Annotated in this window: 49 protein-coding genes and 2 pseudogenes (1 of these 51 running past the window's edge); 33 read left to right on the top strand and 18 right to left on the bottom strand. The window is 31.1% G+C overall.

Annotated features, from left to right (window positions below; genetic code table 11):
* The 9 genes from hemB to hemF form a co-directional block, all read left to right on the top strand.
* Positions 1–465, top strand: partial view of a porphobilinogen synthase gene (hemB, locus tag Q0998_RS16290; RefSeq protein ID WP_299671743.1) — the 3' end only. The gene continues 501 nt to the left of window position 1, outside the view; only the last 465 of its 966 coding nucleotides appear in the window; its start codon lies beyond the left edge, outside the window; it ends in the stop codon at positions 463–465.
* 66 nt (positions 466–531) lie between these two features.
* Positions 532–1,527: a PDDEXK nuclease domain-containing protein gene (locus tag Q0998_RS16285; RefSeq protein WP_299671741.1), complete on the top strand. Its 996-nt coding sequence runs from the start codon at positions 532–534 to the stop codon at positions 1,525–1,527.
* 64 nt (positions 1,528–1,591) lie between these two features.
* A complete protein-coding gene (gene hemL, locus Q0998_RS16280; protein WP_299671739.1) occupies positions 1,592–2,887 on the top strand; it encodes a glutamate-1-semialdehyde 2,1-aminomutase in 1,296 nt (431 codons plus the stop codon).
* A 138-nt stretch (positions 2,888–3,025) separates the two neighbouring features.
* Positions 3,026–3,196, top strand: a complete 171-nt coding sequence (locus Q0998_RS19420; protein WP_366943666.1) for a GxxExxY protein — start codon at positions 3,026–3,028, stop codon at positions 3,194–3,196.
* A gap of 74 nt (positions 3,197–3,270) precedes the next feature.
* Positions 3,271–3,402 (top strand): GxxExxY protein, encoded by a 132-nt coding sequence (locus Q0998_RS19415; protein WP_366943665.1) that lies wholly within the window; start codon positions 3,271–3,273, stop codon positions 3,400–3,402.
* A 110-nt stretch (positions 3,403–3,512) separates the two neighbouring features.
* Positions 3,513–4,538, top strand: a complete 1,026-nt coding sequence (gene hemE, locus Q0998_RS16270) for a uroporphyrinogen decarboxylase (RefSeq protein WP_299671763.1) — start codon at positions 3,513–3,515, stop codon at positions 4,536–4,538.
* A gap of 2 nt (positions 4,539–4,540) precedes the next feature.
* Positions 4,541–5,029, top strand: coding sequence for a hypothetical protein (locus tag Q0998_RS16265; protein ID WP_299671737.1), 489 nt, complete (start codon positions 4,541–4,543; stop codon positions 5,027–5,029).
* A gap of 253 nt (positions 5,030–5,282) precedes the next feature.
* Positions 5,283–5,471: a coproporphyrinogen III oxidase gene (locus Q0998_RS16260; RefSeq protein ID WP_299671761.1), complete on the top strand. Its 189-nt coding sequence runs from the start codon at positions 5,283–5,285 to the stop codon at positions 5,469–5,471.
* Positions 5,472–6,209: 738 nt separating this feature from the next.
* Entirely contained in the window at positions 6,210–7,121 is a 912-nt protein-coding gene (hemF, locus tag Q0998_RS16250; RefSeq protein ID WP_299671759.1) for an oxygen-dependent coproporphyrinogen oxidase, read from the top strand.
* An 87-nt stretch (positions 7,122–7,208) separates the two neighbouring features.
* On the opposite strand, the gene Q0998_RS16245 is transcribed toward hemF, so the two are convergent.
* Positions 7,209–8,465, bottom strand: a complete 1,257-nt coding sequence (locus Q0998_RS16245; RefSeq protein WP_299671736.1) for a hypothetical protein — start codon at positions 8,463–8,465, stop codon at positions 7,209–7,211.
* 15 nt (positions 8,466–8,480) lie between these two features.
* Positions 8,481–9,056: a YceI family protein gene (locus Q0998_RS16240; RefSeq protein WP_299671734.1), complete on the bottom strand. Its 576-nt coding sequence runs from the start codon at positions 9,054–9,056 to the stop codon at positions 8,481–8,483.
* 159 nt (positions 9,057–9,215) lie between these two features.
* Between Q0998_RS16240 and Q0998_RS16235 the strand changes: the two genes are divergently transcribed.
* The 3 genes from Q0998_RS16235 (at position 9,216) to Q0998_RS16225 (ending at position 11,782) form a co-directional block, all read left to right on the top strand.
* Complete coding sequence (locus Q0998_RS16235) at positions 9,216–9,401, top strand: hypothetical protein (protein WP_299671732.1); 186 nt, start codon at positions 9,216–9,218, stop codon at positions 9,399–9,401.
* Positions 9,402–9,589: 188 nt separating this feature from the next.
* Positions 9,590–10,918: a dihydrolipoamide acetyltransferase family protein gene (locus Q0998_RS16230; RefSeq protein ID WP_299671730.1), complete on the top strand. Its 1,329-nt coding sequence runs from the start codon at positions 9,590–9,592 to the stop codon at positions 10,916–10,918.
* Between the two features lie 126 nt (positions 10,919–11,044).
* Positions 11,045–11,782, top strand: coding sequence for a DUF6263 family protein (locus tag Q0998_RS16225; RefSeq protein ID WP_299671728.1), 738 nt, complete (start codon positions 11,045–11,047; stop codon positions 11,780–11,782).
* A 58-nt stretch (positions 11,783–11,840) separates the two neighbouring features.
* Here the strand turns inward: Q0998_RS16225 and Q0998_RS16220 are convergent, their stop codons facing one another.
* The 6 genes from Q0998_RS16220 to Q0998_RS16195 form a co-directional block, all read right to left on the bottom strand.
* Complete coding sequence (locus Q0998_RS16220) at positions 11,841–12,527, bottom strand: GNAT family N-acetyltransferase (RefSeq protein WP_299671726.1); 687 nt, start codon at positions 12,525–12,527, stop codon at positions 11,841–11,843.
* A 64-nt stretch (positions 12,528–12,591) separates the two neighbouring features.
* Complete coding sequence (locus Q0998_RS16215; protein WP_299671724.1) at positions 12,592–14,253, bottom strand: pyruvate dehydrogenase complex dihydrolipoamide acetyltransferase; 1,662 nt, start codon at positions 14,251–14,253, stop codon at positions 12,592–12,594.
* A 3-nt stretch (positions 14,254–14,256) separates the two neighbouring features.
* Positions 14,257–15,246, bottom strand: coding sequence for a pyruvate dehydrogenase (acetyl-transferring) E1 component subunit alpha (gene pdhA, locus Q0998_RS16210; protein WP_299671722.1), 990 nt, complete (start codon positions 15,244–15,246; stop codon positions 14,257–14,259).
* Positions 15,247–15,370: 124 nt separating this feature from the next.
* Positions 15,371–16,045 (bottom strand): hypothetical protein, encoded by a 675-nt coding sequence (locus Q0998_RS16205; RefSeq protein ID WP_299671720.1) that lies wholly within the window; start codon positions 16,043–16,045, stop codon positions 15,371–15,373.
* 78 nt (positions 16,046–16,123) lie between these two features.
* Entirely contained in the window at positions 16,124–16,792 is a 669-nt protein-coding gene (locus tag Q0998_RS16200) for a M15 family metallopeptidase (protein ID WP_299671718.1), read from the bottom strand.
* Positions 16,793–16,818: 26 nt separating this feature from the next.
* A complete protein-coding gene (locus tag Q0998_RS16195; protein ID WP_299671716.1) occupies positions 16,819–17,589 on the bottom strand; it encodes a DUF1206 domain-containing protein in 771 nt (256 codons plus the stop codon).
* A 104-nt stretch (positions 17,590–17,693) separates the two neighbouring features.
* On the opposite strand from Q0998_RS16195, the gene Q0998_RS16190 reads away from it, so the two are divergent.
* Positions 17,694–18,101, top strand: coding sequence for a DUF2721 domain-containing protein (locus tag Q0998_RS16190; RefSeq protein ID WP_299671714.1), 408 nt, complete (start codon positions 17,694–17,696; stop codon positions 18,099–18,101).
* A gap of 904 nt (positions 18,102–19,005) precedes the next feature.
* Here the strand turns inward: Q0998_RS16190 and Q0998_RS16185 are convergent.
* Entirely contained in the window at positions 19,006–19,359 is a 354-nt protein-coding gene (locus Q0998_RS16185) for a helix-turn-helix domain-containing protein (protein WP_299671712.1), read from the bottom strand.
* Positions 19,349–19,465: pseudogene (locus tag Q0998_RS16180) on the bottom strand (type II toxin-antitoxin system HigB family toxin); the annotation flags it as partial. The pseudogene Q0998_RS16180 and the gene Q0998_RS16185, both read right to left, overlap by 11 nt.
* Between Q0998_RS16180 and Q0998_RS16175 the strand changes: the two are divergent.
* A pseudogene (locus tag Q0998_RS16175) lies at positions 19,466–19,579 on the top strand (ATP-binding protein); the annotation flags it as partial.
* Positions 19,580–19,855: 276 nt separating this feature from the next.
* Here Q0998_RS16175 and Q0998_RS16170 read toward each other — a convergent pair.
* On the bottom strand, positions 19,856–21,919 hold the full coding sequence (locus tag Q0998_RS16170) for a response regulator (protein ID WP_299671710.1): 2,064 nt from the start codon (positions 21,917–21,919) through the stop codon (positions 19,856–19,858).
* Positions 21,920–22,078: 159 nt separating this feature from the next.
* Here Q0998_RS16170 and Q0998_RS16165 point away from each other — a divergent pair, with 159 nt between their 5' ends.
* The gene (locus Q0998_RS16165; protein ID WP_299671709.1) at positions 22,079–26,641 is read left to right on the top strand and encodes a PKD domain-containing protein; all 4,563 of its coding nucleotides are present in this window, start codon (positions 22,079–22,081) and stop codon (positions 26,639–26,641) included.
* Positions 26,642–26,666: 25 nt separating this feature from the next.
* Positions 26,667–26,834: a hypothetical protein gene (locus Q0998_RS16160; RefSeq protein ID WP_299671707.1), complete on the top strand. Its 168-nt coding sequence runs from the start codon at positions 26,667–26,669 to the stop codon at positions 26,832–26,834.
* 692 nt (positions 26,835–27,526) lie between these two features.
* Here the strand turns inward: Q0998_RS16160 and Q0998_RS16155 are convergent.
* The 3 genes from Q0998_RS16155 to tsaD all read right to left on the bottom strand — a co-directional run bounded on the left by Q0998_RS16155 (position 27,527) and on the right by tsaD (position 31,056).
* Positions 27,527–28,012 (bottom strand): hypothetical protein, encoded by a 486-nt coding sequence (locus tag Q0998_RS16155; RefSeq protein ID WP_299671705.1) that lies wholly within the window; start codon positions 28,010–28,012, stop codon positions 27,527–27,529.
* 158 nt (positions 28,013–28,170) lie between these two features.
* On the bottom strand, positions 28,171–30,027 hold the full coding sequence (locus Q0998_RS16150; RefSeq protein ID WP_299671703.1) for an LTA synthase family protein: 1,857 nt from the start codon (positions 30,025–30,027) through the stop codon (positions 28,171–28,173).
* 3 nt (positions 30,028–30,030) lie between these two features.
* The gene (gene tsaD / locus Q0998_RS16145) at positions 30,031–31,056 is read right to left on the bottom strand and encodes a tRNA (adenosine(37)-N6)-threonylcarbamoyltransferase complex transferase subunit TsaD (RefSeq protein WP_299671701.1); all 1,026 of its coding nucleotides are present in this window, start codon (positions 31,054–31,056) and stop codon (positions 30,031–30,033) included.
* A 207-nt stretch (positions 31,057–31,263) separates the two neighbouring features.
* Between tsaD and Q0998_RS16140 the strand changes: the two genes are divergently transcribed.
* The 3 genes from Q0998_RS16140 to gap all read left to right on the top strand — a co-directional run bounded on the left by Q0998_RS16140 (position 31,264) and on the right by gap (position 37,916).
* A complete protein-coding gene (locus Q0998_RS16140) occupies positions 31,264–35,676 on the top strand; it encodes a translocation/assembly module TamB domain-containing protein (protein WP_299671699.1) in 4,413 nt (1,470 codons plus the stop codon).
* A 228-nt stretch (positions 35,677–35,904) separates the two neighbouring features.
* A complete protein-coding gene (gene pfkA / locus Q0998_RS16135; RefSeq protein ID WP_299671697.1) occupies positions 35,905–36,888 on the top strand; it encodes a 6-phosphofructokinase in 984 nt (327 codons plus the stop codon).
* A 26-nt stretch (positions 36,889–36,914) separates the two neighbouring features.
* Positions 36,915–37,916 carry a type I glyceraldehyde-3-phosphate dehydrogenase gene (gene gap / locus Q0998_RS16130; protein ID WP_299671695.1) on the top strand — a complete coding sequence of 334 codons (1,002 nt, stop codon included), beginning with the start codon at positions 36,915–36,917 and terminating at the stop codon, positions 37,914–37,916.
* Between the two features lie 104 nt (positions 37,917–38,020).
* Here gap and Q0998_RS16125 read toward each other — a convergent pair whose 3' ends face one another.
* Entirely contained in the window at positions 38,021–38,401 is a 381-nt protein-coding gene (locus Q0998_RS16125) for a Rid family detoxifying hydrolase (RefSeq protein ID WP_299671693.1), read from the bottom strand.
* Positions 38,402–38,484: 83 nt separating this feature from the next.
* Positions 38,485–41,079 carry a putative LPS assembly protein LptD gene (locus tag Q0998_RS16120; protein ID WP_299671755.1) on the bottom strand — a complete coding sequence of 865 codons (2,595 nt, stop codon included), beginning with the start codon at positions 41,077–41,079 and terminating at the stop codon, positions 38,485–38,487.
* A gap of 197 nt (positions 41,080–41,276) precedes the next feature.
* Between Q0998_RS16120 and Q0998_RS16115 the strand changes: the two genes are divergently transcribed.
* The 13 genes from Q0998_RS16115 to Q0998_RS16055 all read left to right on the top strand — a co-directional run bounded on the left by Q0998_RS16115 (position 41,277) and on the right by Q0998_RS16055 (position 54,966).
* A complete protein-coding gene (locus Q0998_RS16115; protein WP_299671691.1) occupies positions 41,277–42,362 on the top strand; it encodes an N-acetylmuramoyl-L-alanine amidase in 1,086 nt (361 codons plus the stop codon).
* 54 nt (positions 42,363–42,416) lie between these two features.
* Positions 42,417–43,370, top strand: coding sequence for an MlaD family protein (locus Q0998_RS16110; protein WP_299671689.1), 954 nt, complete (start codon positions 42,417–42,419; stop codon positions 43,368–43,370).
* A 25-nt stretch (positions 43,371–43,395) separates the two neighbouring features.
* Complete coding sequence (locus Q0998_RS16105; protein WP_299671687.1) at positions 43,396–44,712, top strand: (Fe-S)-binding protein; 1,317 nt, start codon at positions 43,396–43,398, stop codon at positions 44,710–44,712.
* 125 nt (positions 44,713–44,837) lie between these two features.
* The gene (locus Q0998_RS16100) at positions 44,838–45,617 is read left to right on the top strand and encodes a (Fe-S)-binding protein (RefSeq protein ID WP_299671685.1); all 780 of its coding nucleotides are present in this window, start codon (positions 44,838–44,840) and stop codon (positions 45,615–45,617) included.
* A gap of 1 nt (position 45,618) precedes the next feature.
* A complete protein-coding gene (locus Q0998_RS16095) occupies positions 45,619–45,996 on the top strand; it encodes an SPOR domain-containing protein (protein ID WP_299671683.1) in 378 nt (125 codons plus the stop codon).
* Positions 45,997–46,002: 6 nt separating this feature from the next.
* Positions 46,003–46,512: a PH domain-containing protein gene (locus tag Q0998_RS16090; protein WP_299671681.1), complete on the top strand. Its 510-nt coding sequence runs from the start codon at positions 46,003–46,005 to the stop codon at positions 46,510–46,512.
* Complete coding sequence (locus Q0998_RS16085) at positions 46,505–48,004, top strand: PH domain-containing protein (protein ID WP_299671679.1); 1,500 nt, start codon at positions 46,505–46,507, stop codon at positions 48,002–48,004. Before Q0998_RS16090 ends, Q0998_RS16085 begins: the two co-directional genes overlap by 8 nt.
* On the top strand, positions 47,995–48,924 hold the full coding sequence (gene menA / locus Q0998_RS16080; protein ID WP_299671677.1) for a 1,4-dihydroxy-2-naphthoate octaprenyltransferase: 930 nt from the start codon (positions 47,995–47,997) through the stop codon (positions 48,922–48,924). The genes Q0998_RS16085 and menA overlap by 10 nt, the downstream gene beginning before the upstream one ends.
* A 60-nt stretch (positions 48,925–48,984) precedes the next feature.
* Positions 48,985–49,500 carry an SRPBCC family protein gene (locus Q0998_RS16075; RefSeq protein ID WP_299671675.1) on the top strand — a complete coding sequence of 172 codons (516 nt, stop codon included), beginning with the start codon at positions 48,985–48,987 and terminating at the stop codon, positions 49,498–49,500.
* A 7-nt stretch (positions 49,501–49,507) separates the two neighbouring features.
* Positions 49,508–50,548, top strand: a complete 1,041-nt coding sequence (locus Q0998_RS16070; RefSeq protein WP_299671673.1) for an o-succinylbenzoate synthase — start codon at positions 49,508–49,510, stop codon at positions 50,546–50,548.
* A gap of 101 nt (positions 50,549–50,649) precedes the next feature.
* A complete protein-coding gene (locus Q0998_RS16065; protein ID WP_299671671.1) occupies positions 50,650–51,627 on the top strand; it encodes a CPBP family intramembrane glutamic endopeptidase in 978 nt (325 codons plus the stop codon).
* Entirely contained in the window at positions 51,614–52,789 is a 1,176-nt protein-coding gene (locus Q0998_RS16060; RefSeq protein ID WP_299671669.1) for an AMP-binding protein, read from the top strand. Before Q0998_RS16065 ends, Q0998_RS16060 begins: the two co-directional genes overlap by 14 nt.
* A gap of 95 nt (positions 52,790–52,884) precedes the next feature.
* A complete protein-coding gene (locus tag Q0998_RS16055; protein ID WP_299671753.1) occupies positions 52,885–54,966 on the top strand; it encodes a von Willebrand factor type A domain-containing protein in 2,082 nt (693 codons plus the stop codon).
* Positions 54,967–55,006: 40 nt separating this feature from the next.
* On the opposite strand, the gene Q0998_RS16050 is transcribed toward Q0998_RS16055, so the two are convergent.
* Positions 55,007–56,275 (bottom strand): hypothetical protein, encoded by a 1,269-nt coding sequence (locus tag Q0998_RS16050; protein ID WP_299671667.1) that lies wholly within the window; start codon positions 56,273–56,275, stop codon positions 55,007–55,009.
* Between the two features lie 248 nt (positions 56,276–56,523).
* Positions 56,524–57,240: a YebC/PmpR family DNA-binding transcriptional regulator gene (locus tag Q0998_RS16045; protein ID WP_299671665.1), complete on the bottom strand. Its 717-nt coding sequence runs from the start codon at positions 57,238–57,240 to the stop codon at positions 56,524–56,526.
* A 163-nt stretch (positions 57,241–57,403) separates the two neighbouring features.
* On the opposite strand from Q0998_RS16045, the gene Q0998_RS16040 reads away from it, so the two are divergent.
* Positions 57,404–57,652 (top strand): hypothetical protein, encoded by a 249-nt coding sequence (locus tag Q0998_RS16040; protein WP_299671663.1) that lies wholly within the window; start codon positions 57,404–57,406, stop codon positions 57,650–57,652.
* The last annotated feature ends 19 nt before the right edge of the window (positions 57,653–57,671 follow it).

Below are 57,671 nucleotides of genomic sequence, written 5' to 3'. Positions count from 1 at the left end.
ATTGATATGGTTCGTGAATCTTTAGACAATACAGGTTTTGCAAACTTGCCAATTATGGCCTATGCTGTAAAATATGCCTCTGCATTTTATGGTCCTTTTAGAGACGCTGCAGATTCAGCGCCCAGTTTTGGTGACAGAAGAACTTATCAAATGGATCCTGCAAATAGAGATGAAGGTATGCGTGAAGCAACTTTTGACGATCAAGAAGGCGCAGATATTTTAATGGTAAAACCAGCCTTGTCTTATTTAGATATCATTAGAGATTTAAAAAATAATTTTGATAGACCAATTGCATGCTATAATGTAAGTGGAGAATATGCAATGATAAAAGCTGCAGCAGAAAAAGGTTGGATTGACGGTGAAAAAGTAATGCTAGAAAGTTTACTCTCTATGAAAAGAGCGGGAGCAGATATTATTATTACGTATTTTGCGAAGGAAGCAGCAAGGGTTTTGCTGAAGCGTTAAACTTTTTAATCGTGTAATTGTTCAATAATTACACAATTAAACAAATAAAAATAAACATTAAATATTATGACTTTACTTTCCCAAACATTTATAAATGCTATTAGGGAAATAATAGTAAATGCACAAAAGCACGCAGTAACTGCTATTCAGCAACAACGTGTTTTAATGTACTGGCATATTGGTCATCATATTGTGGAAGAAGAACAGCAAGGAAAAACTCGTGCAGATTATGGTTCAGAGTTAATAAAAACGCTTTCTAAAGAATTGACTAAAGATTTTGGTTCTGGTTTTTCATTTAGACAGCTTAATTTTTGTAGACAATTTTTTATAGCTTTTCCAATTATGAACGCACTGCGTTCACAATTGAATTGGACACAATATCGATTATTACTTCGTATTGAAAGTGAAGATAAAAGAACCTATTATATAGAAGAATCTTGTAATAATAATTGGAGTGCAAGACAGTTAGAAAGACAAATAAATAGTCAGTTATATGAGCGTTTATTGTTAAGTAACGATAAAGAAAAAGTTTTAGCAATCGCTAAAAAAGAAGCAATAGTAGAACACCCAAAGGATATTATAAAAGACCCTATGGTTTTAGAGTTTTTAGGTTTGCAACCACAGGCTTCTTATTACGAAAAAGATTTAGAACAGTTATTAATTAGCAACATACAGAGTTTTCTTTTAGAATTGGGAAATGGTTTTTCTTTTGTATCAAGACAAAAACGCATACAAATAGAGGATGATGAGTATTTTGTAGATTTAGTTTTTTACAATAGATTGCTAAAATGTTTTGTTATAATAGAAATAAAAACTCATAAATTAACACATCAAGATTTAGGACAATTGCAGATGTATGTTAATTATTACGATAGAACAGAAAAGCAACAAGAAGAAAATAATACGATTGGTATTTTATTATGCACAGACAAAAATAATACAATGGTTGAATTTGCATTACCAGAAAAAAATGCAACTATTTTAGCAAGTCAATATCAATTGTATTTGCCAAAAAAGGAAGAAATTACAAAAGCTATTTCACATATTTTAGAAGATAAATAGGAAATCAACTAGTTTTTATCTAAAAAATAAATAGCAATTTGTAGATTACCAAAAGCTTAAATAAATGAAATTCAAAAAATCAGAAAAATTATATAATAAAGGATTAAAACACTTAGTTGGAGCAGTAAATTCTCCAGTAAGAGCCTTTTCTTCTGTGGGTGGAAATCCGTTGTTTATAAAAAAAGCAAAAGGAAGTAAAATTACAGATGTTGATGGAAATGAATATGTAGATTTAGTACTGTCTTATGGACCAATGGTTTTAGGACACCGCCATAAAGCCGTAGAAAAAGCAGCTAAAAAGGCCTTAAAGAAAGGATATTCTTTTGGAGCATCTACAGAGGCTGAAATAAGATTAGCCAAAATAGTTTGCGATGCTTTTCCAGAAATGGACAAAGTTCGTTTTGTAAATTCTGGAACAGAAGCGGTTTTAAGCGCCGTTCGTTTGGCAAGAGCATTTACAGGAAAAGATAAAATTATCAAATTCTCGGGTTGTTATCATGGGCATCAAGATTCATTATTAGTAGCAGCTGGTTCTGGCTTGGCAACCTTAAGTTTACCAGGTTCTAAAGGAGTTCCTGAAGGAGCTGTAAAAAACACGTTAATTGCTGAATATAATAATTTAGAAAGTGTAAAAAAGCATTTTGAAAAACACGATGATATTGCTGGGGTAATTATTGAACCCATCTGTGGGAATATGGGCGTTGTAATTCCTCAAAATGATTTTTTAATTAAATTAAAAAAATATTTAGAAACAAAAGGAGCATTGTTAATTGCTGATGAAGTAATGACAGGCTTCCGTTCTAAATTTGGTGGCGCGCAGGAACTATTAGGTGTTACCGCAGACATCACTTGTTTAGGAAAAGTAATTGGTGGTGGTTTTCCTGTAGGAGCTTATGGTGCAAGAAACGAAATCATGCAAGAAGTGGCACCTTTAGGTGGTATGTATCAAGCAGGAACGTTGAGTGGAAATCCGATTGCAATGGCAGGAGGAATTTCAACTTTAACAGAATTAAAAAGACAAAATCCGTATGAGCAATTTAATGAAACGGCACATATTTTAGAAGTGATATTATTAGAAACTGCTAAAAAATATAGTGTTGACTTAGTAGTCAATAGATTCGGTTCTATGATGAATCCTTTTTTTACTAAAGATGTGGTGACTAATTTTGAGGAAGCACAATCATCAGACACAAAAAAGTTTGCAGTGTTCTTTTGGGAAATGATAAAAAATGGGGTGTTTTTACCACCAAGTCAATTTGAAGCTTGGTTTTTGTCATCAGCAATTACAGACAAAGACATAAAAAAAGTAGCAGAAGCGGTTGATAAAGCAATGTTGGCGGTTTCTCAAATGAAAGATTAAAGATTAACTGCAAAGACGGAAAGAAAAGCACAGAGATCGCAAGGCCTTTTAAGCATAATACATGCTTTGCGCTCTTCGCGAAAAAACTTTGCGTCTCTGCGGTAAAAAAATAGCAATTTTGCGTTTAAATCAAGGTAAATGACTGAGGACGAAATTTCTAAAATTATTGTAGACTGTGCTCTAAAAGTCCATCGAACTTTAGGTCCTGGTCTTTTAGAAAGTTCCTATGAAGAATGCTTGTTTTATGAATTAAAAAAGAGAAATTTAAAAGTAGAAAAACAAAAAGCATTGCCTTTAATTTACGAATAAGTAAAATTAAATGTAGGTTATAGCATAGATTTAATTGTTGAAGACAAAGTGATTGTAGAATTGAATCTGTTGAAATGATAAATAATGTTCATTTAGCGCAAGTTCTAACCTATTTAAAATTGTCAGAATGTAAATTAGGGTTATTAATCAATTTTAACGTTGCTTTAATAAAACACGGAATTAAAAGAGTAGTAAATAATTTATAAATAAAAAAAACAGCGAAGACACAAAGGAGCGCGCAAAGTACGCTAAGAAATAGTTGCAAAACCTTTGCGAACTCTGCAAAAAAAACTTAGCGCCTCTGCGTTTAATTATGATGATAAAAAACAATTTATTTTTAAGAGCATTAAAAGGAGAAACAGTAGATAGACCACCCGTTTGGATGATGCGTCAAGCAGGAAGGTATTTACCAGAATTTATGGAAATCAAGAAAAAGTACGATTTCTTTACACGCTGTAGAACTCCAGAATTGGCATCCGAAATTACAGTGCAACCCATTCGTAGATACGGAATGGATGCAGCGATTCTATTTTGCGATATTTTGGTGATACCACAAGCCATGAATATCGAAGTGGAAATGAAACCTAATTTTGGACCTTATTTACCAAATCCTATCAGGAATCAAAAAGATTTAGATTCAGTGATTATTCCTGATGTATATCAAGAATTGGGCTATGTTATGGAAGCGATCAAAGCAACCAAAGAAAAGTTAAATGATGATATTCCACTAATTGGTTTTGCGGGTTCACCTTGGACAATCTTGTGTTATTGTGTGCAAGGTCAGGGTTCTAAAAACTTTGATAAAGCCAAAGAATTGTGTTTTACAAATCCGATTGTAGCGCATTCTTTACTTCAAAAAATTACAGATACAACCATTGCTTATTTAAAAGCAAAGGTTGAAGCTGGAGTGGATGCTGTTCAGATTTTTGATTCTTGGGGAGGAATGTTATCTCCAGTAGATTATCAAGAATTTTCTTGGCAATACATGCAGCAAATAATTGATGCTCTAAAAGAGATTACTCCAGTAATTGCTTTTGGAAAAGGTTGTTGGTTTGCTTTAGATAAAATGTCAAAATCAGGAGCTTCTGCTTTGGGTGTAGATTGGACATGTTCTGCAAGAAATGCACGTTATTTATCGGGTGGAAATATTACGTTACAGGGTAATTTTGATCCCTCAAGATTGTTATCTCCACCATTAGAAATTAAAAAAATGGTGCATCAAATGATTAACGACTTTGGGAAGGATAAATATATTGTGAATTTAGGGCACGGAATTCTACCAAACATTCCAATCGACAATGCAAAAGCATTTGTAGATGCTGTAAAAGAATATAAAGCATAACCATGAACTTTTGGAACATTCTTAAAGGATTGAAATATGACCAGATTGCCAGTTTATCGGTATGGTTTGTAAAACATCCTATATTTATGTTTGCAACTATTAGAGCTACATTTTTAACCATGAAGATTGCTCAAAAAGAATTTCCTTATATACACGGAGAACATAACAAAGCAAATGCTTTCCGCCATGCGCTATGGAATTTATTAATAGCAAATCAAAGTATAAAATTTAGTACTAAAATAGATGCTGTTTTAAACTGGACAAAAAAAATTACAGATTGGCATGAAGAATTTTCTCCAAATGAAAGAATGGCTGAATTGATGGATCTACATAACAACGCATTTGGAAGAAAAAAGTTTAGAGAATGGGGGGCAAAATCAAGAAATGAGTTTGTTATTTTATTAAAAAGTGAGCTTTCGAATGCTGTTTTAGTAAGAAAAGAATCTGACCTCAAAAATCTTGAAAACAACTTAATTTATTTAGAAAATTAAATTACAAACAGCATCTATTTATACAAATTTTTTAAAGACTTAAAGTTTAATAATGAAAGTTCAGTTTTATACATATATAGAACATTTTAATTTTATCTAATGCATAAAAATTTTAAAAATAAAGAAGAATACTTACAAGTTTCGAAAAAAGACTTTGTAGAACGTCTTGAAATTTTAGCAGAAAAGATACCTACAAGGTTTTTAAAACCTTGTAGGAAAATAAAATTTTGGTAAAAGACAAGTTTTTTTATACATAGAAAATCTTCAAAATACCATTACTTCAAAATTAAAAAAATTAGAGGGAGGTGCAAAATTTGAAGAAGACCTTTGGAAAAGACCAGAAGATGGTGGAGGAAGAGCTCGTGTAATTGAAAATGGAGCAATTTTTAAAAAGGATGCTATTTCAATCGCTAACGCACTTGTCTATAAGCAAAAGTTATGAAGAAAAGTTTTGTTGTTTTTTTAAACTTTAATAATATGTTCCTTTTTAACCTCCTGCAAGGTTTCAAAAACCTTGTAGGTATAATAAATAATTAAATCCAAATTTAAAATGAAGTTAGAAATTTTAGAAAAAGACGGTTTTTATCATGTTTATAATAGAGGTATTAATGGTAGTAATATTTTTAATAACGAAGAAAATAAACATTTTTTTTTAAAATTAGCATCTAAGTATATGCAAGAAAAAGTTACTTTTTTCTCTTATTGCTTATTAGATAATCATTATCATTTTTTAGTAAAAATAAACATTGATAATAAGGAGGTTACACAAGCATTTTCTAATTTTTTTAATGCGTATGCAAAAGCTTTTAATAAAAGTACTAGAAGAACAGGAAGTTTATTTGAAAAACACTTCAAAATAAAGAGAATTCAGGATAAAGAATATTTAAGAAACACTATAATTTATATTCATAGAAATCCTGAAAATCATAATTTAGTAAATAATTTTTCGGAATATAACTTTTCATCTTACAGCAAAATTATTTCTAACAATGCTATTTTAGTAGATGTAAATGCGGTGATTTCTTTATTTGAAGGTGTAGATAACTTTGTTTACACACACACAAATTTTCAAAATAAAGAAGAATACCTAAAAGGTCCGAAAAAAGACTTTGCAGAAAGTTTTGAAATTTTAGGAGAAAAAGATACCTACAAGGTTTTTGAAACCTTGCAGGAAAATAAAATTTCGCTAAAAGACAAGTTTTTTTCATACATAGAAAACCTCCAAGACACCATTACCTCTCAATTAGAAAAAATTGATGGAGGTGCAAAATTTGAAGAAGACCTTTGGAAAAGACCAGAAGGTGGCGGAGGAAGAACTCGCGTAATTGAAAATGGAGCAATTTTTGAAAAAGGTGGTGTAAATATTTCCAAAGTTTTTGGAGAATTGCCAGAAGCTCTAAGAAATCAATTTGGGGTTAAAGAAGGTGATTTTTTTGCCTGCGGATTGAGTTTGGTTTTACATCCTAAGAATCCTTTTGTGCCAACTGTACACGCAAATTGGCGCTATTTTGAAATGTATAACGAGCAAGGTGAAATTGTGACACAATGGTTTGGTGGTGGACAAGATTTAACACCTTATTATTTGTTTGAGGAGGATGCAACGCATTTTCATACCGTTTGTAAATTAGCTTGTGATAAGCACAACGCTGAATTTTATCCAAAATTTAAAGAAACTTGTGATACTTATTTCTGGAATACTCATAGAAATGAAGCACGTGGAATAGGAGGTTTGTTCTTCGATTATTTAAAAGAAACATCAGAATTTACAATTGAAGATAGATTCAACTTTGTAACAGAGGTTGGAGATAGCTTTTTAGAAAGTTATGTGCCTATTGTTCAGAAAAGAAAAGAAATTCAATATACAAGAAAGCACAAAGATTGGCAAGAAGTAAGAAGAGGGCGTTATGTAGAATTCAATTTGGTACATGATAGAGGAACGCTTTTCGGTCTAAAAACAAACGGTAGAATTGAGAGTATTTTGATGAGTTTACCACCAATTGTGCAGTGGAAATATGATCATCATCCAGAAGAAAATTCTGAAGAAGAAAGACTTTTAAAAGTTTTGGAAAACCCTAGAGATTGGATCGAGTAATGAAAAAAGAGACTGTTTAAAAAGTATTTTATATTCATTCAATAGAATAAACCAATATTTTTTAAACAGTCTCTTTTTAATAATTTTTTAGAAAGAAATTACCGCTTCAAATGCAATTCCTTTAAAATTAGCTCCTGCATATTTACTCGCTGCATCAAAATCGTTATAATCTTGGTTTACGTAAATAAGTTTACTCATCACATTGTTTGTTAAGAACCAACCGAAACCTGCTTCAACTCTATTGATACTTACTTTTTTAGCATCGGTATTTAGCAATTTTCCGCTTGCCGTGTTGTATTTAGCACCTAGATAAAATCGATCATCATATCCGAATCTGTAAACCACATCTCCAGCTATTTGATTCCAAGTTCTACTTTCAGAATTGGTGGCGCTGTCTCCACCATTTGCATTTTCATAAGTTCCAAAAAATTCTAATTTTTTATATTTAATAAAACTATTCAACATCAATGCTGTTAATTCTGATTTGAATCCAGGATTAAATCTACCCGCTCTAAAATCTGCATCCTCATCAACTGTTTGAATTACATTGTAAAAACGAGAACCTGTTCGGTCTCCAGAATACAAATACACACTTCTTAATTTATTAGAATGGTAAAAAGAACCCGTAAGTCGAACTCTTAGATCTTCATTTATTTGATTGTTATAGCCTATTTTTCCAATAATTGCAGGTGTTGTAGCATCTGGATGTGTTACATCTTGATTAAGTTTTCCGTTAGAAAATCCTCCCATAAAAAGAAAGTTGTTATGCACAAAATATAATTCTGCACCCACTTCAGTTACAAAAGCATCTAAGATATAGTTTCCAACAAACGGATTGTTAAATGCATTTGCGTTGTCTGATCTTCTAAAATGCGCATCACCATAATTATTTTCCATTTGACCAACTTTTATGGTGGCGTTTCTCATAAAATTAGACAACAATCCTTTTGAGATAAAATCTAATTTATCAATTTGTAAATAACCTCCTTTTACCCAAGTTTCATGATGGTGATTAGAAGCTAAGTACAATTCTAAATTTACACGCAAACCGTCTGCTAATTGAGCATCAATAGTCATGTTTGCTGTTGGTAAATTAAAATCAGAACCCAATTCAATTAAGTTATTTAAATCATTGCTATGGTTCAAACCTTGGAATTGTAGCGCGAAAGCACCTCCAATCCTTACTTTTAATTTATCAAAAGGCACATCGTCTTTCATTGGGTCAAAAATAGTAAGACTTTCTTTACCTCTTGGAACAAAGTTTTGTAGTTCTTGAGCCACTAAATTCTGAAAACCAATGGTGATTGCCAGAAAGAAAACTGTTGTAATAATTCGATTTTTCATGGTTGTTTGTGTTTATTATTCAAATGTTAAATTAAATTCTATAGTTATTTCGTCACCTGTTTTTATAGTTCCTAGTAATGCTTTTGGAGGCGTTATTCCAAAGTCAGTCATTTTTAGTTTATGTGCTCCTTTTAGCATGATAGATTCGCCTAGTTTATTAATTTTTGTATTCACAGCAACATTTTTAGTAACACCTGCAATAGATAAATCTCCCACTAATTTGATGTCTATAAAATTTGCATCTTCTTTTATAATTTCTCCTTTTTTAAAGAGGAATTTAATGATAGGATATTCGTCTGCTTTTAAAGCTTTGTATGTAAGTTTGTCCATTACCTTCTTACCACTTTTAATGCTTAGAACATCTACTTCTACAATTAAAGTTTCAATATGTACATCGTTTAGATTATTTACTGTAAATGCTACATCAGTTTTTTGAACAACACTTTCCCAGTCGTGTAGTGTAGAGGTTCCCTTGATTAAAACGGTGCTTGGTATTTTTATTCCCAGAATAACATTTTCAGTTACTTTTTGGGCTGTTATACTTCCAAAAAAACCTAGTAGAATAGTGAATAGGATAAATTTATTTTTCATTTTTTTTATTATTTGATACAACAAAATTATGGCTTAATTGATGTTTAAAGAATGACAAATATCATACTTCTATAAAATTCTTTGTAGCGTTCTTTTTTCTTATGTTAATGCAAGGTTGACGCTTCGTTTTTTTGCGTTGCAAATTCTAAATTTGTAGATATGATAGAGGAATTTGGGATGCTTTTAAAAGATACCATTTCGGGTACAGATTCTAAACAAGAAGCCAAAGACGATGCTGAAAGAGAATTGAATAGGGCAGAAAGCGAATTAGAAAGTGCGGAGAGAGAATTAAAGCGCGCAAAACTAGCATTAGAAAAATCAAAAAGAAGAATTAAAAACAATTAACTATTTATTGTTGATTTAATAAAGTAAAAGTTAAATTATAAGTTATTTTATAAAGTAACTTATTTTTTAGCTTTTAATTTTACGAATAATTTAATACAATTATAATTTCTAAACTATTTTTCATCACATTTCTTAGTGGAAAGTCATTCATTTTTTAGTATTTTTGCAATCTATAAAAATTGATAGGAATGGCAAGATTCGAGTTAAAATTACCAAAAATGGGAGAAAGCGTTGCAGAAGCAACCATTACTTCTTGGTTAAAAGATGTAGGTGACACTATAGAATTAGATGAAGCTGTTGTAGAAATTGCTACAGACAAAGTAGATTCTGAAGTACCCTCTGAAGTAGAAGGTACTTTGGTTGAAATTTTATTTCAACAAGATGAAGTGGTAGCTGTTGGAGAAACCATTGCAATAATAGAGATAGATGGAGACGATGATACATCTTCTAGTGACTCTAAAAAAGAAGAAGTTTCAAAAGAAGCTGCCGAAGTTGAAAAAACAGTCGAAAAAGCTATTGAAGTTGTGGCTACACCTATTGCTAAAATGTCAGATTCTGGTAAATTTTATTCTCCTTTAGTTAGAAATATTGCGCAAAAAGAAGGCATTTCTATCGAAGATTTAGAAACGATTTCTGGTACTGGTAAAGATGGCAGAGTTACAAAAGATGATATTTTATCATTTGTAGAAAATAGAAGTGCTTCACCAGCAATTGTTCAAGAGAAAACTGTTGAAGAAAAAACAATAAAACCAGTTCAGAAAGAAGCTAAAAAAGAAACTCAAAAAGCGGCACCTGTTTCTGTTAACGGAGAAGATGAAGTAGTAGAAATGACTAGAATGGGGAAATTGGTCTCTAAACACATGGTCAATTCTGTACAAACATCAGCTCATGTGCAATCTTTTATAGAAATTGATGTTACAAATATTGTAAAATGGCGTACAAAAGTAAAAGACGCTTTCTTTAAGAGAGAAGGTGAAAAATTGACTTTTACACCAATTTTAATGCATGCTGTTGCAAATACCATTAAAAAATATCCGATGATTAATATTGCTATTGATGGCGATCATATCATTAAAAAGAAAAATATTAATTTAGGGATGGCTGCTGCTTTACCAGACGGAAATTTAATTGTTCCTGTTATTAAAAATGCAGATCAACTGAATTTAGTCGGAATGACCAAAGCGGTAAATGATTTGGCAAATAGAGCAAGAAATAACGCCTTAAAGCCAGATGATATTCAAGGCGGAACTTATACTGTTACAAATGTTGGTAGTTTTGGTTCTGTGATGGGAACACCGATTATTAATCAACCACAAGTAGCAATTTTGGCTTTAGGTGCAATAAGAAAAGTACCTGCCGTGATTGAAACCCCTGATGGAGATTTTATAGGAATTAGACAAAAAATGTTTGTATCGCATTCTTACGATCATAGAGTTGTAAATGGTGCTTTAGGTGGCATGTTTATTAAAACCTTAAAAGAAACCTTAGAAGCTTGGGATGTACATCAAGATTTTTAAGAAAAATTTATAAATAGATTATTATAACGCTCAGTCTTTCTGAGCGTTTTTTGTTACTCAAGTTTTTTGTTTGTCTATTTTACTTTTATCTTAGCAAGATAAAAAACAATTAAAATGATAAAAATTATGAAAAGGAAAAAATTATTAATCTTATTCTTGGTTATTTCTACAACTGCTGCAATAGCTCAAGAATCTGTAAAATTAAGATTGAATTATAATAAAGGCGATAAGTACATTGTAAAAACAAAACAATCTTTAGATTCTAAAGCTATGGGAATGAACAATTCTACAAGTATGGTTATGGAAATTTTAGAGGTGAATGATGGTATTTTTACATCAGAAATGAAAGTAGAAAAAATTGTAATGGACATGATGCAAGGCGGTATGTTTATGGCTTATGACAGTTCTGCAAAAGAGGAAGACATCGATGAAATGGGGAAAATGCTAAAACCTCAGATAGACCCGATGTTAAAATTAGTGATAACCTCAAAGGTTGATAAGATGGGAAAGGTGATAAATGTTGACATAGCGCCTTCAACAATACCTAATGCAGAGCAATTTAAAACTCAAACAACCATTTCATTTCCTGAAAAAGCATTAAAAGTTGGAGGTGTTTGGAAGGATGAGAAAGAATCTCAAGGAGTAACCATAAAAACAACCTATACTGTTAAAGAAATTAAATCGAATATAGTGGTCTTATCAGCAACGGGAACAATGTCTGGAATTGCTGAAGGAACATTGACAGGTAATTTAGAAATTGATAAGAGTAGTGGCACAACTTTAAAGTCTATTATAAATACAGTAATGAATGCTCAAGGTCAGGAAATGAAGATGGAAATTACCACTTCAATGGAAAAAATGTAATATTTATTTTATTTTTATTAATATAAAAACCAGCGAAATTTGCTGGTTTTTTTATGAATTATTTTCTACTGTACAACCACCAATTCATATCTCTACTAATTTTATAGCCTAATTTTTCATAAAGCGGTATTGCTTTGTTTCCTTTATTGGTATGTAAAATGGGCAGTTTGTTTTCTTTTAAAATTTCTTTTGTGGTGTGAAAAATTAACTGTTTGGCATATCCTTTTCTAGTGTGTGCTGGGTGTGTAACTACAGAACTAACTTCAATAAAATCATCTGTTTGCATACGTTGCCCAGAAATAGCAATTAGTTTTTTATTTTTAAAAATCCCAAAGAATTTCCCCATTTCAAAGCCTCTTTTCTGATAAAACCCAGGCATTACCAACCAGATTAAATCATAAATTTCATTGATATGTTTTTCTGTTAGAGGTATGATATTTTCAGAAATTTCAATAGCAACTAAATTCTCTAATACCATTTGGCAACCGTCAATTTTTTTTTCTAGAACTACATTTTTAGTATCTATTAATGGCGTTTCATTTTCTGAAACTAAAAAGAATTTTTCAGCAATTGTTGCATATTCATTTAATGCTTTCGCAGTTTTAGTGGTATCAAAAAAGGCACCAAAATTATTTATTTCTGGATTGTAGAATTGTACACCATCAAATTCAATAAGAAATTTTTTATGTGTTTCATTTAAAGAATACCAAACAGGGTTTTTTAACTTTTCTTCTAATAGTTTCATATTTATAAGAATATAAAAACCAGCGAATTTCGCTGGTTTTCTATAAAATATATTTAAGAAAATCTTAAGCTAACATCGTAACAGGATTTTCTATAAATGTCTTTAATGTTTGTAAAAATTGAGCTCCAACAGCACCATCAACTGTTCTGTGATCGCAAGTTAAAGTCAGTTTCATAGTGTTCCCAACAACAATTTGTCCGTTTTTAACAACTGGTTTTTCAACAATTGCACCCACAGATAATATTGCAGAATTTGGTTGATTGATAATTGAAGTAAAATTATCGATACCAAACATTCCTAAATTAGAAACGGTAAACGTACTTCCTTGCATTTCTGCAGGAGAAATTTTCTTGTTTCTTGCTTTTCCTGCCAAATCTCTAACAGAGGCTCCAATTTGAGTTAAACTCATGTGATTGGTATGTTTTACAACAGGAACTAATAAACCTTCATCTACAGCAACCGCTACACCAACATGAATATGACTGTGATAGACCGTATTGTCATTTGTCCAAGAAGTATTTACTTGTGGATGTTTTTGCAAAGACATTGCACAAGCTTTTACAATCATATCATTAAAAGACACTTTTGTATCTGGAATTGCATTGATGGTTTTTCTAGAAGCCATTGCATTGTCCATATCTACTTCAATATTTAAACTGAAGTCTGGTGCAGTAAATTTAGAATTCCCTAAAGATTTTGCAATTGCTTTACGCATTTGCGAGTTCTTAACTTCTTCTGATTTTTCTTCACCAGCTGCAGCAAATGGAATTGCAGGAGTAGTAGCTTCCTTTTTGGAAGCAGTTTCCGCAGGCTTTGCAGAAGGCGTATAATTTTCTACATCTTTTTTAATAATTCTTCCGTTTTCACCAGAACCAGAAACATCGGCCAAATTGATTCCTTTGTCAGAAGCAATTTTCTTTGCCAATGGAGAAGCAAAAATTCGTCCGCCAGTATTGTGTGTTGTTGTATTTTCGGTTGAAGATTTCGTTTCCTCAACATTTTCTTCTTTTTGCTCGGTTTTTGGGGCTGATTTTTTTTCTGAAGATGTATCTTCTTTTGAAACGCCTCTAGCCACAATTGCCGAAACATCTGTTCCTGTAGGACCAATAATAGTTAATAAACTATCAACAGGTGCGGTTTCACCTTCTTGAACACCAATGTATAAAATGGTTCCTTCATAGAAACATTCAAATTCCATTGTTGCTTTATCCGTTTCAATTTCTGCTAAAATATCGCCTTCTTCAACTTTATCACCCACTTTTTTCAACCAAGTAGCAACAGTTCCGTCTGTCATTGTATCACTAAGACGTGGCATTGTAATCACTTCAACTCCAGCAGGTATTTCTTGGTCTGCGCTTGCAGCATCATTAGAATCTGAACTTTCAGAAGATTTCTCTTCTTTGCTTTCTTCCTTTTTTGCGTCTGGCTTTTCTTCAGTTTTCTCTTCAGCAGCGTCTTCACCACTTAAAAGAGCAGAGATATCTTCACCTTCATCACCAATAATAGCAAGTAAGGTGTCTACTGGCGAAGTTTCACCTTCCTGAACACCAATGTGCAATAAAACACCTTCGTGGAAAGATTCAAATTCCATCGTAGCTTTATCGGTTTCGATTTCTGCTAAAATATCGCCTTCTTCAATTTTATCTCCAACTTTCTTCAACCATTGCGCCACAACACCTTCTTCCATGGTGTCACTTAAACGCGGCATATTTATAACTGTAGCCATATTTTAACTTATAAAAGGATAATCTTCTTGTTCATAAACCATATCATACAATTGTTGCGTTTCTGGATATGGAGATTCCTCTGCGAATTTCTCACATTCTTTCACCATTTCTTTTACTTCTTTGTCAATTGCCGTAATTTCTTCTTGAGTAGCGTATTTTTTTTCTAAAATAATATCTTTTATTTGTGTAATAGGATCTATTTTCTTGTACTCTTCTACTTCGTCTTTGGTTCTATAATGTTGTGCATCAGACATTGAATGCCCTCTATATCTGTAGGTTTTCATTTCTAAGAAAGTAGGGCCGTCTCCACGTCTTGCTCTTTGTATGGCTTCGTCTACAGCTTCTGCTACCTTAATAGGATTCATTGCATCTACAGGACCACAAGGCATTTCGTATCCCAAACCTAATTTCCAAATATCTGTATGGTTTGCAGTTCTACCAACAGAAGTTCCCATGGCGTATCCGTTATTTTCCACAATAAAAACTACGGGCAATTTCCACAACATTGCCATGTTAAAAGCTTCGTGTAGAGAACCTTGTCTTGCAGCACCATCACCAAAACAGGTTAGTGTAACTGCGTCATTTCCTTTATATTTATCTGCGAAAGCAAGACCAGCACCTAATGGTATTTGTCCACCAACAATTCCATGACCACCATAAAAACGAAATTCTTTAGAAAAAATATGCATCGAACCCCCCATTCCTTTAGAAGTTCCTGTTACTTTTCCAAACAACTCTGCCATTACCTTTTTAGGATCTTCTCCCATACCAATTGGCTGTACATGATTTCTATAGGCAGTAATCATTTTGTCTTTAGACAAGTCCATCGCATGCAATGCACCGGCTAAAATTGCTTCTTGCCCATTGTACAAGTGTAAGAAACCTCTTACTTTTTGTTGAATGTAAACAGAAGCCAATTTGTCTTCGAACTTACGCCAGAAAAACATGTCTTTGTACCAATCTAAATAGGTTTGTTTGGTGATTTTTTTCATTCTAGTAATAATTGTTTGTTGAGATTATTTTTCTTAAAATTTAATAATCGAGCTACAAAAATAACTGTTTTGGATGAATAAAAAAATGGGAAAGGAGTATTTTAATACAAAATTTAGAGAATACTTATTTATCCTTAGCAATAACAATGGTTGCCTTCGCATCTGTGGCTAAATTCCACTCATTTGAAGAGAGCAACATGCCTGCATCATTATACACTTTAAAAGCGGCAGTATTAGGACCTGAAGTACCTTGGTTAAGCGCAACAAATGATATTTTATTTAAACCAACTTCTAGCGGAATTGAAAAACTTTGGTAACGCTGTGTTAACAGTATATTAGAAACAACAGCAATGTTATTAACCATAATAGTAACTCGATCTCCGTCAGGATATTGAAAATCTCTACAAATGATATTTACACTTTTAGAATTGGTTCTAAAACTCCCTAAATCTTGGTCTATTTTCGGATAGATATACTGCCCATTTATTTTCTTGAACGCTTTTAGAAAACGGGCTTCACTGATTTGTTTCTGAGTAATGATGCCTTTGTTATTTAATTGATCTTCTTCTTGCTTCTTTTTTAATTTCTCTTGCTCTTTATCGTATGCTTTTTTAAAGCCATCGTTTCCGTCTAACGCTATAGATTTTGGTTTTTCTGTAGCTTTAGAGTTTTTTACAACAAGTGCCTTTATTTTACCTTTTTCTTTAGTACCATTACTTTTATCTAATTGAGAAAAAAGATGTGAAGAAGAAGAAAGTACAAAAATTAAAAGTATAATTATTTTAAAAGAATTTTTCATTTAGATGATTTTCTAACAAATACTAAGCAAATATAATGCCGTTGTAATAAGAAGGCGTTTAGAAATTGTTAAAACTTACTAATCTATAGGAAAATTAAAGTAGGTGTTGCGAAAAGGTTCATTTCTCAAGGTAAAATGCCACCATTCGAATTCGTAAGGTCTAAAATTATTTTTTAACATGATATTTCGTAACAGTAGCCTGTTTTTTCTTTGCGCTTCTGAAATATTTTTATAAAAGGGATGTGATTGAACACCAAAAAAATCATACGGGCTGCCCATATCTAGTTCTTTTTTTGTGTTTAAATTGATGATGGTTAAATCTACTGTACTACCTCTAGAATGACCAGATTTGGAGGCGATATATCCTCTTGAAAAAAGTTCAGACTTTGGTACTTTTGGATAGTATTCCTTTTTCATTAAAGTATCCCCTAAAACCTTTGCCCATTTTACAAAATGATTTACAGCTTGTTGTGGTCTGTAGGCATCAAATATTTTAAGACTCAATCCTTTTTTTTGCAGTGTTTGTTGAATGTTTTTTAAAGATTTTGCTGTTTCTTCAGTTAAGATTAAACAATTGCTTTGATACCCTTCTATTGGTTTTCCGATAAAATTATTGTTAGAAAAATATCTTAGTTCGACTTTTATTGAAGAATCAACATTCTCTAAATATACAAATCCTTTAGGCAATTGGGCTTCGATACTAATAAAAAAACTAAAAATAAAAAGGATAATTATTTTTTTAATCATAAGATTCAAAAGTACTAATTCTGAATTTAATTTAACGAACTAAATCTGGCTAAAAAGTATTGATAAACTCCGTAGCAAATAAAACCTACTGCCATTAATCCCATCAGAATATTTCCCCAAGAAAAAGATTGTAGGAAATTAAACATTCCTTGGATACCTTTAATTTGTTCAGATTCATTTTTTTGCAAGGCCATAAAAACGAAAAAGGCAAAAATTAAGAATGATATGCCACGGGCAATATGACCAAATATCCCTGTTTTTTCAATGACCTGTTTGGAATCTTCGTTCCCAATATTAAGATCATCTAAAAATTTCTTGCTGTAGCCTTTGTATATTTGATACACCCCAACTCCTAGAAGAATTACAGAAACAATATATAAAACAACAACGCCACTAGCTGATTGCAAAAGTGTTTCTGTTGCACTTCGTTTTGTATTTAAATCGGCATTAGAACTTACATCTAAAAAATTTAAAATGGTAGAAGTTGCTAATGCGCCATAAATAATACCACTAAAAAAGTAGCCAATTCTTTTGGCAATGCCAGCTTTATCTGAGCCTTCTTTTTTGCCGTCTAAAAATGCAGAATACAGTTTCCAAAAACTATAGAAATATAATCCTAAGCATAGTAGAATTAATAGGATATTTCCAAAAGTTTGATCTTCTAAAAAAGAAATCACTTCATTTTTACCAGAAATTTTACCACCAGAACCAATAGCGGCTAATAAAGTTAAGAAGCCTAAAATAGAATATACAATTCCCTTTGTGATAATACCAATTTTTCTAATTATTTCTACCATGTTCTAAATTTTCAACAAAACTAGTTTTTATAAATGTTGCGTTTTAATACAATCAAACTAAATATTAATGCATTTGAATTTAATTGTTAATTTTGTCGCTCACTATGGAACAACTTACATTAACTACACCCGCACTTTTATTTTCAGCTATTTCGTTGATAATGCTTGCGTATACAAACAGATTTTTGGCCTACGCAGCTGTCATAAGAAATTTACATGATATTTTTTTAGAAAAAAAAGACGATGCTCTTTTAAGACAAATTAAAAACTTAAAGTTAAGATTAAATCTTACACGATGGATGCAGATTTTTGGTATTTCTAGTTTGCTCTTTTGTGTGGTAACAATGTTTTTAATTTATGTTGGCGAGCAACTCATCGCTGTCTATGTTTTTGGTTTTGCGCTTATTTTATTGATGATTTCTTTGGCACTTTTAATAAAAGAAATTCAGATTTCTGCAGAAGCATTGCAACATCATATTGCAGATATTGAAGAGCATTTAGGAAATAAATAAAGGTTTTCTGGATACCATATTTAAGAGCATTTTCTTACACGGCTTGTATATAGTGTCTTTCTTCTAATTTTAGTTTTTATATACGTTTTGCAACGTTTTTATTCATAATTAGGAATATTCAAACCTAAAATTAAATTTCTGTTTGCTGTCATAATTCCATTTTTCATTTCGAGTTTGATTATTCCAGAGCCACCTCTATTTTTTTTCGATTCTTTTATTTCTTTGATAAGAGTTAGGTCATCCTCGAATACATAGCTATCTATATAGTAAGGTATTGTATTTGGTTCTTTAACATATACATGAATATGTGCTGGCTCTTGAACTTCTGGATAGGATACTGGTCGGAAAGTGTAAAAAGTGTAAAAAGTAAACCTACCATCTTTACCTGTCTTTAGCCATCCTCGGTACTTTCCGTGTTGTTTTTCCCAGCCAATTGGTTTATTACTTGGTTGATAAATTCCGTTGCTGTCAACGTGATACAGATATAATAGAATATTTTCTGCTGGCGTTTTTCCGTCTCTTTGTAATACTGTTCCCGTTATTTTAATTTTAGGGCTATTTTCTTGAAAACCAGGTAAGGTATCAGTTGGTTTTGGTGTTAGATTTAATATCTTAAAATCTAAAGTGCCTTCGCAATCTTGACAAGGTTCACCTACATTTCTTTCGGTTTTAGTTTCAGATTGCCCATTAAAAGAAATGGTAATAAATGTTAGTAGTAGTATACTTATATATTTTTTTATTGTGCTTGATTTTAGCTGTCACAAAGTTGTTATATATGATGAGTTGCGTTGGTTTAGTAGTAAAATTAGTAAATAATTTCTGACCAAGAAAGTCTGCGAGAACTTTCGAAAGTAGGCAAGAAGCAAGTAATAAAGTTTATACAGCTCGGCAACAGGCTTTTCCGTTAATATTCCTGAACTAATACTTCGGTAGGAATTTGCAAAGTGGCACTTAATTTTCTAATCATATTTAACGTCAACTTGCGTTTTCGGTTTAGGATTTCACTTACTCGACTCGTAAAACCAACAACTTCTGCGAGGTCTTTTTGATTCATCCCCATTTGTTTCATTCGGAATTTTATCGCTTCAATAGGGTCGGGTATACCCATTGGATAATGTTCGTCCTCGTATTTTTCGATTAGGATTGACAGCACTTCCGCCTCGTCATCTGGCGTTTCCTTATCAGCTTGGAATATCGATTTTAATCTAACCAATGCTTTGTTGCAATCTTTTTCTGTTTTAATTGCTTTAATTTCCATACCAGATAGTATTTACATCAATGTTATCGTATTCTTTGTGAGTTCCAATAAAAAGTATAAATACCCATTTACGAGGGTAATTTATCTCAACTATTAATCGGTATTTTTAAAAGTGTCTAGAACTATTGCTGACTTAGCAAATACGAAAGATATTTCTCCTGATCATATTGCAGAAGCTATTCAATATAGAAGTTTGGATAGAGAAGGTTGGTTGGGGTGAAGATTCTTGTTTTTACGCACCCAATTTAAAGTTTAGAAAAAAATTATTGAATGATCGTTTAACAGCAACATTACAGTGGCAAAATATAGATGTGTTTTCTTTAAAACAATGAATAACGCATTACAACTTCAAGACCCAATCAGTTTTTACAACCACAAACTATGTGTATGAAGTTAAAATGATTGTATTAAGCTATCTTATACCTTCAATACTGTTAAAAAACATATTGAAATTTATTGATAGTGAGTTTAGGGAACGTGAGTTTTAAGATTTAATTTAAACATCACTAAAAGGAACTTTCCCAAAACGTTCTTTATAGATTTTAGAAAAATGAGAAGTATGTAAATAACCCACTTCCAAAGAAACTGATTTCAAAGAAGTAAAAGTATTTGAATTGATTAATTTGTAAGCTTTTTGCAATTTTACTTCAGTAATCAATTCTTTGGGAGTAAGACCTGTTTCACTTTTTATTTTTCTGTTTAAAGTACTTCTCGACATTAAAAAATACTCAGCAATATCATCATTATTCAGTTTGATATTATTACAATTGTTAAGTACATATTTTTCTACTTTGGTAATCCATTCACTTTTTACAACTTCTTTTTCTGAAATATTGGTTTTTTTTAAGAAATCACTTCTTTTTTGATGATTATGCAAAGCGTTTTTTATTCGAATAAGTAATTCTTCTTTTTCAAAAGGTTTGCTCATAAAATCGTCTATTCCCAAACGCAAAACTTCTAATTTACTTTCTCTATCTGTCTTTGCCGTTAGCATTAAAATAGGCGTATCTATTTGAATTTCTTTTACTCTTTTTATAAAATCTATACCGTTTAAGATAGGCATCATATTATCGGTTAGAATAAAATCGATCGTATGCTTTGACAGCATGTTCAGCGCTTCTATTCCGTTTTCTGCTTCTAAACAGTTGTATTCTTTTAAAATAGACTTTAAATACATTCGCATCTCAAAATTGTCATCAACTACTAAAATATTTTTTTGAGTAGTATCTGTAAAAAAGTTGTCTTCTTTCTCTTGAAAAATATCTATTGATGATTTTTTAGCTTTAGGTATGTGCTTTAATAAAGGTAGTTTAATTGAAAAAACACTTCCTTCATTTAATTTGCTTTCAATGCGTAAAAGACCATCATGAAATTGAATAATTTCCTTACTGAAAGCTAATCCAATTCCACTTCCACCAGCTTTATTTATACTGTTATTTACTTGATAAAAACGATTGGAGATTAAGTTGATATCATCTTTTGGAATTCCAATTCCTGAATCTTTAACAGATAAAATAACACTTTTTTTTTCTTGATACAAAGCTATAAAAATACTGCCTTTTTTTGGTGTATATTTTATTGCATTTATAATAATATTATTAATGGCTCTTTCTAAAAAAAGTTTATCAATATTTACAAAAAAAATATTTTTGTGCATGGAAAAATTCATCATTATTTCTTTCTGAATAGCCAAAGGTTGAAAAGAAGTAAATATCTTGTATATCAAATCATTTAATGAAGACTCCTTCTTATTTAGCGTAAAGTTTGTATCTTTCATTCTAGCCAAATCTAAAACATCATCTACAATTTTTTTAACCTTATTAATTTGCTTATTTACAGCATTTTTTACATATAAAATAGTAGAATTTTTAGCACCTTCTTCAAGATTATCGAGTTCACCTTTCATTAGAGTTAATGGTGTTCTCACTTCATGTGAAACATTAATGAAAAATTGAGATTGAAAATCATTTAAATTCTCCAATTCTTTTCTTTTTGATTCTAATAACGCTTCATTCAACAGGTTTTCTCTTTTAAAGTGTTGCACTATAAAAAAGAAAGCAAAAAATTGTAATAAAATTAATAAAGGAGTACCAAAAGTACCTTCAGGATAAATGGACAAAAAATTAGTGGGAATAATAAATAACAGATAAGAAATTAAAAATGTAGCATATAAAATGTACTTATTGTTGATAAAAAGCAATAAAAAAACTGGAATTAAAATATAAAAATATTCTACATATATGCCTCTTTCAGTAACATTACAGAACATAAAAACCCCATAAAATAACAAAAAGTAAAATAACGCAATTGCTTGTTTATGGAGCTTCCTGTACTGTAAAAAAACAATAATCCCAATGCCAATAAACAGGCTTAAATGTGTTAATAATTGAGCAATAGGGCCATCAATTAAAATAGCATCTTTTACAAAAAAAACAACTTCAATTATTAACCAGTTAAAACAAAAAATATTTAGCAATCGAATACGTTTTTTTTCCTGTTTTACTAAAGTGTCAGTAATACCAATATTCTTAAAATTTTTATAGAGTTCTTTAATATTCATGAAAAGCTACTATTATAAGCTGTTTTCATCAAAAATAAAAAACTAAGATATAAAATAAGGTTATTTATAGGTTTAAAAACAAAAATGACACAAAATTGACTGCGATTGACACAAAATTGATTAATGAAAAAATGATTTTTGCACAAAATATGAATTACGATGTATAAGCCTACTTTAATAACTGTATTGCTTTTTTTTATAGCGACCAACTGTTTAGCGCAAATATCAGATTTAGTGACAAGTACTGACACTAATGTTTTTACAGAGAATGAAATTTTATTTAATTATCTATCTCTAGATGGAACAAAGTTTCATGGGGATTTTGGAGACGGAAATACATCAACAGCCCAAAATTCATCACATTCTTACAGTAATGTTGGTAATTATGCAGTCTCATTATCAGTTACTGATGTGTTAGGCAATACCAAGCATATTGCAAAAGAAAAATTTATTAAAGTTTCTAATCCAACAGCTAATTTTTCAAGCAATGGTGTCGATGATAAAAATGTTTCAGGAAATACACCTTTTACAGTTAATTTTACTGACACTTCTACAGATAATGGCTCTGCAATAGTTAGTAGGCTTTGGAATTTTGGAGATGGTAACACATCAACAGCACAAAACCCAACACATACTTATACAGATCTAGCTAAATTTACAGTTGCTTTAACAGTTACTAATGGGTTTGGAACCGATTCTATTCATAAATTTATTAGAGTTTTGCCTAAACCTATTTCACCACCAACAGGAAACCCAACTCAAATTTTTGTTGGAGATGATAAAACAATCGCAGATTTAACCGTAAACGGAACAGCCATAAAATGGTATGATGCATATACAGATGGCAATGTATTACCAACAACCACCTTGTTAACAGACAATACAATCTATTATGCTTCACAAACAATAAATACATTTGAAAGTTTTAGACTCGCTGTAACTACAAAACAAATTAGTAGTGCCATACAAAGTGTAGAGCCAGGAAGTACTGTAGCTGATTTAACGGCCAACCCAAGTACAAATAACACTATAAAATGGTATACCTCACCTTCTGGGGGAACAGCCTTAATAGGAACAGAAACATTAACAACAGGTACGTATTATATAGATCAAACAGCACCTACAACCATTACAACTTTAGCTACTGGTTTAGGTGCTAGAGGTCATTTGGACATACAAGCAGATGGACAATTATTAATAGCCAATGGAAGCGATTTAAAAATAGCAAACCCAGATGGTTCTAATATTCGTACGCTTTCCACTCAAAATGCTGAATCCATTGCTGTTCAGTCTGATGGTAAAATTTTAATTCGTGTGGGTAATATTTTTTCTGCTAGTGTAGTAAGACTAAATGCAGATGGTACAAATCCTATTACATTAGCTAGTGGTCTTAAATTTCAGTATTTAGAAGAAGATGTAGATGGTAGAATTCTGTTGACAAATCAATTTGATAATGATACAGCTGGATTGCAAAGAATAGATGCAGATGGAAGCAATCTATTTGAACCATATGGTATACGTGGTTTACCTAGTGTAGCTGGTCTTGCATTAGGGAATGATGGCCATATGTTAATCTTAAATGAACATAACCAAGTATTAGAAAAATTGTTTTTTGGCGTTAAAGAAGTGATACCTTTTGTTTCGTGGTTCTATGGTTCTTTTGCATTGGCTGTAGCCCCCAATGATTTGATATATGTATATCGTCAAACTCGTAGTGATCTAGAATTGATACGATACAACGAAACTACAGAAGAAGTTACACAAGTAGCTACTGTTGCTACTCTTGAACGTCCTAGAGGGATGGTTGTAGATGCAAATGGTGCAATTATTCTTTTTGAAAACAGTCAAGATTTAAAAAAAGTTGTAGAAAGTTATACTTCTAATAGAGTGGCAGTAGAAGTAGTTGCTGTTACTGAGCCTTCTGGTTTAACTACCCAGATTTTTGCGGGAGATGATAAAACAGTTGCAGATTTATCAGTTACTGGAACAGCTATAAAATGGTATTTAGCAGCTACAGGAGGTACTGCATTATCTACATCAACATTACTAACAGACAATACCATTTATTATAGCTCACAAACTATAAGTGGTGCAGAAAGTATAGCTCGTTTTGCAGTAACCGCAAAACGAATTAGCGATAAAGTACAAGTATTACCTAACAATACAGTAGACGATTTAGCAGCAACACCAACAACAAACTTCACAGCAAAATGGTATGAAGCAGCTTCTGGAGGTACAGCATTAAGCAATTCAGCAGCATTAACAGAAAGCACTTATTATGTAGAACAATTTAAACCGATAACTGCAACTTCTTTAGGTAGTGGTTTTGGAGGAGTAAGAGGTGTAGCCGTACAAAGTGATGGTAAAATTTTAGTGGTTGATGGCAATAATAGAGATATAAAAAGAATGAATGCAGATGGCTCTAATTTGACAACTTTAGTTTCCTCTGGTTTAAGTAATCCTTATGGTATTACAGTTTTGCAAGATGGTAAAATTATTGTAGCAGATTTAAGTGGTAATGAAATTGTTAGATATGATGCAGATGGAACTAACAAAACCGTTCTTGGTTCTGGCTTTAGTGGTCCTTCTGATGTAGCAGTAGATGCTGATGGTAAAATAATAATTTCAGATAGAGGTAATGATGTTATTAAAAGAATGGACGCAGATGGAACTAATATTGTAACGTTAGCCAGTTTTAACACGCCTTATGGCGTTGCTATACAAAGCGATGGTAAAATTCTGGTAACAGAAAATAATGGAACAACTATAAAAAGAATGGATGCAGATGGTTCTAATATTGTTTCTTTAGGTAGTGGATTTAGTTCTCCAAGGTATTTAGAACAAGAAGCAGATGGCAATATTTTAATTGCAGATTCTGGTAATAATGTAGTAAAAAGAATGAGTGTAGGTGGTACTACAATAACCACTGTAACCAACACAAGTCTTAGTGCACGTGTTTTTGGAATTGCCATAGAAGCAGATGGTAACTTTTTAGTGTCAAATTCATTAACTTCTGCAACAAACATCAAAAGAATTATAGCTGAAGAAACCTCAAATAGAGTAACAGTAGAAGTTTCTTTTGTAAATACTTGGTTAGGTGTTACAGACAATACTTGGTTTACAGCAGCAAATTGGAGTGGAGGCGTGCCAACCATTAGTTTAAATACAGTTATTCCTGCTGGCACACCAAACAATCCTATGATTAATTTAGGCTTAAATGAAATGAATGATTTAACAATAGATGCTGGAGCTACTTTAGAGATAACACCTACAGGAACATTAACCATAAAAGGAAATTTAACAAATAACGGAACATTCACTATAAAATCTGATGCTACGGACAATGGTTCTTTAATTCTAGAAGGCACACAAACAGGAACAGGAAATGTACAATATACTAGATATGTAACAGCAACAGTAAATCCAGCAGATGCAGAAGGTTGGCATTTTTTATCCTCACCTGTAAATGGACAAAATATTAGTGATTTTAAAAACGATGTGATAACAAGTGGTAACAAATATGCAGTAGCAACTTATGATAATAGTTTAGCCACAAATCGTTATAATTATTACACAGACAATTCTGGTGCAAATGATATAGATGTTGCAGGAATCTTTTTAAAAGGAAAAGGATATTCAGTAAAAAGAACAACTGCTGGTACATTTAATTTTTCTGGAACTTTATTTACAGAACCTGTACCAATTGCAATTACAGATAATAGTGGAGGAGTTGGCAATAAATGGAATTTAATAGGAAATCCGTTTGCATCAGCCATCAATTTAAATGATGATGCACACGCAACCAATAATTTTTTAACGGTTAATGCAAACAAATTAGACCCTACAAAAGTGGCTATTTATCAATGGAATGCAAGCACAGCTTCTTATGATATTTATAATCATGCAACTGGAAGTACAAGATTTATTGCACCAGGACAAGGATTTTTTGTAAATGCTATTGATGGAGGAGAAACCATCACTTTTACAGAGGCTTTGCAAACGCATCAAACAGGAAATATATTTTCTAAAAGCGAAAACATAAATCCAGAAATTAATTTATCTATTACAGATAATACATCTACAAGAAAAACACATATTAAATATTTTGATAACTCAACAACAGATTTAGATATTGGTTATGATGCAGGTGTGTTTCAAGCAGCTTCAAATTCATTTAACGTTTTTACACATTTAGTTTCGGGTAGTGAAGGTGTAGATTTTGCTTTACAATGTTTGCCAAACCATGATTATGAGAATATGATAATCCCAGTTGGGATGAATTTAGAAGCAGATACAACAGTTACAATTTCTATAGAATCTCTGAATCTTCCATTAGAAATTGAGGTCTATTTAGAAGACAAACAAAACAATACTTTTACTAATTTGAATGATGAAAATTATATGTTTACAAGTACATCAACAATAAACGGAATTGGGCGTTTCTTTTTGCGTACTACTTTACAAGTACTAGATGTTGATAATTTTGCTTTAGAAAATATTAGTATATATAAATCATCAAAAGACAATTTAAGAATTGTTGGAGTACAGAATGGAAAAGCAAAATTGACATTGTTTGATCTTTTAGGTAAGCAAATTTTAGCAACAAATTTTATGGCAAACGGTGTTAATAATGTTACACTTCCATATTTAAAAACTGGAATTTATTTGGTACAATTACAATCAAAAAAAGGAACTAAAACAAAGAAAATAAATATAGAATAATAACGAGAATTTAAAAGATATTAAAATGAAACATCAAAAAAATACTTTAGAAGATATTTCTCGTAAAGAAGCATTAAAAAAAATTGGAAACTATGGTAAATATGCCACTTTAACAGCTTTAGGTACTTATTTAATTTTGAATCCACAGAAAGCACAAGCTTCAAGTCCTGAATCTCCTGGTAGTGGGTTTTAAGAATTGGTTCTATTTTAATATTACCTCCTCATTCTATAATATAATAAATGTATCTTTAGTTGGTTCACTAAAATTATCTCGATTAGACATTCTGTTTCTGAGTTTCTTAAACTACTGGCAACGTGTTTTTGTATGGAAAGTTGCGGTTTTGTGTGCGAGGATTTTCCGTAGGAAAATTAGATGTAGCAAGCTATCAATTGCCTTTGGTTAAGCATTCATTTAGCATGTCTTTATATATGTTGTGTGTGCCCAGCATGGGCATCTTTAATTTATCGAAAGGTAAATAATTAATCTAGAGGGTGCAAGTCCCTTATGGGTAGGGGCAACCCTTCGGCTTCGCTCAGGACAGGCTCTCTGAAGCATTAGTAAGTCACAAGGTTGTTAACCGTGAGGTTAGGACTGAAGACTATTTGCAATTGATTAATGAGCAAATACCGACTACAAAATCTGGTACTGATAAGCAGGAATTGTATAGCAAGTGGAGAAAGTGAACAAGAATAAAAAGATGAATGCTTAGTGATGGTTTAACACAAAATATACACATAAAATCGAAAAGATAACACGCAGCACTTCTTTATAAGTAACTCTCAAAACCTCGATTTCCCCCTTATCTAAAAACTTCCCAGATTAGTCAACAAAATATATAGCGTTGGCCTATCAGCACGCCATATACTTAGTTGTTGGTGATAGTTTTATTCAGTTATCCATGGGGCAAATAAAATGGACTTCTTGCTCCTTTTTGTTCTAAAAATGTCAATTATGTTTATTTCACCATATATTAATTTTTCAGAGGAGTTATTAATTAAATAGTAATCCGTTTTTGTAATTTTCTCTTTTGATAAATAAATATCTTTTCGTATTGAACCAGTCAAAAATTGTTTGAAATAACTTTTAGATTTAGCAGAACTTGGAAATTTTTTTTGAATGAAGATTTCAATTCCGTCATCAATAAAAAAATCGGACAATCCTTTAAAAAATTCAATTCTAAATTTCAATTTTCCATTTGAATCAGAATCTAACTCTATTCTAATATAATCCTTTTCGAAATCACTCGAAATTTTGATGTTTTTAAAATCAATTTTATTAGTAATGTTTTTGTTTACACTATTGAATAATTCAAATGTAGTTTTTGAAAGTTCAGTTTTTGCTTTGTTAATAAAGGTGTTTTTATGTGTCATGTCAAAATTATCACCAACTCCTAATAAAGTGAATTAAAATTTATTTTATCAGAAGTTAGCTAAGTTATGTTTTTTCTAATTTAGAAACAAATCTAACTAAGAAACTAGATATGCACCACAATATTGTAGATACAGAAGAGAAGTTGAAAGGAAAAAATTTATTTTCGATCTAAAAAATCTTGGTAAGCGTTTTGTATAATCGCTTTTCCTAAAGAATCTAAAGCAGCTGTGTTGCTTCCTTCTTCTAAAATGGCTTTTTTACTTGTAAAGTCATACACAAATATGCCGTCTTTAGTCAAGGTACCAAAACCATTGTTAAAAATATAGTGTACGTATTGTTCTTCTGAAGTATTGAATAAATTTTTACTAAAAGTAAATTCAGAAGTATCTCCTTTTAGTAAATCGAGTAGGGTGTAAGGAAAATCAACTTGACTTGAAATAGTATTTACTTCGATGCCTTTTTTATGCAAAGCACCACCTAGCCAAAGCATCGGGATTTTAAATTTTTTCGGCGAATTAAAAGTCTCTGCATGTTTTGGTAAACTATGTCCATGATCTGGCATGATAACAATCAGCGTATTTTTATACCAAGGTTGTTTTTTTGAAAAGGCAATAAACGCTCCAATTATTTTGTCTGTATATGCGTGTGCACTTCGAAATTTATTTTCTTCAGTATCTTTTCCAAACTTATAATCTCCTAAAATTTCAAAAGGTTCGTGGCTAGTTAAGGTGAGTGCAATTTTAAAAAAGGGTGTTTGTTGTTTACCTTTTAAATCTTTTTCAAAACGTTTCATAAAAATATGATCATGTGCTCCCCATTTAGAGTTCCAATCTTTTTTATCAAAATCACTGCCTTCCACAAAATCTGTAATTCCAGCATTTCGGAGATAGGTATTCATGTTTCCAAAATTTAAATCGCCACCATGATAAAAAGAAGTTTTGTACCCTAAATCCATCATTTTTTGAGGCAACATGGGCAAACTTCTGGTTTTATTCGGCATTTTCATAATGCTTTTTGTTGGCTGTGGATAATAGCCACTTAGAATCGCAGGAATTCCTTTGTCGGTTCTATCGCCATTGGCATAAAAATTAGTGAATAAAATACCTTCTTTAGAAAGCCTATTTAGATTTTCTGTAACATGAGGTTCTCCACCTAGAGAACCAACCACTTTTGCTGTAAGGCTTTCCCAGATAATTAAAATTACATTGGGTTTAGCGGTGTTTAAAATATGATCTGTATTGGCTGCTAATAATTTATTTCTTCTTTTATTGATGGTATTTTTTGCAACTTCATCACTAAAAAATACATACGGATTTGTAGTATCTGTATTATGAGATAATGTGTTGAAAAAATTCCAAACAAAATTGTTCGAGGCATGATTTGCAAACATTTTATTTGAAAAGTACACATTACTTTGATTTACAGGAATGGTTTGTAAACCACCTCTTAAAGGAATTATTAATGCAGCTGTAATGAAAAGAAAAATTGGTGTTTCTAACCAATTGCCAGTATGTACATTTTTAACTACTTTATTAATTGTTGTTTTGAATATTTTGATAAATAGAAAAGAGGATAATACCCAAAATACAATTCCAGAAATCATCTGAAAATTAGAAACTGAAGCAATCATAACTTCGGGTGTATTTAAATACGTTAGTAAAGTCGCGTCTAAACGCACGCCCCAAGATTGGTATAAACTGGCATCTATAATTAATAATAGATTGATAAAAATTATTAAAATATACGAATACCACTTTATAAGATTGCCTACTTTTTTGGGATTGATAAATATTGAAAAAATAATCAACAAAAAAGGAATCAAACACAAGTATGCAGCAAAGGAAGCGTCTAATTGAAAACCATACAAGTATGTTTTTAAGGATGTAACGAACCCTAATTCTTGCACTTTATCAAAGTAAAATAATAAAAAGAAGAGACGCGCAAAAACAAAATACACCATCCATAAAATAAAATAGGAAAGATTAAATAAGATTCTGTTTGTAAAGTGTTTCATCTATTACTCGGTAACTTTTAAACGTGCTTTTGCGGTTACCGAAATAGTGGCATACTCTTTATTTAGATATTTTAAATAACCTGTAATTGCTATCATGGCTGCATTGTCTGTTGTGAATTCAAATTTGGGGATGTAAGTTGTCCATCCAAAATGTTTTTCTGCGAGTTGTAAACGGTTTCTAATTTCAGAATTTGCAGAAACGCCACCAGCAATTGCAATATGTTTTATGCCTGTTTGTTTTACAGCATTTTTTAATTTTTCCATTAAAATCTCTACAATCGTAAATTGAATAGAGGCACAGATATCATTTAAGTTTTCTTCAATAAATTTAGGATTTATGCGCTGTTGTCTCTGAATAAAATATAAAATTCCTGTTTTTAAACCGCTAAAACTAAAATCTAAGTCGCCTACTTTTGGTTTTGTAAAAGGAAACGCTTTTGGATTTCCTAATTTTGCATATGTATCAATTAAAGGACCTCCAGGATAGGGTAAACCTAATATTTTTGCAGATTTATCAAACGCTTCACCCACCGCATCGTCTATGGTTTCACCTAAAACTTCCATTTCAAAATGGTTGGCAACTTTTACTATTTGTGTATGACCACCACTTATGGTTAAACAGATAAACGGAAAAGGAGGTATTTTGCTTTCTTCGTCTTTTATAAAATGCGCTAAAATATGCGCCTGCATGTGGTTTACATCTATTAATGGAATTTCTAAACCTAAAGCCAACGATTTTGCAAACGAAGTACCTACTAATAAAGAACCCATTAAACCAGGGCCTTTGGTAAAAGCAATGGCAGACAATGCTTCTTTTGTAATATTTGCTTGTTCTATAGCTTGCTGAACAACTGGTACTATATTTTGTTGATGTGCTCTAGAAGCTAATTCTGGCACAACACCACCATATTTAGAATGTATTTCTTGGTTGGCAACCACATTGCTTAGCACTTTTGCATCACAGATTACAGATGCGCTCGTATCGTCACAAGAAGACTCGATTCCTAAAATATAAATTGGTGTTTTCATTTATAACAATAATATCAATTTTGGCAAAATTAAGTATAATTTTAGGTTGATTTTCCTTTTTTAAGAATAGAAATTTAATTCTTTGTTAAATTTGCACGTTCTTTGTGCAACTTGGCAATATTATTGATTATTTTTCTTTAATTATTACTAAACATCTTCGTCATTAAAAAAAATGGAAAAATAATATTAAAATGGTTAGGGTACATTGTGCTCTTTTTGCTGTTTATTAGTATTTTACTTTCAACTTCTTATGTTCAAACAAAATTAGGAAAATACGCTACCAATAAAATAAACGAAGACTTTGGTACAGATTTAAGTATTGGTAAAATTAATTTGTCTTTTTTAGGAAGTATAGAACTTAAAGATGTTCAAATTAAAGATCATCATAAAGACACTTTAATTTTTGTAAACAAACTAAGTACTTCTCTTTTAAGTGCTAAAAAAGTTTTAGATAGCGAAATTCTGTTTGATGACATTACTTTAGAAGACGGCTATTATTATATGAAAACCTATAAAGGTGAAACCAATGATAACATGTCAATTTTTATAGACAGTTTTAAGAATGATACACCCAAAGATTCTTTAACTCCTCCTTTTATTTTAAAAGCTGAAAACGTTTATGTAAGTAATCTGAATTTTAAAATTGTAAATGAAAATAATAATACACCACTAAATTTTTCTGCATCTAAGATTGTGGGAAATTTGCAAAATTTATCAATTATAGATTCCGATTTTTCTATAAATTCTAGAGGATTGCATTTTGTTACAGACAAAGATTTAAAAGTAACCAATTTAACTACAGATTATACTTTTACAAAAACGGCCATGCATTTTAATGCGACAATTTTAGAAACCGAAAATTCTAAAATAAACGGAGACATCCTTTTTACCTATAAGAGAGAAGATTTAACAAGTTTTATTGATAAAGTAAATATAGAAGCCAACTTTAAACCAAGCAAATTAAAGGTTTCAGATTTAAAGAAATATTATAACGAATTAAATGGAGAAGATGTAATTTCCTTTTCGGGGAAAATGAATGGTGAATTAAATAATTTTAATTTAAATGATCTTAAACTTTCTACAGCACAAGGAATTAAATTGAATGGAGATCTTTATTTTAAAAACACAATCAATCCTGAAAAAGGTTTTGTTTTTAGAGGGAAATTAAACAATCTAACAGCAACTTATAGAGAACTTAAAAATATATTGCCAAATGTGTTGGGTAAGAACTTGCCTTCAGAATTTGGGAAATTGGGACAGTTTAGAATTCGAGGGAAAATAAATGTGACCAATTCTAAAGTAAATGCTACAGTAACAATGAGTTCTCAAATTGGTGGAATTATTACTGATTTAGAAATTAATAATTTTGATGAGATTGACACCGCTTCTTATATTGGAGATATAGAATTGCAAAAATTTAATATTGGGACGTTTTTTAACGACCCTAATTTTGGGACAGTTTCTTTAGAAGGAGATGTCAATGGAAGTGGTTTTAAATTAGAAAACATAAATACTGCTTTTATTGGCAACATATCTGAATTAAATTTTAATGGATATTCGTATAAAAATATTGTTGCAAATGGTCAATATCAAAATAGTAAGTTTGATGGAGATTTGGTGATAGACGATGTCAATTTTAAAATGGAGTTTACAGGTTTAGCAGATTTATCATCAGAAATTCATAAGTTCGATTTTAAATCTGACATTTCTTATTTAAACCTTAAAGAGACCAATCTTTTTACAAGAGATACCATTTCTATTGTAAAAGGAAAAATAGAATTAGACATTCAAGGAAATACTTTTGATGATATTATCGGAAAAGCAATTTTTAGAAACGTGCTTTATACAAATCAAAAAAAGGAATATACCTTTAAAGAATTTATAGTTACTTCCTCTATAAAAGATAGTGTAAAAACAATAGATGTAGATTCTAAAGATATTGCAAACGGTTACATCACAGGTAAATTTTCATTTTCTGAATTGCCAAAAGTTGCCCAAAATGCCTTGGGAAGTATCTATACAAATTACCAACCTTATAAAGTAACACCAAATCAGTTTTTAGATTTTAATTTTACAGTTTATAACCAAATAGTAAGTGTATTTTTTCCCGAAATTTCAATAGACGACAATACAAAAATCAAAGGAAAAATTAATTCAGATAAAGATTTATTCCGATTAAATTTTACCTCTCCAAGAATTGATGCTTATGGAGTTGATGTAAAAGAAATATTTTTACGAACAGATAATCAGAACCCGCTTTACAACACCTCACTAACTGCTGGCGAAGTACATACGGCATATTACAATGTCTCTAAATTGAACTTATTGAATAGAACAGAAAATGACACGCTGTATTTTAAGTCGGTTTTTAAAGGTGGAGATCGAAAAAATGAAGACTTTAATCTCGATTTTTTCTATACATTTAATCCTGAAGGAAAATCTGTTTTAGGCTTCGAAAAATCATCCTTTATATTTAAAGAAAATACTTGGAATATAAATCCTGATCAAAAAAATACAGATAAAATTACCTTCGATTTAAAAACGAATGAATTTAATTTTAGTCAATTTAAATTAGTTTCTGATGAACAAAAAATTGAATTTACAGGAAATCTAAACGGAGCAGAAAATAAAGTTTTGCTAGCAGATTTTACAAAAGTAAAATTGGAAAGTTTTTTACCCGAAATAGATAGTTTAGCTTTAAAAGGTGAGCTTTCTGGTCATTTAGATTTTGTTCAAAAAGAAGGTATTTACAGTCCAGAAGCTTCTTTAACTGTCAAAGGTTTTGAGGTAAATAATTTTAATCAAGGTGATTTATTTATAAATGTAAAAGGAGAAAATTCTTACGAAAAATACAGTGTAAACTTATCCATAGAAAATAAAGATGTAAAAAGCATTGCTGCAACAGGTGCTTTAGATTTTTCTACAGAAAGACCCATTATAGATTTAAATGTATATTTAGAAGAATTTAAGTTGGATGCATTTAGCCCCTTAGGACAAGATGTTTTGTCTTCTTTAAGAGGAACTGCCACTGGAGATTTTACGGTGAGAGGGTTTTTAAACAATCCAGATATGGAAGGTGCCTTAACACTTAAAAATGCGGGCTTAAAATTTCCTTATTTAAATGTAGATTATGATTTTGAAGGAGCCTCTATCATTAGATTGTCAGAACAATCTTTTATTTTTGAAGATTTTAAAATATTAGATACTAAAAATAAAACAAGAGGAATTTTAAAAGGAGATATTTCTCACAATAATTTTAAACAGTGGTTTTTAAATTTAAAAATTCAGAGTAATAACCTCCTGGTGTTAGATACTAAAAACACAGAAGAAGCTTTGTATTATGGTACAGCATTTATAGATGGTTCAGCAGATATTTATGGTTTAACAGACCGATTAACCATAGATTTTAATGCGAAAACAATGCCTGGAACTATTTTTGTAGTTCCTTTAAAAGATGTGGAAACGGTAGATAATTTTAATCTTATTCACTTTAAATCAGATGAGACTAAGGTAAAAGAAAGGCAAACAGAAGTTGCTTTAGAAGCTTTAAAAGGTTTGACCTTAAATATCAATTTAGAGGTAACCAAAGATGCTATTGCTCAAGTAGTGATTGACGAAGTTTACGGAAGTCAATTATCTGGTAGAGGTTCTGGAAACCTTCAAATAGAAATTAATACCAGAGGAAAATTTAACATGTTTGGAGATTATTTGGTAGATAGTGGCGTTTATGATTTTAAGTATGGCGGTATTGTAAACAAACCATTTGTGATTCAAAAAGGAGGAACGGTTTCTTGGAACGGAAACCCTGCAGCAGCAAATTTAGATGTAACAGCAGTTTATAAAGCAAAAGCAAATCCAGGGGTTTTATTGGAGAATTTTAATTCGAATAGAAATATAGAAGTCGATTTGGTGGCAAGAATTACAGGCGGTTTATTTAATTCTAAGCAAGAATTAGACATTCAATTATCAAACGTAGACCCCACAATTGCGAATGAGTTAGAATTTATTTTGAATGATAACAATGTAAATGAAAAAACAACGCAATTTATATCACTTTTGGCATTTGGTAATTTTGTAAATCCAGACAAAGTCAATTTCGATGCAAATGCAACCATTACAAATACGGCGTCTAGTGCAATTGCATCTGCATTTTCAAGTCTTTTAAATAGTGTAGACAGTAAATTTCAGTTGGGTGTAGATTATCAACAGGGGCAAAGAGACAATGATTTAGATAGGCTAAATACAGACAATCAAGTAGATTTATCAGTAAGCACACAAGTTAGTGAAAGAGTTATTATCAACGGAAAAGTAGGTGTTCCTATTGGTGCTCAAACACAATCTAGTGTTATTGGTGAAGTAAAAGTTGAGGTGCTCCTAAACAAAGAAGGAAACTTTAGAGGTGTTATTTTTAACAGACAAAATGAAATTCAATACACTATTGAAGATCAAGGCTACACACAAGGAGTTGGGCTTTCCTACCAAGTGAATTTTAATACCCTTTCTGAATTGCTAAAGAAAATAGGATTCAACAAAAAGAAAAAATCAGTAAAAAAGACAGTACCGTTAAAAGATTCTTTGAAGCTAAGAGAAAAAGAGCTGAATAATTTTGAAGGGAATTAATTTACGAAACTCTAAATTTTTCTTAAAATTATAACATATTAAGAAATTTAAATCTATAAATTCTATTTTTAAGCGTTCTAAAGATTTTTGAATATCCAAAGAAAAAACAGAAATATTTAGGAATATGACATTTAAAATTCCTTTAAAATAAAGGGAAAATAGGCTAAAACGATTTCGTAGTTTTTTTATTTTAAATGCTTAAAAAGCACTAATTTTACACTATAAAATATGAAGAAAATTAAAAAAATAGCAGTCATGACTTCTGGAGGAGATTCTCCTGGAATGAATGCAGCAATAAGATCTGTAGTTAGAGCCTGTGCTTATTACAGAGTAAGTTGTATTGGAATATATAGAGGGTATGAAGGCCTTATTGAAGGAGATTTTATTGAGTTAACCGCAAGAAGCGTTAACAATATTATTAACAAAGGAGGAACGATCTTAAAATCGGCAAGATCAGAAGAATTTAGAACCAAAGAAGGAAGAGCGAAAGCTTACGAACACCTAAAAGAAAACGAAATTGAAGCAATGGTTGTTATTGGTGGAGATGGTTCTTTTACAGGAGCCGTTATCTTTAATGAGGAGTATAAATTTCCAATTATTGGAATTCCAGGAACTATAGATAATGATATTTTTGGAACCACACATACTTTAGGTTTTGATACTGCTTTAAATACAGCCGTTGAAGCAATTGATAAAATTAGAGATACTGCGTCTTCTCACAACAGATTATTTTTTGTGGAAGTGATGGGAAGAGATGCTGGTTTTATAGCATTAAACGCAGGTGTTGGAGCAGGAGCAGAAGAAATTTTAATACCTGAAGAAGATTTAGGTTTAGATAGAATGTTAGAATCTCTAAAAAAGAGCAGAAGAACAGGAAAGTCTTCTAGTATTGTAGTAGTTGCAGAAGGCGATAAATCTGGTAAAAATGTATATCAATTAGCAGAATACGTAGAAGAGAATTTACAAGAATATGATGTAAGAGTATCTGTTTTAGGGCACATGCAGCGAGGAGGTTCACCATCATGTTTTGATAGAGTTTTAGCAAGTAGGTTGGGTGTAAAATCAGTAGAGTTATTATTAGATGGCAAAACCAATTTAATGGTAGGTTTAAAAAATAACGAAGTAATTAGTACAAGTATTGCAGAAGCAATAAAAGGAGGTCATTCTATCAATCAAGAACTTTTAAGAGTTTCTGATATCATGACAACATAATATTAATAAGTAAAAAGCATAAAAAAATGATAAAAGTAGGAATTAACGGATTTGGAAGAATTGGAAGATTAGCATTCAGATCATCAGTAACAAGAGATAACGTGCAAGTTGTAGCAATAAATGATTTATTAGATGTAGATTATTTAGCGTATATGTTAAAGTACGATTCTGTTCATGGAGCATTTGATGGAACTGTTGAAGTTAAAAACGGCATGTTGGTTGTTAATGGAAATGAAATTAGAATTACTTCAGAAAGAGATCCCGCAAATTTAAAGTGGAACGAAGTGGATGTAGATTACGTGATAGAATCTACTGGTTTTTTCTTAACAGAAGAAACTGCTGGAAAGCATTTAGAAGCAGGCGCTAAAAAAGTTGTTTTGTCTGCACCATCTAAAGACCATACACCAATGTTTGTAATGGGTGTAAACAATACTGAATTAAAAGCAGACCAGAAGATTTTTTCTAACGCTTCATGTACCACAAACTGTTTAGCACCAATAACAAAAGTTTTAAATGATAATTTTGGTATTGCAGAAGGTCTAATGACTACTGTACATGCTGCAACGGCAACTCAAAAAACGGTTGATGGTCCTTCTATGAAAGACTGGAGAGGTGGTAGATCTGCAATTCATAACATTATTCCTTCTTCTACAGGAGCTGCAAAAGCGGTAGGGAAAGTAATACCAGCTATGAATGGTAAACTAACAGGAATGGCTTTTAGAGTTCCTACTATGGATGTTTCTGTAGTAGATTTAACTGTAAAATTAGAAAAAGCAGCTACTTATAAAGAAATTTGTGCAGCAATGAAAGCTGCTTCAGAAAGTGGACCCATGAAAGGTGTTTTAGGATATACTGAAGATTTAGTAGTATCTCAAGATTTTGTTGGAGATACAAGAACTTCAATTTTTGATGCAAATGCAGGTATTGCTTTAAATGATAACTTTGTAAAAGTGGTTGCTTGGTATGATAACGAAATTGGGTATTCAACTAAGATTGTAGATTTAATTGAATATGCGGCAACTTTATAGTTGTAATAAATAAATTGAAAATATAAAACCTGATAGAATTAATTTTCTATCAGGTTTTTTTAATTTTGCCTACTGCCTACTGCCTACTGCCTACTGCCTACTATTTACTTTACAGCAATCATACTAATCTCTACATTTACAAATTTCGGTAAATTTGCAACTTCTACTGTTTCTCTTGCAGGAGCCGTTTCATCGTTAAAATACGCTCCGTAAACTGCATTTATTTTTGAAAAATTATTCATGTCAGAAATAAAAATAGAACTCTTTATAACATTTTCAAAAGTCATTTCAGCAGCAGCTAAAACTGCTTTCATATTTTGCATCACCTGTTTTGTTTCTGCTTCAATAGAATCTAAAACCAATTCTCCATTTTCTGGATTGATAGCAATTTGCCCAGAGCTATATAAGGTATTTCCGCTTAAAACTGCTTGATTGTAAGGCCCAATTGGCGCAGGTGCTTTTAAAGTGGTTATTATTTTTTTCATTTTTTTAAGTTTCAAAGTTTCAAAGTTTCAAAGTTTCAAAGATTTCCAGAGAGCTTCTCGAAGTCTCTTTAGTTTCTTAACTACTAAAACAACGTTCTATCTGGTGGTTTGTTTTTATCCCATTTTAAATCTGCTAAAATGGAAGACTTTACACCAATAAAAAAGGTGTAAGAAGAATTTGTACCAAAAGGAACCCAATTAAAATTGAATTGCCAACTGTCTAAATCTCTCGTAAAATTAAATCTAGAAAAGGTAAAAGCGCCACCTTTAAAATCATAACCAGAAGAATAGCCCATTTTCCATTTTGGAGACAATTCAACATTACCACTAAATACTAAACTGTGTATGCCAATTTCGCCTCCGTCCAGTCCGTTGTTATTATAATTTGTAGAATAGGCTAAATTGATAGACCAAGGAATGTCTGCATTGTATAATTGTGTCTTTTTATCTTTATCTTTTTTGTTGGTATTTGGGCTGTTATTTCCCTGCCCGAATCTATCCGTAGGATTAATATCTGCACCAATTACATCTGCAGCATTGTTAGGATCTCTAGCATTTTGGTTTTTGTCTCCATCTTTATCCTTTCCAAAATCAGTACTAGAAATAGAATAATTTGCAGTTAAACTAGCATTTGTAAGTCTAAATATATTAGGATTAAACTCATCAATTTTAATAGGAGAACCTGTGGAAGATGCAACTACTTTATAAGGATCTAGAGAACCACTTAAGTTGATCGCCAGTTTATCCTTAAATAAACGGGTTCCTGCAGAAAAGCTTACATTAGACCACCGCAAACTATCTGCCGCAATGTTATAGGAACTACTAAAGTTTAAGTTGTTTAAAAGTGTAATTTTTTCATCTTCTTCATCACTATCGGGGTCTTTTGGGGCAACCTTGGCCTCTAAAACGTTGTTTAAAGTGATTCCAATAGAATTGCTTAATCCAGAAGAAGGACCACCATAAATACCTTGATCAAAGACCGTATACTCTTCCAAATCGCTGGGATCATTGCTTGCTTGAACCTGTTTTAAATATTTTACTTCAAAATCTGGTCTGTAAGAATAAGAAACTGAAGGTCTAAATGTATGTCTTATTGCTTTTAATCTTCCTTTATTAATATTAAAAGTACCATAAATATTCGTAGACATACTAACCCCAGTATTGAACTCTCTATAGCTTTTAAAGCCACTTAAAGTATCTGTAACAATAACATTATTTGTAGCGTCGTATTTTTTTTGAATATAATCGAATTGCCAAGTTTCTTCATAATTTATACTTGGTGAAACGGTAAAGTGCGTAAAAGCTTTAAAATTTGTATTGGTACCTGTTTTGTGTTGCATACCCGCTCTTGCCGTCTCGAACATTTTGGCGGTAAAAAAATCATCATCTGTAGTATTAATCAGGTATTTACCATCTAAGGTGTAATTGAATCCCATTTTTTGAATCGGATTCTTTTTTACACCATTTTTTCCTGCAAACGGATAAATTCTGTTCATATTTAAAGTCAATGCAGGCAACGTCATTGTAATTTGTTCTGTATTGGTATTTTGTTGATGTTGTGCCGTGACATTTAAATTAAAAGGGGTACCTACAAAAGTTTTGCTATAATTTATGGATGAATTAAATGTATTGGTCTGTGTTTGAGCAACATTAAACTGATTTTGAGATTCTCTAAAAAACTTGCTACTTCCTAAATTTACTGAGGCTGTAAACCGAGAATTCGGACTTGCTTTTTGATCTTGATTATGCGACCATCGAATATTATAATTGTTCGCTTTACTATAAGTAGAAAAACCACGAATTCCACTAATGTTATTTTCAAAACTAAAATTAAAAGAACCACTAAATCGATACCTTTTATTGTAATTAGAGTTTGCTCTAAAACCCCAACTTCCGTTAGAGTAAGCATCTCCTGTAATTCCTAAATCTACATAATCATTTATAGCAAAATAATAACCACCATTTTGAAAACCAATACCTCTATCGCTACTTCCTGTATCAAAAGCAGGAATTAAAAAACCAGAAGTACTTGTTGTTGTAATTGGAAAATATGCAAATGGCAGAAAAACTGGTGTGGGAATATCTGCTAAAACCAAATTACTAGTTCCTACAATAATTTTTTTACCAGGTACTATTTTTGCTTTGTCTGTTGCGATATAATAATCTGGATTGTCTTTTTCTGAAGTAGTAAATCTAATTTTTCGAACATAAATTGTTGAATCGTTTACTCTTTTGGTTTTTTCTCCATAGGTAAACATTTCACCCTGTTTGGTTTTTAACCCGTAAATTAATGCTCTTTTAGATTTAAAGTTATAAATGATAGAATCTTGTTCGGTTTCTTCGTTGCCTTGTTTAAAAATAGGACGCTGTGCATACCCAGTGCTGTCTTTAATTCCTTTTGCAAATAGTGTGTTTTTAATATAATCTACAATAATAATACCCGCTTTTAAATCAATATCGGTGTAGGTGATATTTGCTTCATTATAAAGTGTTACTGTTTTGTTTTTTGCGTCTTGTATGGTGTAATCTTTTGCTACATGAGTAATAATGTCTTCAATAGTTTCTTTCGGTTTTATAGTATCTAGAGAAATAGTATCTTTCTTTTTTAAAAGAACACTGTCTTTTTTTAAAGAGAAAACACTGTCTATTTTTTTTAAAGGAACCGTATCTTTTTTCACCAAAGGAACTGCTATTTTTTTTGTTGGTTTTATGTCTTGAGAGAAACCAAACTTTGTAAAAAAGAAGCAGCAAAATAAAAGTATATATGATAGGTTTGTTTGCAATGCTATAAATACTATTTTTGTATGTGAATAAAAATTTGGCTCAATAATTGAAACACCAAGTTTAAGAATTCAAAATTAGTTAAATTTTATCGATGCAATCCCAACAAAAACATAAAAATATTTACAATTACAAAATCCTTTTTTTACTAGTCTCAATATTGGTGTTTGGTAGTATGCATACCTATGCTCAAAAAGAGTATGTGGTGGTCTTAGATGCGGGTCATGGCGGGAAAGATCCAGGTAATTTAGGAAACGGATTTATAGAGAAAAATATTGCTTTAAAAGTGGCAATAATTGTAGGAGAAAAGCTAAGTAAAAATAAAGATGTCAAAGTTTTATTTACGAGAAAGAAAGATGTTTTTATAGATTTATGGAAAAGAGGTGCTATTGCGAACCATGCAAAAGCAGACTTATTTGTATCTATTCATTGCGATTCTCATACTTCGAATGCCTATGGTGCAGGAACTTTTGTTTTGGGGCTAAGAGGAAATAAGAAAAATTTAGAAATTGCCAAAAGAGAAAACGCGGTAATTCTTTTAGAAGATAATTTTAGAGACAAATACAAGGGGTTTGATCCTAATTCGGCAGAATCTGTCATAGGTTTATCGCTTTTACAGGAAGAAAATTTAGATAAAAGCTTGGCAATTGCAAGTTTAATTCAGAATAATTTTGCTTTTAAATTAAAAAGAAACGATAGAAAAGTAAAACAAGATAACTTTCAGGTTTTAAGAGAAACCATCATGCCAAGTGTATTGGTAGAACTGGGGTATTTGACAAATAAAAAAGAAGGTAGGTTTTTAAATTCTAAAAAGGGACAAGCGCAAATGGCAAATGCTATTGCAGAAGCTATTTACAATTATATTAAAAATTTAAAATTAAATACAGTTACTGAAGATGCATCAACTATAAAATCTTTAAATGAAATTGAATTTAAAGTACAAGTTGCATCTGGAAAAAATAAATTAGCTACAAAATCGTATAATTTTAAAGGGTTAAAAAATATAGAAAGAGTGCAAGTTGGTAGTTATTATAAGTATTACTATGGTAAGAATTCTTCTTATGCTTCTGTTAAAAACGCGCTACAAAAAGCAAAATCTAAAGGATATTCTTCTGCTTTTATTGTAGCCTTTAAAGACGGTGAAAAAGTATCTGTACAGGAAGCTTTAAAAATGCAGTAAAATAAACGGTTTCTAATAAAAATAATTAGTAGTTTTGTTTTAAAACTTGTAGACATGTCTAAAGAATTAAAAACAGGAATTATTGCAACAATTATTATCGTTATTGCCATTTGGGGCTTCAATTTCTTAAAAGGAAAAAACCTGTTAGATTCAGGTACCAGAACATTTAGAGTAGAATATGCTAAAATTGGAGGTCTTTCTAGATCCAGCTCAGTTACACTTAATGGCTTAAAAGTTGGTAAAGTAGATAAGATAGAGTTCGACTTAACTGAAGAGAGAAGAGGTCATTTAATAGTTACTTTTATTGTAGAAAATGAATTTCAGTTTTCTAAAAATAGCATTGTTAGAATTTATTCTCCAAACCCTTTAAGCGGTTCTAATTTAGCTATTGTTCCTAATTATGAAGGTGAAGTTGCCGTTTCAGGAGATTTACTTAAAGGAGAAATGGAAGAAAGCTTATTTACTTCAATTGGAGAAAGATTAAACCCACTTCAACAAAAAATAGAAAAAGTAATTGTAAGAGCAGATACGTTGTTTAGCGGTGTAAATAAAATATTAAATGACGAAACCGTTGATGGAATTAATAGTTCTGTTAATAATTTAGCAGCAACAATTGCAGACATCAGAAAAACCATTCAATCTGTAAACGCTATGGTTGTAGACAACCAAGAGAATTTAAAAGTAACACTTAGAAATACGAAGAAAATTACGGGCAATTTGAGCAAATTGTCAGATAGCTTAACAACCGTTAATATTAATGGTATTGTTCAAAAAGCAGAAAATGCAGTAGATAATTTTAATGAATTGTCTAAAAAAATGACTTCAGGAGAGGGTTCAATCGCAAAATTAATTAACGACGAGAAAATGTACAATAATTTAGAAGCTGCAACTAAAGAGCTAGAAGAATTATTGAGAGACATCAAACTAAATCCAAAAAGATATGTTCATTTCTCTATCTTTGGAAAAAGTCCAGGACCTTTTGAAGAAGGAGTAGAAGAAGAAAAATAATAATTTCAACCTTATAATTATTTGAATGCAGTACTTACCAAACATACTTTTTGCCATCGCGTTAATTGCTGGTATTGGTTTTTTTGCGATGAATGTTCGTAAATTAACAAGAAATATCAATTTAGGAAAAGATATAGATAGAAAAGATAACAAAGCAGAACGTTGGAAAAATATGATCAAAATTGCTTTAGGGCAATCTAAAATGGTGAGAAGACCGTTTTCAGGTTTTTTACACATTATCGTGTATGTAGGTTTTGTGATTATAAATATAGAAGTTTTAGAAATCATAATAGACGGTTTACTAGGAACTCATAGAATTTTTCAAGGTTTCTTAGGAAATGCGTTCTACGGATTTTTAATAGGAACTTTCGAGATCTTAGCAGCTTTAGTTTTTGCGGTAGTTGTTCTCTTTTGGACCAGAAGAAACATTGCAAACATTAAACGTTTTTTAAGCAAAGAGATGAAAGGCTGGCCAAAAATGGACGGCAATCTCATCTTATACTTCGAAATGGTGTTAATGACACTTTTCTTGGTGATGAATGCCACAGATGTTCCATTTCAAGAAGCAGGCATTGGAAATCCAATAAGCCAGTTTATTGCACCTTTATTTGATGGTTTTTCAGCAACAACAATACATACCATAGAAAGAACGGCTTGGTGGATTCATATTTTAGGAATTTTAGTATTCTTAAACTATTTATATTATTCAAAGCACTTACATATATTATTGGCATTTCCAAATACATTTTTTGCAAATCTAAATCCAAAGGGACAATTCAATAATTTAGCATCTGTTACCAAGGAAGTAAAATTAATGATGGATCCAAGTGCAGATCCTTACACAACACCTGCCGAAGGAGCTGAAGAGGAAGTGCCAGAAAAATTTGGCGCATCTGAAGTGACCGATTTAAATTGGGTACAACTTTTAAATGCATACACCTGTACCGAATGTGGAAGATGTACATCTGCCTGCCCTGCAAATTTAACGGGTAAAAAATTATCTCCTCGTAAAATTATGATGGATACCAGAGATCGTCTCGAAGAAGTTGGTAGAAATATCGATGCAAATGGAGGTACTTTTAAAGATGATGGCAAACAGCTATTAAACGATTATATTTTGCCAGAAGAACTTTGGGCATGTACCAGTTGTAATGCCTGTGTAGAGGAATGTCCTGTAAATATAGATCCACTTTCTATTATTATGGATATGAGAAGGTATTTAGTGATGGAAGAAAGTGCTGCGCCACAAGAGTTAAACGCTATGATGTCTAATATTGAGAATAACGGTGCACCTTGGCAATACAATCAACAAGATAGATTGAATTGGGCGAAAGAAGAGTAAAAAAGTATTCAGTGAGCAGTAAGCAGTATACAGTATTCAGTTGGCAGTAAGTGGCTGACTGAATACTGTGAACTGAATACTGAAGACTAAAAACATCAACAATTAAACGAATTAACATCAAATTTATGAACGTACCAACAATGGCAGATATGATGGCTCAAGGCAAACAACCAGAAGTGTTGTTTTGGGTGGGTGCTGCAGGAAGTTATGATGATAGAGCAAAAAAAATATCGAGAGCATTTGTAAAAATATTACATCAAGCTAAGGTAGATTTTGCAGTGTTAGGAATTGAAGAATCATCTACAGGAGATGCCGCAAAAAGAGCCGGAAACGAGTTTTTGTTTCAAATGCAAGCCATGATGAATATTGAAGTCTTAAATGGTTATGAAGTAAAGAAAATAGTTACTTGCGATCCGCATTCTTTCAATACGTTAAAAAATGAATATCCAGGATTGGGCGGAAAATATGAAGTTTTGCATCACACACAATTCATACAAGATTTAATTGCTGAAGGACGTTTAAAAATTGATGAAACCACCCTGCAAGGAAAACGAGTAACCTTTCACGATCCTTGTTATTTAGGAAGAGCTAATGATGTTTATGAGTCTCCAAGAGATTTAATTAGAAGACTAGGCGTTAATTTAACTGAAATGAAACGCAGTAAAAGTACCGCTTTGTGTTGTGGAGCTGGTGGTGCACAAATGTTTAAAGATGCTGAAGCAGGAGACAAAGAAGTAAACATTTTAAGAACAGAAGATGCTTTAGAAACAAAACCAGAAATCATTGCAACAGGGTGTCCTTATTGTAATACCATGATGACAGATGGTATTAAGTTTAAAGAAAAAGAAGCAGAGGTTGTTGTAAAAGATATTGCAGAGTTAATTGCGGAAGCGAATCACTTATAAGATGAAAAATATTTTTCTATTTATTTTAGGGATCTTTTTTATTTCTTGCACTAAGAATGAAGAAAAAAAGGTCATTCCAGTTGAAAACCATAAAGTTACAGACACAATTGTCTCTTTAGAAAAAGAAGTTTTAAAAGAAGATACTTTAATTTTTACAGTGCAAATAGCAGCTTTAAAGAATAGAAATGAAAAACTAGCTGATGTAGCGGATATAAATATTTACGAAGAAAATTCTCTAATAAAATATAGATTAGGCACTTTTGAAACCTATAAAGAAGCTAAGAACTATAGATTACAATTATTGAATACCTACAAAGGTGCATTTGTACAAGCTTTAAAAAATGGTATTCCAATTACAATCAAAGAAGCTTTACAATAATGTTCCATGACAGATTCTTTTCAAAATATTGCTGTAATTTCCTTTCCCGATATTTCTAAAATCGAGTTTAAAACGATTGAAAAACAGTATTTAAACGTTATTTTAATCAATACAGCATTTATTTTTTTAATTGTATTCGCCATTCTTTTTTTTATTGACTACAAGAATTATTTAGAGTTAAACGAATCTATTTTTTGGTTGTATGCGATACTTTCTATAGCGCTGCTTTTTGTAGTTTTTATAAAGCTTATCGGTTTTAAAAAAAGAAAATATGCTGTTAGAGAAAAAGATATTTCTTATAAAAAAGGCGTTTTTTTTAGAAGTTTAACAACAGTTCCTTTCAATCGAATTCAGCATGTAGAAATAGATCAAGGACCAATTTCACGTTATTTCAATTTGGTTTCTTTAAGTGTATTTACAGCAGGTGACAGTAGTGACGATTTAAAAATTAGCGGACTTTTAAAGGAAGATGCACAGCAAATAAAAGAATACATCAGCAATCAAATAGATGAGTAATTCAGAGCGCTTTAGCCAATTTAGAAAGCAATCTAAAAAAGGCATTCTTGTTATTTATCTCAATATTTTATACAAAGCTTTAAAAGCTTTTTGGATTCTACTTTTCTTATTTATTCAAAAATTTTCTAAAATATCAGAAACCACACTTCTTTATATTTATTTAGGAATAGGTTTACTATTGGTATTTTTCTTAGTGAGAGCTTTTTTAATTTTTCAAAATTTTCAATTTAAAATAGAAAATAAGCATTTTATTTTAAAAAGAGGAATTATAAAAAAAACAAACACCTCCATTCCTTTTGATAGAATTCAGAACATTAATTTCAAACAAAATATCATTCAGCAACTCATAAATGTGCACGAAGTAAATATTGAAACGGCAGGTTCTAGTAAAGCTGAAATTTCAATCAAAGCATTGTCATTTAAAGAAGCGAGTGCTTTAAAGAATGCCATTACAATTTTTGATAAAAAAAATGTTGATCAAAAAACAGAGACTTCAGAAAAACCTTTACTAAAAGTCGGTTTTTTAGCCTTGTTAAAAGTAAGTCTCACTGAAAATCATTTGCAAAGTTTGTTGCTTTTATTCGCATTATTAATTGGTTTTTTTCAACAAATAAGTGAACTTTTCGACGGTTTAGGAAAACGTGATGTATTAGATGATTATATCACAGAAAATACATCTACATTAGAAACAAGCGTCATTTTAATAGTCGGATTGCTTATGCTCTTAACTTTTGTTGCGGTGTTAAGCTCTGTTGTTCGAGTGTATTTAAGACATTTTAATTTAACGGTTTTTATAAAAAATAATGCTTTAGAGATTTATCAAGGTTTAACAACAAAAAAATCTGTTATTTTAAAGAAGGGTAAGGTACAGCACATTACCATTTCTCACAATCCTATAAAAAAGAAATTAGGCATTTCTTTTATTACTTTTAAACAAGCAATTAGCGGGAAAGTAAAAAAGAAACAAGATAAAATTATTAAGATTGTTGGTTGTAAATCAGCACAAATAGCAACAATAAAAGATGTATTATTTACAAATGAAAACTTAGAAGGTTTAGATAAAAATTTTTCAGACATCTATTTCCGCATTCGTTTATACATCAGAAGTATTTTTATTTTGTTAGTATTGAACGTTGGTCTTTATGTTGGTTTTGAAAATACCCACGTTTTTTGGGCGAATATTCTGTTAATTCCTATTTTTATATTTGCTATAGAAATCAGTTTTAGGAAAAGATACTATCTTTTTAGTCATGAATTATTATTGATGGGCTCTGGAACTATAGAAACGCACAAGACCTATTTGCCTTTTTTTAAAGTACAAAATGTAAAGTTGAAGCAAACTATGTTTCAAGCAAGAAAAAATGTGGCTGACGTCGTTTTTCAAACGGCATCAGGAAAAATAAAAATACCATGTATGCAATTAGAAAAAGCGCAACAAATATATAATTATACACTGTTTAAAGTTGAAACTAGCAAGAAATCATGGATGTAAGAAGTTACCTAAAAGCAGCTCGTTTAAGAACATTGCCTTTGTCTATATCTGGAATTATTGTTGGAAGCATTTTAGGAAATGAATTCGTGAACAATGTATCAGAAGATAGTATCAGAAACTTTATTTTCGAATCTCCAGTTTTTTGGTTGGCAATTTTAACCACAATTGGTTTTCAAGTTTTATCTAACTTTGCAAATGATTATGGAGATGGTATTAAAGGCTCTGATACAAACAGAACGGGTGAAGCCAGAATGGTTTCTTCAGGAGCAATTACACCAAAACAGATGAAGATGGCCATGATTTTTACAACCATCATCACTTTAATAATCGCTTTGGTATTGATCTATGTGGCTTTTGGAAGTGAAAATTTTGGGTATTCCATCTTATTTTTTATTTTAGGAATTGCATCAATAGCAGCAGCTATTAAATACACAGTGGGTAATTCAGCCTATGGTTATAGTGGTTTTGGAGATGTATTTGTATTTTTGTTCTTCGGATTGTTAAGTGTTGTTGGTAGTTATTTCTTGTACACGAAATTTATAAATGTCGAAGTTTTTTTACCTGCAATTTCCGTTGGTTTATTAAGCACAGCCGTTTTAAATTTGAACAATTTAAGAGATCGAGAAGAAGATAAAAAGAATCATAAAAATACCTTAGTGGTGAAATTAGGTATGCAAAAATCAAAAAAATATCACTACTTTTTAATTATTGGTGCTTTAATTACGGCTTTGGCGTATGTGTTTTTAGATTTTAGTTCTATGTATCAATTGCTGTTTTTAGTCGCTTTTGTTCCTTTGATAAAAAATGCCATCACAGTATCGAAAAATACAATTCCTGCCGCATTAGATAGTGAGTTAAAAAAAGTAGCTTTGAGCACATTTTTATTTGCTATTCTTTTTGGAATTGGACAACTTTTTTAGTAAAACAGCAATCATAAATCACCATTACCTTATGAGTGAGTTTGTGACAAAATTTAATTTATGAAAATAATAAAAATAATTTTAATAGTAATTTCCCTTGTAATTTTAGCTTTTTTTATGACGGGTTTGGTTGTGAAAGAAACCAATTATACGGCTCAAGTTTCTATTGAAAAACCGATTAGTGAGGTTTTTAATACCTTCACAAAAATAGACAGCGTTAAAAACTGGATTCCTGAGGTAAAGTCTGTTAAGACAATCAATAAAAATCCTGGAATTACAGGAAGTGTGTATCGTTTGGTGGTTCTGAATCAAGGTCAAGAAATAACAATGACAGAGAAAATTATGGCTTATGTGGCTAATGAAAAAGTTACGTTATTTTATGATGCTGAAAATATGTTAAAAAAAGACGATTATCTTTTTTCTGAAGAAAACGGAATTACCACTATTATCTTACATGCGAGTTGCCAAAGTGAATCTTTTATCATGGCTTGTGTTTTTCCGTATTTTAAAGGTACTTTTAAAGCACAAGATCAATCGTATTTAAATAATTTTAAAATATTTTTAGAGAGCAAATAATTTTATTTTGATAAAAGCAAGCTATAAAAAATACATTCTTAATTTTAAAAATCCAAGTGGAACTTCTCGCGGAATTTTAAGAACCAAAGAAACATGGTTTATCATTCTAGAAAAAGAGGGTAAACAAGGAATTGGAGAAACAGGTTTGTTTAGAGGTTTAAGTGTTGACGATGTTCCTCAATATGAAGAAAAATTAAAATGGGTTTGTGCGCATATAAATGAAGGTTTAGAAAAATTATTATCTGAAGTCATTGACTTCCCGTCAATTCAATTTGGGCTAGAGCAAGCTTTTTTATCATTAAAAAGTAAACATAAGTTCGACTTATTTCCATCGGAATTTACACAAGGAAAACAAGGAATACCCATAAATGGTTTGGTTTGGATGGGAGACAAGAAATTTATGAAAACTCAGATTCAAGAAAAACTAAAAACAGGATTTTCTTGTATTAAAATGAAAATTGGCGCCATTAATTTTGATGCAGAAATAGATTTGTTAAAATCGATTCGCAAGGAATTTTCAGCAAAAGAAATAGCATTAAGAGTAGATGGAAATGGTGCATTCAGTCCAAATGAAGCATTAGAGAAATTAGAGCAATTATCACAATTAGAAATTCATTCTATAGAACAACCTATAAAACAAGGTCAGTTGCAAGAAATGGCTTCTTTGTGCGAAAAAACACCATTGCCAATTGCTTTAGATGAAGAATTGATTGGTGTTTTTACTTCCGAAGAAAAAAAGCGTATAATTGAAACGGTAAAACCACAATTTATTATTCTGAAACCAAGTTTAGTTGGTGGTTTTAGTGGAAGTAAAGAATGGATAAAATTCGCAGAAAACAACCACATAGATTGGTGGATTACTTCTGCTTTAGAAAGCAATATTGGCTTAAATGCAATTGCACAATTTACGTATACTTTAGAGAATAAATTGCCCCAAGGATTGGGAACAGGAGGTTTATTTACCAATAATTTTAAAAGTCCGTTAGAAGTTAAAAACGGAACTTTACAATATAACAATTCCAAAAGATGGGATGCTGAAATAATTTAAATGTCTCCTCGAGCATTACTAAAATCAAATTATAACTTGATGGAAAGTAAAAAACGAAGTTCTAGAGGAGTTATTACAAAGACAATTATAAATTTAAAAACATGAATTTTATTCAACAAGCATACAAAGGTAAAAACGAATGGTATCATTGGGTGCTAACTATTATGCTCGTTTTCTTTGGATGGCAAGTTTTAGGAATTATTCCTTTAGTGATGGCTGGTGCAGCAAAATCTAAAGACACCAACGAGTTTCTTAAATTTATGGAAAACAGTTTTATGACTGCGGGTTTAGATAAAAATTTCCTACTCTTTTTAATAGTTTTTACATTTTTTGTGGGTTTAATTTTTCTTTTTATTGGCGTAAAATATATCCACAGAAGAACCATTACTTCTTTAGTGACAAGCAGAGTTAAAATAGATTGGAAACGTTTTTTTTACGGTTTTTTTGTTTGGGGAATCATTGCTTTGGTTTTTTCATCTATAGCACTATTAATTTCTCCAGAAAACTTTGTCTGGAATTTTAATGCAACACCTTTTTTTATTTTGGTAGCTATTTCATTTCTGTTTATACCATTTCAAACCAGTTTCGAAGAGTTATTGTTTAGAGGGTATTTTATGCAAGGAATTGGAATTTTAGCAAAAAACAGATGGGTGCCTTTATTGATAACCTCTGTAGTTTTTGGTTTGTTACATGGTGCAAATCCTGAGGTTGCAAAATTAGGTCAGATAACGATGGTTTTTTATATTGGTACAGGGTTGTTCTATGGCATTGTAACGCTGATGGATGAAGGCACAGAAATTGCCTTAGGTTTGCATGCTATTAACAATATTGTAGCGGCATTTTTTATCACTACAGATTGGACTGTTTTTCAAACAGATGCTTTGTATATAGACATGTCAGAGCCTTCCGTAACTTGGGAGATGTTTTTGCCAGTTTTTGTTTTATATCCTATAATGCTGGTTATTTTTTCTAAAAAATACGGTTGGAAAAATTGGAAAGAAAAACTAACTGGTAAAATTGTAGCACCCGTTAATTTGAAAGAAAACTATAGAATTTTAGAAGATATTGGTACAGAATAATTTTCATAAAGATTTTAAAATAAATAATCATTCATTTACTTCTGTTGATGAAATGTTAATATTTGCGCATGATTTTTCTGAAGAAATTCATCTTTTTTTAGAAAATTGGTTTTCTTCTGAAGATTTTATTTTGGTAAAAACTTCAGGCTCTACAGGAAATCCTAAAACAATTCAGTTGCAAAAAAAACACATGGTGAATTCTGCTTTGGCTACTGGAGATTTTTTCAATTTAAAAGAAAATACAACAGCGCTACTTTGTTTGCCTGTTGCCTATATTGCTGGTAAAATGATGCTGATAAGAGCATTCACTTTAGGCTGGAATATAGATATTATAACTTCTAACTCCATTCCTTTAAAAAATATTTTTAAATGCTACGATTTTTCTGCGATGGTACCTTTGCAAGTAGAAAATTCAATAGAAAAACTACATCAAATTAAAAAACTAATTGTTGGTGGAGGAGTTGTTTCGACCAATCTTCAAGAAAAATTACAAACCATTACGACCGAAGTTTATGCAACTTACGGAATGACCGAAACCATAACACATATCGCGGTTAAAAAGTTGAATCAATTTTCGTCATTGCGAGTCCCGAATCCTCGGGAGAAGCAATCTTTATCTGAAGAAGAAAATAACATTTATATAGATGGTAAAGCTGAGAGACAGATGTCTCCTCGAGCGGAGCCGAGAGGTTATTATCAAACACTACCAAACACAACCATTTACAAAGACGAAAGAAATTGTTTAGTCATAAAAAATACAAAAGTTTCTGACGAAGTTATTTTTACAAACGATGTGGTCAACTTAATTTCAGATAAGCAATTTGAATGGTTAGGTCGTTTTGACAATGTAATTAACTCTGGCGGCATTAAATTACATCCAGAAAAAATAGAAGAAAAATTAGCTGACATCATAGCACAACGTTTTTTTGTTGCAGGAATTTGGGATGAAAAATTAGGAGAAAAGTTGGTATTGGTGATAGAGTATCAAAGTTTTAAAGTCTCAGAATTTCAGAGTTCGTTTATCGAAAAAATCAAAAACCTACAAACACTTTCTAAATATGAAATTCCGAAAGAAATTTACTTTATAGATGCTTTTGTAGAAACAGAGACAGGAAAAGTGCAGCGAAAGAAAACACTTCAAAAAATACAGACTAACTCATAAAGTTCGTTTACTTCAATTTTAGGTCTTTTTACTCATTGGTAGTTTTATAAAAAACATTTCAAATGTATTTTTATAGAAACTTTAAAACTACAGCAATGATAAAACAGCTATTTTTCGTTATTTTGATATTTGGAATATCAATTATACAAGCACAACAAAAAGAAATTACCGGAATTGTTACTGATGAAAATAATCAAGGTTTACCTGGAGTTTCTGTTTTGATAAAAGGGACTACAAATGGTACGGAAACTAATTTTGATGGGAATTACGTTATAAAAGCCAAAATAGGAGACACCTTAGTTTTTACGTATTTAGGCTTTAAAAAAGCTTATAAAACGGTTGCAAAATCTTCAATAATTAATGTTGAACTGAAAGCCGATGCTTCAGTTTTAGATGAAATTGTTATTGTTGGTTATGGAACACAAAGGAAACAATCAATTACAGGTGCTGTTTCTTATATCAAAGCAGAAAGTAGAAAATCAAATCCAGCGCACAATAAAATTACAAAAGCTTTACAAGGTAAAGTCTCTGGTGTAAATATTTCAAATAATACTATTTCTACTAAAGAAATTAAATCAACAAAGAATAAAGACCAACCTTTATACATTGTAGATGGTATTCCCGTCCAAAATAATTACAATTCTTTAATTCAGAATATAAACCCTAAGGACATTGAAAAAGTAAATATATACAAACCTAAAAAAGCAGAAAAATTATTCGGGTATGCTGCAAGAAATGGGTGTATTGTAATTCGCACAAAAAAAGGAAACTATAAAATTGAAAATGATGAAAGCTATGCTCAAATTCATGAAAATAATTTTGAAAGAGCACACTTAGCGCCCTTGTCTACTTTTTCTATTGATGTTGATAAGGCTTCTTATAGCAATATTAGAAGAATGATTAACAACGGACAAAAAATACCTTTGGATGCCGTTAAAATCGAAGAAATGGTAAATTATTTCGATTATGCATATGCGCAACCCACAGATAAACATCCTTTTTCGATTCATACAGAAGTTGTAAAAACTCCTTGGAATCAAGATACAAAATTAGTAAGAATCGGTTTGCAAGGAAAAAAATATGAGCAAGAAAATTTACCCGCTTCTAATCTTACTTTTTTAATAGATGTTTCTGGTTCTATGGGAAACGCAAATAAATTGCCTTTACTAAAAGCTGCTTTTAAATTATTGGTAAATCAACTTAGAAAAAAAGATAAAGTTTCTATTGTGGTATATGCAGGTGCAGCGGGTGTGGTTTTAAAACCAACGTCTGGCAATCAAAAAGAAAAGATTATAGCTGCATTAGATCATTTACAATCTGGAGGTTCTACAGCTGGTGGAGAAGGAATAGAATTGGCGTACAAATTGGCTGAGAAAAATTTTAAAAAGAATGGAAATAACCGAGTTATTTTAGCAACAGATGGAGATTTTAATGTGGGTGCTTCAAGTAATCGTCAAATGGAAAAACTAATTGTTGAAAAAAGAAAATCTGGCATTTTCTTATCGGTTTTAGGATTTGGTTATGGCAATTATAAAGATGAAAAATTAGAAATTCTAGCAGATAAAGGAAACGGGAATCATGCATACATAGATACCATGCAAGAAGCACAAAAGGTTTTTGGAGAAGAATTTGGTGGCACTTTGTATACCATTGCCAAAGATGTTAAGATTCAGGTAGAATTCAACCCTAACAAAGTGCAAGCATATCGTTTAATTGGTTATGAAAACAGGTTGCTAAATGATGAAGATTTTATAGACGACACAAAAGATGCTGGGGAATTGGGTTCAGGACACAAGGTTACTGCTTTGTATGAAATAATTCCTGTGGGTGTTGAAAATGATTATTTAAAGAAAATACCAAAATTAAAATACACAAAAAATACTACGAACAATTCCGAGGAATTATTTACTGTAAAATTTAGGTATAAAAAACCTTCAGAAAGTAAAAGTATAGAAATAATTCATATTCAAAAAGATGAAATCACAGCGATTTCTAACGATATGCACTTTGCTTCTGCAGTGGCACTGTTTGGAATGCAATTAAGAAAATCTAAATATTATAATAGTACAAATTTAAATGATGTATTGCAGCTTGCACAAAAAGGCAGAGGAGAAGACAAGCAAGGTTACAGAGCAGAATTTATAAGATTGGTAAAAAGTTATTCGAACGAGATCTAAATAAATCAACCCGCTCAATTGAGCGGGTTGATTTATTGTTTTATTCAAGGTTAAGCAAGTAATTTCTTACCGTTTCTTCTTCACTCAAATTCATTTTTTTCTTAATACGATATCGCACCGTTTGAACAGATCTTGGGTCTATTAGCAGTATTCTTGCAATTTCTTTCGTATGCAAATGTAGTTTTATAAAGATACAATGTCTTAATTCGGTTTCAGATAAACTTGGATGTAATCTTATTAGCCTTTCATAAAAGCCACTATTAACAGCATTAAAATGTTTTTTGAGTGTTTCCCAATCATCGTCTCGGTCTAAAATAGTATCAATTAATTTTAAAATGCTTTTTACTGTAGTAGCATCTTCCGTTTTTATTCCTTTCAAATCTGCCTTAATTTCTTTAAAGTACTGCTTGTTGTGTAATAGGTTGGTGGCTAAAGTTATCATCTCTTTTTCTTTTTGAATAATCTCATCAGAAATATTTTGGTTCCATTTGTCAGACTTTTTAAGTTTTTTTCTTAATTCTGATATTACGGTAATACAGCCAATAGTAAATAGAATCACCAGTACACTAATTATATATAAGGTGGTTTTTAAATTATAATTTTGTCCATTTAAATCATCATTATGAAGAACCACTTTCTCATATTCAAACTTCGAATTCAGATTTTCAATTTTATTCAGCAAATCTGAATTCAATTTATTTTTACTGTCCACTAAAACAGCCAGAATCTCAGGATTATCATGTCCTAAAAGTTCTAAGTCTAAAACACAATCACTAGAAGATTCGTACGCTTGATGAACGGAAATACTGATTACAATTTCGTTTTTTGAAATAATAGTATTATCAAAAATAAACGATGAAAATTCATTTTCTTCATTGCCCGACATCACCTCTGTAGCGAGTGTTTTTCCTGTAATGGCAATATTTGGCATGTTGTCTCTAAATATTTCTTTTCCATTTATATATAAAACGATTCCATCGTCTTTTAAAATTTTAAACTCATAAGCAGAGTACTTTTCTCTGTTAAGTTGAATTCTTTTTTTAAAATATTTTGTAATGTGTTTCTTTTCTGTGTTGCCACCAAATCCAATTTCGGTAGTAACTTTTGAATCTCCATACCCAATCGGAGAAGCGCCTATTTTCCAATCAGAAAAATTATTTAAGAGCATCCAGTCTTCATTTAGATACCCAGCGTCATAATAATGCCAGTCGCTTCCGTTTTTTATAATGATATCTTGCGCTTTTGTAAGAAAAGGAAATAGATACAGACCGAAAAATAATAGTAGAAATGGTTTTTTTAGTTGGCTCATCTTCAGGGGTTAAAAATAGTATCGTACAAATATAGTAGATTTTATGTTTAAAAAAGCAATTTGTAGTAGATTTGTTGTAGTGATGAATTGCAAAAACAAAAATGATATTCTAAATTTGTAGAGCATTTGAATGACGTTACTAAATATTATATTGGGGGATAGAATATTTGTTTTTTTAGAAGTTCAAAAAGTAAAAGTCGTGATTTTTAAATCACGACTTTTTGTTTTTAGTAGTATATAGCTAATTATTAGGGCTCCATACTATGGTAAATATTTTGAACATCATCATCCTCTTCTAGTTTCTCTAATAGCTTATCAACATCTGCCTGCTGGTCTTCAGTAAGCTTATTTGTAGTAGTTGGTATTCTTTCAAAACCAGAAGATAAAATTTCTATATTATTTTCTTCAAAATACGTTTGTAGCGCACCAAATTGTTCGAAAGGGGCATAAATAATAACACCTTCTTCATCATTAAAAATTTCTTCTACATCAAAATCTATAAGTTCTAGTTCTAGTTCTTCCATATCCATGGTAATATCTTCTTTTTTCAAAGTGAAATTACAGGTATGATCAAACATAAATACTACAGATCCAGAAGTTCCTAAATTCCCATCGCATTTGTTAAAAGCGGCTCTTACATTGGCAACGGTTCTATTATTATTGTCTGTTGCGGTTTCTAAAAGAATCGCAATACCGTGAGGTGCATAGCCTTCAAAAAGTACTTCTTTATAGTTTGCAGTATCTTTATCTGTTGCTTTTTTAATAGCTCTTTCTACATTTTCTTTTGGCATGTTCGCTGCCTTCGCATTTTGTATAACGGCTCTTAAACGCGAATTAGATTCAGGGTTTGGACCACCTTCTTTTACTGCCATTACAATATCTTTACCAATTCTGGTAAAAGTTTTTGCCATTGCAGACCAACGTTTCATTTTTCTTGCTTTTCGAAACTCAAATGCTCTTCCCATCAGTACTATTGTTTTAATTAAAATGCTTACAAATGTAAATATTAGAATGTTGTTTCACAATATTTTTGAAAGTTGATTTACAACAAAATATACCTAGTTGTAGGTATTGTTTTTTGACGACTTACATTTTATTTTTGATACGAACCTTAAAATAACATTTATCATGAAAAAAACTACTTTTTTTATTTTTACGTTTATTACCATTTCTCTTTTGAGTCAGACCAAATTAACGTCTAGTTTAACAGAAACAAATACTGGGACAGTTTGGATAAATAGTTATAAGTCAGAATTTACCTATGACAGCAATAATAATTTAACAGAAGATACAGAATTGTATTGGAATGCTACAACTTCGGATCAAGTCCAAAACTTGTGGGATTTTAAGATTAAGCAAAAATTGTGGTTAATCTAAATAGGAAAAAACCTACGTT

This window comes from uncultured Polaribacter sp. (assembly GCF_947501385.1).
Classification (GTDB): Bacteria; Bacteroidota; Bacteroidia; order Flavobacteriales; family Flavobacteriaceae; genus Polaribacter.
This window is presented reverse-complemented; position numbering and strand designations above follow the sequence as displayed.

Coding starts and splice junctions, on each gene's coding strand:
- Q0998_RS16285 (WP_299671741.1), top strand. CDS start 532: ATGACTTTACTTTCCCAAACATTTATAAATGCTATTAGGGAAATAATA.
- hemL (WP_299671739.1), top strand. CDS start 1,592: ATGAAATTCAAAAAATCAGAAAAATTATATAATAAAGGATTAAAACAC.
- Q0998_RS19420 (WP_366943666.1), top strand. CDS start 3,026: ATGACTGAGGACGAAATTTCTAAAATTATTGTAGACTGTGCTCTAAAA.
- Q0998_RS19415 (WP_366943665.1), top strand. CDS start 3,271: ATGATAAATAATGTTCATTTAGCGCAAGTTCTAACCTATTTAAAATTG.
- hemE (WP_299671763.1), top strand. CDS start 3,513: ATGATAAAAAACAATTTATTTTTAAGAGCATTAAAAGGAGAAACAGTA.
- Q0998_RS16265 (WP_299671737.1), top strand. CDS start 4,541: ATGAACTTTTGGAACATTCTTAAAGGATTGAAATATGACCAGATTGCC.
- Q0998_RS16245 (WP_299671736.1), bottom strand. CDS start 8,465: ATGAAAAATCGAATTATTACAACAGTTTTCTTTCTGGCAATCACCATT.
- Q0998_RS16240 (WP_299671734.1), bottom strand. CDS start 9,056: ATGAAAAATAAATTTATCCTATTCACTATTCTACTAGGTTTTTTTGGA.
- Q0998_RS16235 (WP_299671732.1), top strand. CDS start 9,216: ATGATAGAGGAATTTGGGATGCTTTTAAAAGATACCATTTCGGGTACA.
- Q0998_RS16230 (WP_299671730.1), top strand. CDS start 9,590: ATGGCAAGATTCGAGTTAAAATTACCAAAAATGGGAGAAAGCGTTGCA.
- Q0998_RS16225 (WP_299671728.1), top strand. CDS start 11,045: ATGAAAAGGAAAAAATTATTAATCTTATTCTTGGTTATTTCTACAACT.
- Q0998_RS16220 (WP_299671726.1), bottom strand. CDS start 12,527: ATGAAACTATTAGAAGAAAAGTTAAAAAACCCTGTTTGGTATTCTTTA.
- Q0998_RS16215 (WP_299671724.1), bottom strand. CDS start 14,253: ATGGCTACAGTTATAAATATGCCGCGTTTAAGTGACACCATGGAAGAA.
- pdhA (WP_299671722.1), bottom strand. CDS start 15,246: ATGAAAAAAATCACCAAACAAACCTATTTAGATTGGTACAAAGACATG.
- Q0998_RS16205 (WP_299671720.1), bottom strand. CDS start 16,045: ATGAAAAATTCTTTTAAAATAATTATACTTTTAATTTTTGTACTTTCT.
- Q0998_RS16200 (WP_299671718.1), bottom strand. CDS start 16,792: ATGATTAAAAAAATAATTATCCTTTTTATTTTTAGTTTTTTTATTAGT.
- Q0998_RS16195 (WP_299671716.1), bottom strand. CDS start 17,589: ATGGTAGAAATAATTAGAAAAATTGGTATTATCACAAAGGGAATTGTA.
- Q0998_RS16190 (WP_299671714.1), top strand. CDS start 17,694: ATGGAACAACTTACATTAACTACACCCGCACTTTTATTTTCAGCTATT.
- Q0998_RS16185 (WP_299671712.1), bottom strand. CDS start 19,359: ATGGAAATTAAAGCAATTAAAACAGAAAAAGATTGCAACAAAGCATTG.
- Q0998_RS16170 (WP_299671710.1), bottom strand. CDS start 21,919: ATGAATATTAAAGAACTCTATAAAAATTTTAAGAATATTGGTATTACT.
- Q0998_RS16165 (WP_299671709.1), top strand. CDS start 22,079: ATGTATAAGCCTACTTTAATAACTGTATTGCTTTTTTTTATAGCGACC.
- Q0998_RS16160 (WP_299671707.1), top strand. CDS start 26,667: ATGAAACATCAAAAAAATACTTTAGAAGATATTTCTCGTAAAGAAGCA.
- Q0998_RS16155 (WP_299671705.1), bottom strand. CDS start 28,012: ATGACACATAAAAACACCTTTATTAACAAAGCAAAAACTGAACTTTCA.
- Q0998_RS16150 (WP_299671703.1), bottom strand. CDS start 30,027: ATGAAACACTTTACAAACAGAATCTTATTTAATCTTTCCTATTTTATT.
- tsaD (WP_299671701.1), bottom strand. CDS start 31,056: ATGAAAACACCAATTTATATTTTAGGAATCGAGTCTTCTTGTGACGAT.
- pfkA (WP_299671697.1), top strand. CDS start 35,905: ATGAAGAAAATTAAAAAAATAGCAGTCATGACTTCTGGAGGAGATTCT.
- gap (WP_299671695.1), top strand. CDS start 36,915: ATGATAAAAGTAGGAATTAACGGATTTGGAAGAATTGGAAGATTAGCA.
- Q0998_RS16125 (WP_299671693.1), bottom strand. CDS start 38,401: ATGAAAAAAATAATAACCACTTTAAAAGCACCTGCGCCAATTGGGCCT.
- Q0998_RS16115 (WP_299671691.1), top strand. CDS start 41,277: ATGCAATCCCAACAAAAACATAAAAATATTTACAATTACAAAATCCTT.
- Q0998_RS16110 (WP_299671689.1), top strand. CDS start 42,417: ATGTCTAAAGAATTAAAAACAGGAATTATTGCAACAATTATTATCGTT.
- Q0998_RS16105 (WP_299671687.1), top strand. CDS start 43,396: ATGCAGTACTTACCAAACATACTTTTTGCCATCGCGTTAATTGCTGGT.
- Q0998_RS16100 (WP_299671685.1), top strand. CDS start 44,838: ATGAACGTACCAACAATGGCAGATATGATGGCTCAAGGCAAACAACCA.
- Q0998_RS16095 (WP_299671683.1), top strand. CDS start 45,619: ATGAAAAATATTTTTCTATTTATTTTAGGGATCTTTTTTATTTCTTGC.
- Q0998_RS16090 (WP_299671681.1), top strand. CDS start 46,003: ATGACAGATTCTTTTCAAAATATTGCTGTAATTTCCTTTCCCGATATT.
- Q0998_RS16085 (WP_299671679.1), top strand. CDS start 46,505: ATGAGTAATTCAGAGCGCTTTAGCCAATTTAGAAAGCAATCTAAAAAA.
- menA (WP_299671677.1), top strand. CDS start 47,995: ATGGATGTAAGAAGTTACCTAAAAGCAGCTCGTTTAAGAACATTGCCT.
- Q0998_RS16075 (WP_299671675.1), top strand. CDS start 48,985: ATGAAAATAATAAAAATAATTTTAATAGTAATTTCCCTTGTAATTTTA.
- Q0998_RS16065 (WP_299671671.1), top strand. CDS start 50,650: ATGAATTTTATTCAACAAGCATACAAAGGTAAAAACGAATGGTATCAT.
- Q0998_RS16055 (WP_299671753.1), top strand. CDS start 52,885: ATGATAAAACAGCTATTTTTCGTTATTTTGATATTTGGAATATCAATT.
- Q0998_RS16050 (WP_299671667.1), bottom strand. CDS start 56,275: ATGAGCCAACTAAAAAAACCATTTCTACTATTATTTTTCGGTCTGTAT.
- Q0998_RS16045 (WP_299671665.1), bottom strand. CDS start 57,240: ATGGGAAGAGCATTTGAGTTTCGAAAAGCAAGAAAAATGAAACGTTGG.
- Q0998_RS16040 (WP_299671663.1), top strand. CDS start 57,404: ATGAAAAAAACTACTTTTTTTATTTTTACGTTTATTACCATTTCTCTT.